General features: G+C 41.4%; 58 protein-coding genes and 2 tRNA genes. 57 read left to right on the forward strand and 3 right to left on the reverse strand.

Going from position 1 to position 56,933, the window contains the following annotated elements:
* Positions 1-205 precede the first annotated feature (205 nt).
* The 11 genes from OTG27_RS25075 (at position 206) to rsmI (ending at position 7,963) form a co-directional block, all read left to right on the forward strand.
* Positions 206-424: a sigma factor G inhibitor Gin gene (locus OTG27_RS25075; RefSeq protein ID WP_082609258.1), complete on the forward strand. Its 219-nt coding sequence runs from the start codon at positions 206-208 to the stop codon at positions 422-424.
* A 239-nt stretch (positions 425-663) separates the two neighbouring features.
* Positions 664-2,118, forward strand: coding sequence for an aminotransferase class I/II-fold pyridoxal phosphate-dependent enzyme (locus OTG27_RS25080; RefSeq protein WP_268938463.1), 1,455 nt, complete (start codon positions 664-666; stop codon positions 2,116-2,118).
* A 39-nt stretch (positions 2,119-2,157) separates the two neighbouring features.
* The gene (gene tmk, locus OTG27_RS25085) at positions 2,158-2,799 is read left to right on the forward strand and encodes a dTMP kinase (protein ID WP_034316371.1); all 642 of its coding nucleotides are present in this window, start codon (positions 2,158-2,160) and stop codon (positions 2,797-2,799) included.
* An 85-nt stretch (positions 2,800-2,884) separates the two neighbouring features.
* Positions 2,885-3,214: a cyclic-di-AMP receptor gene (locus OTG27_RS25090; RefSeq protein WP_034316369.1), complete on the forward strand. Its 330-nt coding sequence runs from the start codon at positions 2,885-2,887 to the stop codon at positions 3,212-3,214.
* A 24-nt stretch (positions 3,215-3,238) separates the two neighbouring features.
* Positions 3,239-3,679 (forward strand): YaaR family protein, encoded by a 441-nt coding sequence (locus tag OTG27_RS25095; RefSeq protein WP_268938464.1) that lies wholly within the window; start codon positions 3,239-3,241, stop codon positions 3,677-3,679.
* 8 nt (positions 3,680-3,687) lie between these two features.
* Positions 3,688-4,692, forward strand: coding sequence for a DNA polymerase III subunit delta' (holB, locus tag OTG27_RS25100; protein WP_374941287.1), 1,005 nt, complete (start codon positions 3,688-3,690; stop codon positions 4,690-4,692).
* 1 nt (position 4,693) lies between these two features.
* Positions 4,694-5,524 (forward strand): PSP1 domain-containing protein, encoded by an 831-nt coding sequence (locus tag OTG27_RS25105; protein ID WP_048689969.1) that lies wholly within the window; start codon positions 4,694-4,696, stop codon positions 5,522-5,524.
* Positions 5,525-5,538: 14 nt separating this feature from the next.
* Positions 5,539-5,913: a DNA replication initiation control protein YabA gene (yabA, locus tag OTG27_RS25110; RefSeq protein WP_034316364.1), complete on the forward strand. Its 375-nt coding sequence runs from the start codon at positions 5,539-5,541 to the stop codon at positions 5,911-5,913.
* Between the two features lie 176 nt (positions 5,914-6,089).
* Positions 6,090-6,833, forward strand: a complete 744-nt coding sequence (locus tag OTG27_RS25115; RefSeq protein WP_034316362.1) for a tRNA1(Val) (adenine(37)-N6)-methyltransferase — start codon at positions 6,090-6,092, stop codon at positions 6,831-6,833.
* Positions 6,820-7,080 carry a GIY-YIG nuclease family protein gene (locus tag OTG27_RS25120; protein WP_034316360.1) on the forward strand — a complete coding sequence of 87 codons (261 nt, stop codon included), beginning with the start codon at positions 6,820-6,822 and terminating at the stop codon, positions 7,078-7,080. The genes OTG27_RS25115 and OTG27_RS25120 overlap by 14 nt, the downstream gene beginning before the upstream one ends.
* A 1-nt stretch (position 7,081) precedes the next feature.
* A complete protein-coding gene (rsmI, locus tag OTG27_RS25125; RefSeq protein WP_057276488.1) occupies positions 7,082-7,963 on the forward strand; it encodes a 16S rRNA (cytidine(1402)-2'-O)-methyltransferase in 882 nt (293 codons plus the stop codon).
* 46 nt (positions 7,964-8,009) lie between these two features.
* Here the strand turns inward: rsmI and OTG27_RS25130 are convergent, their stop codons facing one another.
* A complete protein-coding gene (locus OTG27_RS25130) occupies positions 8,010-8,294 on the reverse strand; it encodes a transition state genes transcriptional regulator AbrB (protein WP_034316356.1) in 285 nt (94 codons plus the stop codon).
* 617 nt (positions 8,295-8,911) lie between these two features.
* Between OTG27_RS25130 and metG the strand changes: the two genes are divergently transcribed.
* The 30 genes from metG to OTG27_RS25280 all read left to right on the forward strand — a co-directional run bounded on the left by metG (position 8,912) and on the right by OTG27_RS25280 (position 38,685).
* Positions 8,912-10,873 carry a methionine--tRNA ligase gene (gene metG, locus OTG27_RS25135; RefSeq protein WP_268938466.1) on the forward strand — a complete coding sequence of 654 codons (1,962 nt, stop codon included), beginning with the start codon at positions 8,912-8,914 and terminating at the stop codon, positions 10,871-10,873.
* A gap of 208 nt (positions 10,874-11,081) precedes the next feature.
* Entirely contained in the window at positions 11,082-11,849 is a 768-nt protein-coding gene (locus OTG27_RS25140) for a TatD family hydrolase (protein WP_057276490.1), read from the forward strand.
* A 278-nt stretch (positions 11,850-12,127) separates the two neighbouring features.
* The gene (locus tag OTG27_RS25145; RefSeq protein WP_268938467.1) at positions 12,128-13,282 is read left to right on the forward strand and encodes a G5 and 3D domain-containing protein; all 1,155 of its coding nucleotides are present in this window, start codon (positions 12,128-12,130) and stop codon (positions 13,280-13,282) included.
* A gap of 244 nt (positions 13,283-13,526) precedes the next feature.
* Positions 13,527-14,090 (forward strand): ribonuclease M5, encoded by a 564-nt coding sequence (rnmV, locus tag OTG27_RS25150; protein ID WP_098186204.1) that lies wholly within the window; start codon positions 13,527-13,529, stop codon positions 14,088-14,090.
* Positions 14,083-14,961 carry a 16S rRNA (adenine(1518)-N(6)/adenine(1519)-N(6))-dimethyltransferase RsmA gene (gene rsmA / locus OTG27_RS25155; protein ID WP_034316346.1) on the forward strand — a complete coding sequence of 293 codons (879 nt, stop codon included), beginning with the start codon at positions 14,083-14,085 and terminating at the stop codon, positions 14,959-14,961. Before rnmV ends, rsmA begins: the two co-directional genes overlap by 8 nt.
* Before the next feature lie 201 nt (positions 14,962-15,162).
* A complete protein-coding gene (gene yabG, locus OTG27_RS25160; protein ID WP_048689999.1) occupies positions 15,163-16,041 on the forward strand; it encodes a sporulation peptidase YabG in 879 nt (292 codons plus the stop codon).
* A 314-nt stretch (positions 16,042-16,355) separates the two neighbouring features.
* Positions 16,356-16,607, forward strand: coding sequence for a biofilm formation stimulator Veg (gene veg / locus OTG27_RS25165; RefSeq protein WP_034316343.1), 252 nt, complete (start codon positions 16,356-16,358; stop codon positions 16,605-16,607).
* A 151-nt stretch (positions 16,608-16,758) separates the two neighbouring features.
* Positions 16,759-16,935, forward strand: a complete 177-nt coding sequence (locus OTG27_RS25170) for a small, acid-soluble spore protein, alpha/beta type (protein ID WP_034316340.1) — start codon at positions 16,759-16,761, stop codon at positions 16,933-16,935.
* 323 nt (positions 16,936-17,258) lie between these two features.
* Complete coding sequence (gene ispE, locus OTG27_RS25175) at positions 17,259-18,128, forward strand: 4-(cytidine 5'-diphospho)-2-C-methyl-D-erythritol kinase (protein ID WP_034316338.1); 870 nt, start codon at positions 17,259-17,261, stop codon at positions 18,126-18,128.
* Between the two features lie 61 nt (positions 18,129-18,189).
* Positions 18,190-19,014, forward strand: coding sequence for a pur operon repressor (gene purR, locus OTG27_RS25180; RefSeq protein WP_057276492.1), 825 nt, complete (start codon positions 18,190-18,192; stop codon positions 19,012-19,014).
* Between the two features lie 13 nt (positions 19,015-19,027).
* The gene (locus OTG27_RS25185; RefSeq protein WP_034316334.1) at positions 19,028-19,402 is read left to right on the forward strand and encodes a RidA family protein; all 375 of its coding nucleotides are present in this window, start codon (positions 19,028-19,030) and stop codon (positions 19,400-19,402) included.
* Between the two features lie 190 nt (positions 19,403-19,592).
* Positions 19,593-19,889 (forward strand): septation regulator SpoVG, encoded by a 297-nt coding sequence (gene spoVG, locus OTG27_RS25190; RefSeq protein ID WP_034316332.1) that lies wholly within the window; start codon positions 19,593-19,595, stop codon positions 19,887-19,889.
* Between the two features lie 574 nt (positions 19,890-20,463).
* Complete coding sequence (gene glmU / locus OTG27_RS25195) at positions 20,464-21,837, forward strand: bifunctional UDP-N-acetylglucosamine diphosphorylase/glucosamine-1-phosphate N-acetyltransferase GlmU (protein WP_098186206.1); 1,374 nt, start codon at positions 20,464-20,466, stop codon at positions 21,835-21,837.
* 15 nt (positions 21,838-21,852) lie between these two features.
* On the forward strand, positions 21,853-22,806 hold the full coding sequence (locus tag OTG27_RS25200; protein WP_034316329.1) for a ribose-phosphate diphosphokinase: 954 nt from the start codon (positions 21,853-21,855) through the stop codon (positions 22,804-22,806).
* Positions 22,807-23,121: 315 nt separating this feature from the next.
* Positions 23,122-24,102, forward strand: coding sequence for a sulfonate ABC transporter substrate-binding protein (locus tag OTG27_RS25205; protein WP_268938468.1), 981 nt, complete (start codon positions 23,122-23,124; stop codon positions 24,100-24,102).
* 12 nt (positions 24,103-24,114) lie between these two features.
* Positions 24,115-25,281, forward strand: coding sequence for an FMNH2-dependent alkanesulfonate monooxygenase (gene ssuD, locus OTG27_RS25210; RefSeq protein ID WP_268938469.1), 1,167 nt, complete (start codon positions 24,115-24,117; stop codon positions 25,279-25,281).
* Entirely contained in the window at positions 25,256-26,029 is a 774-nt protein-coding gene (ssuC, locus tag OTG27_RS25215; RefSeq protein WP_268938470.1) for an aliphatic sulfonate ABC transporter permease SsuC, read from the forward strand. The genes ssuD and ssuC overlap by 26 nt, the downstream gene beginning before the upstream one ends.
* A 13-nt stretch (positions 26,030-26,042) precedes the next feature.
* Positions 26,043-26,795: an ATP-binding cassette domain-containing protein gene (locus OTG27_RS25220; protein WP_063574554.1), complete on the forward strand. Its 753-nt coding sequence runs from the start codon at positions 26,043-26,045 to the stop codon at positions 26,793-26,795.
* 170 nt (positions 26,796-26,965) lie between these two features.
* A complete protein-coding gene (locus tag OTG27_RS25225; protein WP_268938471.1) occupies positions 26,966-27,604 on the forward strand; it encodes a 50S ribosomal protein L25/general stress protein Ctc in 639 nt (212 codons plus the stop codon).
* Between the two features lie 264 nt (positions 27,605-27,868).
* Entirely contained in the window at positions 27,869-28,429 is a 561-nt protein-coding gene (gene pth / locus OTG27_RS25230; RefSeq protein ID WP_034316321.1) for an aminoacyl-tRNA hydrolase, read from the forward strand.
* A gap of 105 nt (positions 28,430-28,534) precedes the next feature.
* Positions 28,535-28,765, forward strand: coding sequence for an anti-sigma-F factor Fin (fin, locus tag OTG27_RS25235; protein WP_063574553.1), 231 nt, complete (start codon positions 28,535-28,537; stop codon positions 28,763-28,765).
* 155 nt (positions 28,766-28,920) lie between these two features.
* On the forward strand, positions 28,921-32,457 hold the full coding sequence (mfd, locus tag OTG27_RS25240; RefSeq protein WP_268938472.1) for a transcription-repair coupling factor: 3,537 nt from the start codon (positions 28,921-28,923) through the stop codon (positions 32,455-32,457).
* 188 nt (positions 32,458-32,645) lie between these two features.
* The gene (spoVT, locus tag OTG27_RS25245) at positions 32,646-33,182 is read left to right on the forward strand and encodes a stage V sporulation protein T (protein WP_268938473.1); all 537 of its coding nucleotides are present in this window, start codon (positions 32,646-32,648) and stop codon (positions 33,180-33,182) included.
* Between the two features lie 177 nt (positions 33,183-33,359).
* Positions 33,360-34,982: a putative polysaccharide biosynthesis protein gene (locus OTG27_RS25250; protein ID WP_268938474.1), complete on the forward strand. Its 1,623-nt coding sequence runs from the start codon at positions 33,360-33,362 to the stop codon at positions 34,980-34,982.
* Positions 34,975-36,447, forward strand: a complete 1,473-nt coding sequence (yabN, locus tag OTG27_RS25255; RefSeq protein WP_268938475.1) for a bifunctional methyltransferase/pyrophosphohydrolase YabN — start codon at positions 34,975-34,977, stop codon at positions 36,445-36,447. The genes OTG27_RS25250 and yabN overlap by 8 nt, the downstream gene beginning before the upstream one ends.
* A gap of 23 nt (positions 36,448-36,470) precedes the next feature.
* The gene (locus OTG27_RS25260) at positions 36,471-36,734 is read left to right on the forward strand and encodes an RNA-binding S4 domain-containing protein (protein ID WP_034316386.1); all 264 of its coding nucleotides are present in this window, start codon (positions 36,471-36,473) and stop codon (positions 36,732-36,734) included.
* 76 nt (positions 36,735-36,810) lie between these two features.
* Positions 36,811-37,119: a sporulation protein YabP gene (gene yabP, locus OTG27_RS25265; RefSeq protein ID WP_034316308.1), complete on the forward strand. Its 309-nt coding sequence runs from the start codon at positions 36,811-36,813 to the stop codon at positions 37,117-37,119.
* The gene (gene yabQ, locus OTG27_RS25270) at positions 37,116-37,748 is read left to right on the forward strand and encodes a spore cortex biosynthesis protein YabQ (RefSeq protein ID WP_063574547.1); all 633 of its coding nucleotides are present in this window, start codon (positions 37,116-37,118) and stop codon (positions 37,746-37,748) included. The genes yabP and yabQ overlap by 4 nt, the downstream gene beginning before the upstream one ends.
* A gap of 13 nt (positions 37,749-37,761) precedes the next feature.
* Positions 37,762-38,148 carry an FtsB family cell division protein gene (locus tag OTG27_RS25275; RefSeq protein ID WP_034316305.1) on the forward strand — a complete coding sequence of 129 codons (387 nt, stop codon included), beginning with the start codon at positions 37,762-37,764 and terminating at the stop codon, positions 38,146-38,148.
* 81 nt (positions 38,149-38,229) lie between these two features.
* Entirely contained in the window at positions 38,230-38,685 is a 456-nt protein-coding gene (locus OTG27_RS25280) for a S1 domain-containing RNA-binding protein (protein WP_034316303.1), read from the forward strand.
* 166 nt (positions 38,686-38,851) lie between these two features.
* Here the strand turns inward: OTG27_RS25280 and OTG27_RS25285 are convergent.
* Together OTG27_RS25285 and OTG27_RS25290 are read right to left on the reverse strand one after the other, a co-directional pair.
* A tRNA-Glu gene (locus tag OTG27_RS25285) sits at positions 38,852-38,923 on the reverse strand.
* Positions 38,924-38,942: 19 nt separating this feature from the next.
* Positions 38,943-39,016, reverse strand: a tRNA-Met gene (locus OTG27_RS25290).
* A 327-nt stretch (positions 39,017-39,343) separates the two neighbouring features.
* On the opposite strand from OTG27_RS25290, the gene spoIIE reads away from it, so the two are divergent.
* The 16 genes from spoIIE (at position 39,344) to lysS (ending at position 56,542) form a co-directional block, all read left to right on the forward strand.
* Entirely contained in the window at positions 39,344-41,818 is a 2,475-nt protein-coding gene (spoIIE, locus tag OTG27_RS25295; RefSeq protein WP_057276507.1) for a stage II sporulation protein E, read from the forward strand.
* Between the two features lie 191 nt (positions 41,819-42,009).
* Positions 42,010-42,747, forward strand: a complete 738-nt coding sequence (locus tag OTG27_RS25300; RefSeq protein WP_034316300.1) for a VWA domain-containing protein — start codon at positions 42,010-42,012, stop codon at positions 42,745-42,747.
* Positions 42,713-43,711 (forward strand): protein kinase domain-containing protein, encoded by a 999-nt coding sequence (locus OTG27_RS25305; protein ID WP_371748477.1) that lies wholly within the window; start codon positions 42,713-42,715, stop codon positions 43,709-43,711. Before OTG27_RS25300 ends, OTG27_RS25305 begins: the two co-directional genes overlap by 35 nt.
* A 93-nt stretch (positions 43,712-43,804) precedes the next feature.
* Positions 43,805-45,199, forward strand: a complete 1,395-nt coding sequence (tilS, locus tag OTG27_RS25310) for a tRNA lysidine(34) synthetase TilS (protein WP_268938476.1) — start codon at positions 43,805-43,807, stop codon at positions 45,197-45,199.
* A 32-nt stretch (positions 45,200-45,231) separates the two neighbouring features.
* Positions 45,232-45,771: a hypoxanthine phosphoribosyltransferase gene (gene hpt / locus OTG27_RS25315; protein ID WP_063577541.1), complete on the forward strand. Its 540-nt coding sequence runs from the start codon at positions 45,232-45,234 to the stop codon at positions 45,769-45,771.
* Between the two features lie 117 nt (positions 45,772-45,888).
* Positions 45,889-47,949 carry an ATP-dependent zinc metalloprotease FtsH gene (ftsH, locus tag OTG27_RS25320; protein ID WP_082854481.1) on the forward strand — a complete coding sequence of 687 codons (2,061 nt, stop codon included), beginning with the start codon at positions 45,889-45,891 and terminating at the stop codon, positions 47,947-47,949.
* Positions 47,950-48,115: 166 nt separating this feature from the next.
* Positions 48,116-48,895, forward strand: a complete 780-nt coding sequence (locus OTG27_RS25325) for a type III pantothenate kinase (RefSeq protein WP_034316297.1) — start codon at positions 48,116-48,118, stop codon at positions 48,893-48,895.
* 26 nt (positions 48,896-48,921) lie between these two features.
* Positions 48,922-49,803: an Hsp33 family molecular chaperone HslO gene (hslO, locus tag OTG27_RS25330; protein ID WP_057276509.1), complete on the forward strand. Its 882-nt coding sequence runs from the start codon at positions 48,922-48,924 to the stop codon at positions 49,801-49,803.
* A gap of 18 nt (positions 49,804-49,821) precedes the next feature.
* Complete coding sequence (locus tag OTG27_RS25335) at positions 49,822-50,718, forward strand: peptidyl-prolyl cis-trans isomerase (RefSeq protein ID WP_095679959.1); 897 nt, start codon at positions 49,822-49,824, stop codon at positions 50,716-50,718.
* A 130-nt stretch (positions 50,719-50,848) separates the two neighbouring features.
* Entirely contained in the window at positions 50,849-51,775 is a 927-nt protein-coding gene (cysK, locus tag OTG27_RS25340) for a cysteine synthase A (protein WP_063574543.1), read from the forward strand.
* Positions 51,776-51,939: 164 nt separating this feature from the next.
* The gene (gene folP / locus OTG27_RS25345; RefSeq protein ID WP_095679958.1) at positions 51,940-52,776 is read left to right on the forward strand and encodes a dihydropteroate synthase; all 837 of its coding nucleotides are present in this window, start codon (positions 51,940-51,942) and stop codon (positions 52,774-52,776) included.
* Position 52,777: 1 nt separating this feature from the next.
* Positions 52,778-53,137 carry a dihydroneopterin aldolase gene (gene folB, locus OTG27_RS25350; protein ID WP_268938477.1) on the forward strand — a complete coding sequence of 120 codons (360 nt, stop codon included), beginning with the start codon at positions 52,778-52,780 and terminating at the stop codon, positions 53,135-53,137.
* A gap of 2 nt (positions 53,138-53,139) precedes the next feature.
* Complete coding sequence (gene folK, locus OTG27_RS25355; RefSeq protein ID WP_034316285.1) at positions 53,140-53,667, forward strand: 2-amino-4-hydroxy-6-hydroxymethyldihydropteridine diphosphokinase; 528 nt, start codon at positions 53,140-53,142, stop codon at positions 53,665-53,667.
* Positions 53,619-53,831: a helix-turn-helix domain-containing protein gene (locus OTG27_RS25360; RefSeq protein ID WP_034316283.1), complete on the forward strand. Its 213-nt coding sequence runs from the start codon at positions 53,619-53,621 to the stop codon at positions 53,829-53,831. The genes folK and OTG27_RS25360 overlap by 49 nt, the downstream gene beginning before the upstream one ends.
* Positions 53,832-53,855: 24 nt before the next feature.
* Positions 53,856-54,854, forward strand: a complete 999-nt coding sequence (gene dusB, locus OTG27_RS25365) for a tRNA dihydrouridine synthase DusB (protein WP_034316281.1) — start codon at positions 53,856-53,858, stop codon at positions 54,852-54,854.
* A gap of 188 nt (positions 54,855-55,042) precedes the next feature.
* Positions 55,043-56,542, forward strand: a complete 1,500-nt coding sequence (lysS, locus tag OTG27_RS25370) for a lysine--tRNA ligase (protein ID WP_170946992.1) — start codon at positions 55,043-55,045, stop codon at positions 56,540-56,542.
* Positions 56,543-56,933 lie beyond the last annotated feature (391 nt).

Consider the following 56,933-nt stretch of genomic DNA (forward strand, 5'->3'; position numbering starts at 1 on the left):
AAAAAGATCAGCCATCTGGCTGGTCTTTTTTTGCTTAATGCAAAGAAAAATCATTGGATATAAAGGGATTATCAATTATGGAAACTTTTATGAAGACATACACGTATTGAAATTCTTCATCATACATTGTTAAAAGCATCCCCGGGTTCTCTTAAACTATTTAAATCAATGTATGCGAACAATGGTTTTTGGGGAGAATGCAGGTATGGAGGTGGAGATGTTGGGGACAACAACAACCAAAACAACAGCAGGGGAAACGTGCGCGGTTTGTGAACAAGTAAAAGGGATGGGTATACATCTATATACGACTTTTATTTGTGAGGAATGCGAAAGGGATATGATCGGGACGGATACGAACGATCCCAAGTACCAATATTACTTAAAGAAATTAAGAAAAGTCACTAATCCTGAAATATTATCATGAAAAAATAGTTTGTGGAAAGTTAAAGAATCAGAGATAAAAGAAATGTGTGTTTCTTTAGTCTCTGATTCTTTTTTTTGTACTTTAGAAGAATGCTTGGCAACATGCTCCCATGTTTCTGTAAGTTCCCTCCAAACAGACTGTTCAGAGATGCATAATTACCTTTCTGTCGACGCAATATGAGATAAAATTATACTTATTTGATAAAATGAAAAAATACTATGATATGAGGGAAGAGAAAAATGAATCAATCACAGACACCATTGTTCGATGCAATGAGTGCTTTTCATAAAAAAAGCTCCATATCCCTGCATGTCCCAGGGCATAAAAATGGACGGGTGTTTAATAAAAAGGGCCAAGCCTTATACAACCCCCTGCTTGGTATTGATGCCACGGAAATAAGCGGCTTAGATGACCTGCATGCTCCAGAGGGGGCCATTCTAAAGTCCGAGCAACTACTCGCTGATCTATATGGGGTAAAGCGGAGTTATTTTCTCGTTAATGGGTCCACAGTAGGCAACATTGCCATGATTCTTGCTGCTTGCCGGGAAGGTGATAAAGTCCTTGTCCAAAGAAACTGCCATAAATCAATTTTACATGGATTGATGTTAGCGAATGTACAACCCATTTTTTTGCAACCGGATTATTATGAGAAATGGGGCATTGCCGGCGGTGTGGGATCAAATTTAATTGAAGAAGCCTTGAGTGTACATCCAGATGCAAAAGCCATCATTGTTACCTATCCTAATTATTATGGAATTGGTGAAGACTTGACGGAAATGGTAAGACTCGCACATCAAAGGGGGATCCCAGTACTGGTGGACGAGGCACATGGCGCTCATTTTCAGTTAGGAAGTCCGTTTCCCAAGTCGGCCATTTTGGCAGGGGCAGACGCCGTTGTCCATTCAGCGCATAAAACACTGCCGGCCATGACGATGGGGTCATTTCTTCATGTGAATTCATCCTTAATTGATGTTGACCAAGCATCATTCTATTTACAAATGCTTCAGTCCAGCAGTCCATCTTACCCAATTATGGGTTCGCTCGACTTGGCTAGGGCCTATTTAGCCGCTTATACATCAGAAGATAAAAAATTCCTTATTGAAAAGATATCAGACTTCAGAGGAAAACTGGGTGCCCTGCAGACAGTAAGGGTGTTGGAGGCGCCGCCAGGCACCTTGGCAGACCCGCTAAAAGTAGTCATTCAATCAACAAATGGTTTAAGTGGATTTGAGTTACAGCAGCTATGTGAAGCCAAAGGCATTTTTACGGAGTTGGCTGATCCTGATAATTTATTAATGATTTTACCCTTGTTAAAAAGGGGTACCGATTTTCCTTTTCATGAAATCATACAAACTATAAAAAGTGCCACTCAAGACAGAACTGGAAACAAGGAAGCAGATCTTCGGGTCCTCTGGCCTGATGGAAGGTCAATGGCAGGGCTTGAAATGCCCTACTCCGTCATGAAGCATAGCAAAGCAAGACCTGTCCCATTACGGAAAGCAGTCGGAGAGGTATCCGCCGAGATGGTCATTCCTTATCCGCCGGGCATCCCTTTAATTATGTCCGGGGAAATGATTACTCCTGAACATATATCCAATTTGCGGAGACTGCTGGAAATGGGATCAAGGTTTCATGGTGGTTCCTCCCTTTCAAATGGAGAATTAATCGTTTATGAAAGCGGGCAGACGGGTTAAAATGATATACTACATACAAAGAACCTTGGAGGTACATCGATGAAACGTGGTATTTTTATAACAATGGAAGGGCCAGAGGGTGCCGGGAAAACAACCATTACCCAAATGCTTGGCAAGGCTCTGCAACAAGAGGGCTATCAAGTTCTATTAACCCGTGAGCCAGGGGGAGTTCCCATTTCGGAGCAAATTAGGGAAGTGATCCTTAATAAAGATAATACAGCCATGGACTCGAGGACAGAGGCTTTATTATACGCAGCAGCAAGGCGTCAGCATTTAGTGGAAGTGGTCATGCCTGAGCTGGAACGAGGGGGAATTGTCCTCTGTGACCGGTTTATAGATAGCTCGTTAGCCTATCAGGGTCATGCAAGAGGTTTGGATATAGAAGAAGTTTACAATATCAATAAATTTGCAATTGGAGATATGATGCCAGATGCCACGCTCTTTTTTGATATCGACCCGGAAGAGGGATTGAGACGCATCCAGTCCAATGGGGAACGGGAAGTGAACCGGCTGGATCTTGAAGCCCTCGACTTTCATAAAAAAGTTTGTGAAGGGTATCAGTTCATTATAAATAGATGGAAAGAACGTTTCATTATCGTGGATGCTGGCCGGTCAATAGATGAAGTCTTTGAGGAAACGAAAGCCGGCCTATTGGATTTTTTAGCGAAGGCGGGAAACTGATTATATAGGTTTCCATATTATTCAACCAATACTATTTGATATAATGTAGTTAGTAAAAATTCAGAGTAACCGGAGGATGATGAGAATGAAAATGATCATTGCTGTCGTTCAAGACAAGGATAGTCATCGCCTGCTGAATCAATTAGTGGAAAATAATTTCGGAACGACCAAGCTAGCCAGCACTGGCGGGTTTTTAAAATCAGGTAATACGACTTTTATGATTGGAACAGAGGATGAACGTGTTGACCAAGCCATCCAGATCATCAAACAGAATTGTCAGTCACGATCCCAATTAGTTTCACCGGTTTCACCGATGGGCGGGAATGCCGAGTCATATGTACCTTACCCAGTGGAGATTCAAGTGGGCGGTGCGACCATTTTTGTTCTGCCGGTTGAAAACTTTTTACAATTTTAACGGTTAGTTTCAGGGAGGTTCATTATGAAAATCAACCATGATATCCCTATTAAGCCGGATAAATCGCGTCAGGATGCCAAACAATTTCAAACCGGAAATGGAAGGTTTCAACAAATGGTCCAGACACAGGATCAAAAGATGCAAATCCAAACATTAAACCGTTTGATAGGCGATATTGAAGGGGCGGGTCAGCGTTTAGTAAGGTCACGTACTTTTAGGGAATTGGCAAAATATAAAGCATTGGTGAAACGATTTGTTAAAGAAGCGGTTGAATATGGACTGGAACTGAAGCAATCAACGAGCTGGAATGAATATGGACAGAGCCGGCCATTGAAAACCGTGGAAACGATAGATGCAAAATTAGTTGAGTTAAGCGAGGAAATTCTTAATAAAGAGAAAAGTTCGCTTGAAATATTGGAAATGATTAGTGAGATTAAAGGTCTTCTGATTAATTTATATACCTAAGTGAGTTGATGGTTTTGGATAAAACATGGCAGGACATGAGTGAAATTCAGCCGCAGGTAATGACGATGCTGCAAAATAGCATAACGAAGAACAGGGTGGCTCATGCGTATTTATTTGAAGGAGAAAAAGGGACAGGCAAGCAAGAGATAAGCTATGCCTTTGCCAAAAGCTTACTATGTGAAGCCCCGACAGCAGGTTATGAGCCATGCGAACTTTGTCGGAATTGCAAACGGATTTCAAGTGGGAATCATCCAGATGTCCATTTGATAGAAAAAGACGGTCTCTCAATAAAGAAAGAGCAAATCAAGGGGCTTCAGGAAGAATTTTCGAAAAAGAGCGTAGAGGCAGATCGGAAGGTTTATATGATTGCCGATGCTGACAAAATGTCGGTGGGGGCAGCCAACAGTCTATTGAAATTTTTAGAAGAACCTTCGGCTGATACTGTAGCAATATTGATGACCGAACAGCTTCAGAGGATTCTGCCGACTATATTATCAAGGTGCCAAGTGATTTCGTTCAAGCCATTATCTCCGGAGAATGTGAAACGGAAGTTGATAGAACAGGAGTTAGAACCACAGCTGGCCTCAGTTATTGCCCACATCACACAGAATGTGGAAGCTGGAATCGAGCTTAGCCATGATGAATGGTTTGTACAAGCTCAAAAAATAGTGGTAAAATTATATGAAGTGTTAAAACTTAATTCCTTGAAGGCAATGCTGTACCTTCAGACGGATTGGTTCACACACTTTAAAGAAAGAGAACAGGTTGACAGAGGTCTTGATTTGTTACTTCTTATATATAAGGATTTATTATACATTCAGTTGGACAAAAAGGCCTTCGTTGTGTTCCAAAATAAACTGAAGGAATTTGAAACTCACGCTCTTCATCTTTCCCCAAGACGCCTTGCTGAACATATGGGTTGCATTTTGGAAGCAAAAAGGAAGCTGATGTCCAACACGAATCCACAGCTGTTGATGGAACAGCTTGTGCTGAATTTGCAGGAGGGATCATGATTTGTATGATGTTGTAGGTGTCCGTTTTAAAAAGGCGGGCAAAATATACTACTTCGATCCGGGTGAATTCGCAATTCCTAAGGACGATTTTGTAATAGTGGAGACTGTCCGCGGTGTTGAATTCGGTAAAGTCGTTACAGCCCGTAAACAAGTAGATGAAAACGATGTTGTCCTGCCATTGAAAAAAGTACTTCGGGTCGCTGATGCAAAAGATAAGCTGATTGTAGACGAGAATAAGGCGGCTGCAGAAGAGGCTTACACTATATGTTGTCAAAAGGTTGTGGAACATAAGCTGGATATGAAGCTGGTTGATGTGTCATATACTTTCGACAGAAATAAAGTCGTGTTTTATTTTACAGCGGATGGTCGCGTGGATTTCCGTGATTTAGTCAAAGATTTAGCTGCCATATTCAGAACTCGCATAGAACTGCGCCAAATCGGGGTAAGGGATGAGGCAAAGATGCTTGGTGGCATCGGACCTTGTGGCAGAATGCTTTGTTGCTCCACATTTCTTGGAGATTTTGAACCGGTTTCCATCAAAATGGCGAAGGATCAGAATTTATCATTAAACCCTACAAAAATCTCAGGTTTATGCGGTCGATTGATGTGCTGTCTGAAATATGAAAATGATGAGTATGAAAGTGCGAAGGAAATGCTTCCTGATTTAGGTGAAATGATTAATACGCCTGGTGGCAAAGGCAAGGTAGTGGGGCTTAATATTCTAGAACGCGTACTTCAGATTGAACTAATCGGGCAAGAAAGAGTATTAGAGTATACTCTAGATGAGATTCTAAAAGAGGGAGCCGTTTCTATTCAAGCCACAGATTATTAAGGTGGTGGGAGAGCGTGGATAAGAAAAATATTTTTGATTCGGTGACCAATATGGAAACCCAGATAGGCCAATTATATAAGCAGCTTGGAGAATTGAAGCAGAACTTAGCTGAAATCCTTGAGGAAAATCAGTCGGTCAAGCTGGAAAACGAGCATTTGCGCCATCGGTTGGGCCTTGTGGAAGTCGAAAGTGCGCCTGCTGCAGTTAAGGTCAAACAAAAAGTGAAAAACCGTACTCCAAGTGCGGAAAAGGTTATGGATATCGGGGAAGGCTATGATAACTTAGCCCGTATCTATCAAGAAGGCTTTCATATTTGCAATCTGCATTTTGGCAGTTTACGAAAAGAAGGGGATTGCCTGTTCTGTTTATCTTTTTTAAACAAGAAGTGATAATGGATAATATAAAAGATGTTCCATCTCTTTTACGTGATAGATAGACCGTTTACAATATATAGTGATTCGGGGTCTGACGCATACTATGAGTCAGGCCCCTTTTTGTACGACAGTAACTTAGAAGCATGGTCCCTAAACATGCTTTTTCATACATGATTAGGAGGGTAACAGCAATGGTAGAACTTAATGGAGATGAGCGCCTGGATTATCTTTTGGCTGAGAATTTAAGGATCATCCAGAGCCCATCGGTGTTCTCTTTTTCATTAGATGCCGTTTTATTATCAAGGTTCGTGAATGTACCGATTCAAAAAGGGAAAATCGTCGATCTTTGCTCAGGCAATGGGGTCATACCTTTGCTGCTGAGTACAAGAACAAAAGGGACAATTACCGGTGTTGAAATTCAAGAGCGGTTATATGACATGGCCCAGAGGAGCATGGACTATAATGGCGTGACCTCCCAAATCGAGATGATTCATGGAGATATAAAAGAAATTCCAAAGCAGATAGGGTATAGCAAATATGATGTCGTTACTTGCAATCCACCCTATTTCCCGACGCCATCCATCGAGGAAATTAACAAAAATGAGCACTTTGCAATTGCCCGACATGAAATCATGTGTAATCTTGAGGACGTCATGCGGGTTTCAAGCCAATTGCTGCGTCAAGGTGGGAAAGCTGCATTCGTTCATAGACCGGGCCGTCTTATGGATATCCTGCATTTCATGAGGATGTACAGAATTGAACCGAAGCGACTGCAATTCGTTTATCCTAAGAGTTCAAAAGAAGCGAATACGATTCTTATTGAAGGGATAAAGGACGGCAACCCTGATTTAAAGATTCTTCCCCCGCTTGTTGTATATAATGATCAAAATGAGTATAATCCCGAAATTAGAAGGATTCTATATGGAGAGGAATAAGCATTATTTTTATGTTTTAAAGTGCAGGGACGGCAGTTATTATGCTGGGTATACCAATGATTTGCACCGCAGGATTGATGTTCATAATCAAGGCAGGGGCGCTAAGTATACACGTGGCCGGACACCGGTTGAACTGATTTATCATGAAATATTCGAAACACGGACATTGGCCATGCAGGCTGAATATAAATTTAAGCAATTAACAAGAAAACAAAAGGAAAAGTGGATGGCAAAGGAGGATACATGATATGTGGCAGCAAAAGAGTTTTGAAAAAGAAGGATTGGAGCCGGCTCTATATCTGGTTCCTACACCGATAGGAAACCTTGAGGATATGAGTTTCCGGGCTTTAAGAATCTTAAAGGAAGCGGATGTCATTGCTGCTGAGGACACGCGAAATACGAAGAAATTATGTAACTACTTTGAAATTTCGACACCTATCGTCAGCTATCATGAACATAATAAGGAATATAGCGGGAAGCAAATGCTTGAGAGGCTTCGATCTGGAGAGGTCATCGCATTAGTAAGTGATGCTGGCTTGCCGACGATATCCGACCCGGGATATGAACTGGTCAAAGATGCCATTGCCGAACAGTTTAAAGTCATTCCGTTGCCGGGGGCAAATGCTGCATTAACTGCATTGATCGCATCTGGACTGGTTCCCCAGCCTTTTTACTTCTATGGTTTTTTACAAAGGGGAGCAAAAGAAAAAAAGCAGGAACTGGAAAAGTTAAAAAAAATGGAATCAACTTGGATCGTTTATGAATCGCCACATCGATTGAAAGAAACATTGAAACATATGCATGAAATTTTAGGTGACCGTCGTATAGTATTATGCCGGGAGTTAACCAAGAAATTTGAAGAGTTCATTAGAGGGACTGTGAGTGAGGCCTTGACATGGGCGGTGGAGTCCGAAATTCGCGGTGAGTTCTGTTTAATAATTGAAGGCGGGCAATGGTCGGAGGATGAATCGGAAGAAGCTTGGTGGATGGCCCTAGATATCGTCGGTCATGTTAATCATTATATAGAAACCAAGGAGTTCACTTCAAAGGACGCAATCAAGCAGGTCGCAAAAGATCGCAATATGCAAAAACGCGATGTATATCAAGCTTTTCACATTGATATACAATAATAATAAGCATAAAAAAACTTCCGAAGAACGGAAGTTTTTTTATCATTTATTTAGAAGCAGTGAAGCTTTGTTGAATTTCTTGAATAAGTAATTCTGCACCTTCACGACTAAGAATCAATTTACCATTAGCAAGTGTAAGGTTGTTATCGGAAACTTCACCTGTAACTTGGCAAGTCATGTTTGGTTTGTATTTTTTCAAGATGATGCGCTCATCATCCACATAGATTTCAAGAGCGTCCTTCTCAGCGATACCCAATGTACGACGAAGTTCGATTGGAATAACCACCCGGCCTAACTCATCAACTTTACGAACAATACCTGTAGATTTCATTTAAAAAATTCTCCTCTCAGTTACAATCTAGTACCCTATTTCTATTTTTTTCGCCATTATTCGACAAATTTTTTTATAAATTTATAATACCAGCCATTCCCAAATTCGTCAATGATTTATTTTCATTTTTTTGTAAGAAATAGCAGGGGCCATTTCGTGTGACAAAAGGGCTTTTAAAGAGAAAAAATGGGTTATGCCTTTAAAGTAAAGAAATGCAGGATACAAAGAACTGCTCCCTTCACCACATTTCGACAAAGTATGCATATGAAAACATACTTCCCTATTATATGATTAAATATATTTTAGTTTCAAAACAAAAGTTCTGAATTAAGGATAATTTTCTGAAAAAGTTTACGAATATGTGAGTTGTTGCACAAAAAAAGAAATTTAGGTATATTTTGTTGAGGTAAGAGGTAATGCTGACAGAAGGGAAGTACCCTTATTTTTAAGTTGAGTCTACTTATTATTTTTTTATTCTATTAACATGAAGATTAGATTAGTGATTATTGTCGCACAGAATTGTATATAGCGTTAAAATAGAGATAATAGCTTAAATATATTCCTATGGCTTGGGCCAGTCCCATAGCCGGTTTTTCAAATGATAAGGAGGGAACGAAGTGCAAGATAAATTAAAAACATTCTATATCACGACACCCATATATTATCCGAGTGGCAATTTACATATAGGGCACGCGTATACGACAGTGGCAGGGGATGCCATGGCTCGTTATAAAAGGATGCGTGGCTTTGATGTCATGTATTTAACAGGAACTGATGAACATGGTCAAAAAATCCAGCGTAAAGCGGCTGAGGAAGGAATCACTCCACAGCAATATGTAGATAATATCGTATCAGGGATTAAAGAACTCTGGGAAAAGCTTGATATTTCATATGATGATTTCATTAGGACGACGGAAGATCGCCATAAAGAGGTCGTAGCCAAGATTTTCAAAAGGTTATTGGACCAGGGTGATATATATTTAGACCAATATGAAGGATTATACTGTACACCTTGCGAATCTTTCTTCACGGAACGTCAAGTCGAAGAGAGCAATGGAAACTGTCCTGATTGCGGCAGGCCTGTTGAAAAGGTGAAAGAGGAATCTTATTTCTTTAAGATGAGTAAATATGCGGATCGGTTACTTAAGTTTTATGAGGAAAACCCGGATTTCATTCAGCCGGAATCCCGCAAAAACGAAATGATCAATAACTTCATCAAGCCTGGATTGGAAGATCTGGCCGTTTCACGTACTACTTTCGATTGGGGCATCAAGGTGCCGGGAGATCCAAAGCATGTCATTTATGTCTGGATAGATGCTTTGACCAATTATATAACGGCATTAGGGTATGGAACGGACAATGATTCTAAATACTTGAATTATTGGCCGGCAGATGTACATCTGGTCGGAAAGGAAATCGTTCGTTTCCATACAATTTATTGGCCGATCATGTTAATGGCTCTTGACGTGCCGCTTCCAAAGAAAGTCTTCGCCCACGGATGGCTTCTCATGAAAGATGGTAAAATGTCCAAATCAAAAGGAAATGTAGTGGATCCCGTTACATTGATCGATCGTTACGGTTTGGATTCTTTACGCTACTATTTATTGCGTGAAGTACCATTTGGTTCCGATGGGGTATTTACACCGGAAGGGTTTGTGGAACGGATCAATTTTGACCTGGCCAATGATTTAGGGAATTTATTAAATCGAACAGTTGCAATGGTCAATAAATATTTTGATGGTGTGATTCCAAATTACGAAGGATCCAATGGCGAATTCGAAAAAGCTTTGCTTGAAATGAACCAAGAAACGGTTGGCAAGTATGAGGAAGCAATGGAAAAAATGGAATTTTCAGTTGCACTGACATCCATTTGGCAACTCGTGAGCAGAACAAATAAATTCATTGATGAGACCCAGCCATGGACTCTTGCTAAAGATGAATCAAAGAAACAAGACCTTGCCAGTGTCATGGTTCATTTGGCGGAATCATTACGCAGGACGGCAATCCTTTTGAAACCATTCTTGACGCAAACACCGGAAAAGATCTTTGCTCAGCTTAGCATCAAAGATGATGTGTTGAAATCCTGGGACAGTTTAGCGGAGTTCGGTCAAATTCCTGCTGAAACAAAAGTCTTGAAGGGAGACCCGATCTTCCCTCGTTTGGATATGGAAGAGGAAGTTTTATATATTAAAGAACAAATGCAGGGGGATGCCCCTAAGGCCGAGGAAAAAGTGGAAGAGACGATTCCCGAGGTTGATGAAATCACTATTGATGACTTTACAAAAGTGGAGCTGCGTGTTGCTGAGGTAATGGCAGTTGAGCCTGTAAAGAAGGCGGATAAGCTTCTTAAACTTCAGCTTGATTTGGGTTATGAGAAACGGCAAGTCGTATCAGGCATTGCACAGCACTATAAACCAGAAGATTTAGTGGGCAAAAAAGTGATATGTGTCACGAATTTGAAACCAGTTAAACTTCGTGGCGAGCTCTCTCAAGGAATGATTTTGGCGGGAAGCCAGGATGATGTGCTCTCGGTCGCTACAATAGATTCATCGATTCCAAATGGTTCGAAGGTGAAATAAACGGATGAAAACATAAAGGTGTTTCATATGAAACATTTTTATGTTTTTTTTTTATGCTTTTGGAAAAAGTAACGTAATATAGGTTTAGTTTTTGGTTCTACATTTATTAATTGGGCATACTGCCTCTTTTGTAATCTGTTTGTTACCTAAATGTGAAACATAAAACTTTCATTTTTTTATAAAATAGTGCTAGAAAGGAAGAAAAATAATGTTATTTGACACACATGTACATGTTAATGCGGAACAATTCAACGAGGATCTCGAAGACGTAATAGAAAGAGCTAAGGAAGCAGGGGTCGATAATATGGTAGTCGTTGGTTTTGACCGGCCTACCATTATAAGGGCAATGGAATTAATAGAAACTTATGATTTCATGTATGCCGCAGTCGGATGGCATCCTGTGGATGCTATAGATATGACAGAAGACGACTTACAATGGATCGAGGAATTATCCAATCATCCAAAGGTTGTGGCCATTGGGGAGATGGGCCTGGATTATCATTGGGATAAATCTCCGAAAGATGTTCAAATGGAGGTGTTCAGGAAGCAGATTCGATTGGCCAAAAAGGTGGGTCTGCCCATTATCATCCATAATCGGGAAGCGACCGCGGATATCGTGAACATACTGAAGGAAGAAGAGGCATCAAGGGTTGGGGGCATCATGCATTGCTTTAGCGGAAGTGCAGAAACGGCTATGGAGTGCATCAATATGAATTTTTATATTTCATTGGGAGGCCCAGTGACCTTCAAGAATGCAAAAAAACCAAAGGAAGTGGCAGCAGCCGTACCTTTAGACCGTTTACTGATTGAGACTGATTGTCCATACTTGGCTCCACATCCATATAGAGGGAAGCGTAATGAACCTTCATATGTGAAACTTGTCGCTGAACAAATTGCAGAAATCAAACAGCTTACAATAGAGGAAGTTTCCCAGGCAACAACGGAAAATGCCAAGAAATTATTCGGCATTAACTGACATTTTTTTTTACAATATCTCCTGGGGTTTGCTAGCTAAAATCGATTTTTTTAAGGTTTCAACAAATTTCACTCCAACTATAGGCTTATTATGTCGAGAAGTCGCCCTTTCCTTTTCAATATGGAATATGCATAATAGGTAGTAATTTCCTGAATGAGAAGTGAATGGGTTGACAGCTTGATAACTAAGTCTATATAATCACCGGGAGGAAGGAGGAGTTTTTCATTCTATTAAAAACTATGAAAAACCTTATTCCCAAACCTTTTGGGAAGAAGAGAATGGCAATGGCCATTTGCAGTGCTATTCTTGTTTCTACAGCATTGGGAATACTTATATATCAAGGAACAAAGGATACAGTAACAATCATGCTAGATGGAAAAAAAGAGGTAGTGCGTACACACGCGGCTACTGTAAATGATATGTTGGAAGATTTAGAGATTAAGGTTCAAGCCGCAGATTATGTCCACCCATCAAGAGCCACAAAGGTTGATGATGATTTGGAGGTGGTTTGGAAGCCTGCACAAAAAATCGTCATGGTACAGGATGGTAAGAAGAAGGAAGTCTGGTCCACCGCAAATACGGTAGATGAACTTTTAAAAGACCAAAATCTAAGTGTGAAGGAACAGGATAAGATCACCCCTTCAAAAAGTACGAAGCTGAAAGCGAATATGGAAGTTGCCATAGACAAAGCCTTTTCACTGAAATTAGTGGTGGGTGGAGACGAAAAGCAGGTATGGTCAACTTCGACTACTGTCGCTGACTTTTTAAAGCAACAAGGAGTAAAACTCAATGATTTGGATCGAGTTGAGCCAGAATTAACCGAAAAAGTTAAAGCTGAGAATACGGTAAACGTAGTTCGAATTGAAAAAGTCACCGATGTAGTGGAAGAACCAGTTGACTTTGCTGTCATAACTAAAAAAGATGACTCTTTATCAAAAGGGAAAGAGAAAATTGTCAAAGAAGGAAAAGATGGACTCGTTTCCAAGAAATATGAAGTTGTTAAAGAAAATGGCAAAGAGGTCAAAAGAGAATTACTTTCAGAAAAAGTAGTTAATAAAAAGCAGGATAAAGTTGTAACGGTCGGAACTCGAACGACGGTTGCGCAGGCATCACGGGGAGTAACTAACGTTAGTTCTTCAAGTGGAAAGGAAATATACGTATCTTCAACAGCTTATACTGCCAGTTGTAAGGGCTGTTCCGGAGTCACGTCCACAGGAGTAAATCTAAAGAGTAATCCGGGTGCGAAAATCATTGCTGTCGATCCAAGCGTAATTCCCATGGGGTCGAAAGTATATGTAGAGGGATATGGCTATGCTGTAGCAGCTGATAAAGGCGGAGCAATAAAGGGAAATAGGATTGACGTCTTCTTTTCTTCAAAAAACGATGCCTATCGCTGGGGTGTAAAGAGAGTAAAGATTCGCGTATTGGACTAATAAGGTTTCTCTCGCAGGAGATGAATTCGTCTCCTGTTTTTTGCGTTTTATTTTCCATTTGTTGAAAAACCCCATGTAAAACTGTTTTAATAAGATAGACGTCTCACCATTCCATAAGATTTCAAAATATGCGTGTAAACTTTCATAAATGATCTTCTCTACCCAAAAAAATTTTTACGGGGGACCGGTTACGTTTATCCAAGAGCTAATCAAAGCGCTTGCGCTTTTCTGTATGGAGGAAACCATGAAAAAGATTAAAGAAATTATTATTGTAGAAGGAAAAGACGATACGGTGGCGATAAAAAGGGCTGTTAATGCTGATACAATAGAAACCAATGGATCAGCGGTGAATGAGTCCTGTATTGAACAGGTGAGGCTTGCACAAAAGACACGTGGAGCCATCATTTTCACTGACCCTGATTTTCCTGGTCAAAAAATCAGGAATATCATTTCAGAACAAGTAAAAGGGTGTAAACACGCCTTTTTAACGAAGAAGGAAGCCCTTCCTAAGTCAGGTAGAGGAATTGGTGTGGAACATGCTTCTCCTGAGGCAATTCGTAATGCTTTAAAGGATGCCCAAATAATGGATGAAGAGGCTTCAGAAGAGATTTCACAGCAGGATTTAATAGATGCAGGTTTAATCGGGGGATCCGGTGCCAAGGAACGAAGGGAAAAACTTGGATCTATATTAAAAATCGGGTTTACCAATGGTAAACAGTTATATAAGAGATTAAAAATGTTCCAAATATCAACTGAGGCTTTTGAAAAAGCGGTGGTACAGATAATTCAGGAGGAAAAAAATGAATAAGGATATTGCAACCCCTGTCAGAACGAAAGAAATATTAAAGAAGTACGGATTCTCCTTTAAAAAAAGCTTAGGCCAAAACTTTTTAATCGATACGAATATCTTGAAACGTATTGTCGAACATGCCAATTTGACAGAGGAAAGCGGCGCCATCGAAATTGGGCCGGGAATCGGGGCATTGACGGAACAACTGGCGAAAAGCAGCAAAAAGGTTGCGGCCTTTGAGATTGATCAGCGTCTACTGCCCATTTTATCGGATACACTGTCTCCCTATAACAATGTAAACATCATTCACGGGGATGTTCTTAAGGCTGATGTCAAGAAGGTCATCGAGGATGAATTTGCTGGATTCTCAGACTTGATGGTTGTTGCAAACCTGCCATACTATGTCACGACACCGATCATTTTAAAGCTATTGTCCGAGGACTTGCCCATTAGAGGCATCGTGTGCATGCTACAAAAAGAAGTGGCTGACCGAATTGCCGCAAAACCTGGGACAAAGGAATATGGTTCTTTATCCATTGCCATTCAATATTATACAGAAGCCGAAACAGTGATGATCGTACCAAAAACGGTATTCATGCCTCAGCCTAATGTTGATTCAGCTGTAATCCGCCTTACTAGGCGTGTGAAGCCAATCGTCGAGGTCCTGGATGAGGATTTCTTATTCACTGTGACCCGGGCGTGCTTTGCACAGCGTCGGAAAACGATTTTAAATAACTTGACCAGTCAGATGCCAGATGGTAAATCAAAAAAGGAACACATACTTGCCGCTCTCGAAGCCGCGGAAGTGGATCCTTCCAGACGGGGCGAAACATTGAGCATCAAAGAATTTGGCCGCTTAAGTGATGCGTTATTGCCAAACTTCAAATAAAGAAAATGTGAAAGATTCAAGTCGGAATGGGCTCACTCCCAGCTTCCGGCTTTTTTTGTTTTGAAATTGCTCCATCATCATGGAACATACCCGAAAATGTAGCCAATCTCCACCTTTCACCATTCAAGATTGATTCGCATAACTTAAGAATGAAAATAAACTAGGGCGGGCTGAAAATAAGTCTTCTCATGGGGTGGGGCCATGAATATTCAAATAAACGATATTGTTGGTCGGGTTTCTTATAAATGCGACGTGTTGTTCCGGGTAATTGATATCCGCGATATTGACGGAAGGCGTGAAGCTATTCTTTATGGGGAAGATATTCGACTGATTGCAGATGCACCTTTTCAAGATTTAATGATTATTAATGATAATGAAAGAAATGATCGACAAAGGTCGAATGAGGTACTACAAGAACAATCTGACCGCTTATTAACGCAAGATCTAGAGCTGCAACAACAAAAAAACGGCTATCAATCCAGTAATGGCTATCGGTATAGCGGTGAATATTTCCAAATACCAGGGAGGGTGCTCCATGTTGATGGGGATGCATCTTACTTAAGGAAATGCATGGATCTATATCAGAAATTCGGTATTCCGGTCAATGGCATCTATTGCAATGAAAAGGAAATGCCCCAAAGGATCGGGGGGTTGCTGGATCATTATCGGCCGGACATTCTTGTTGTCACCGGTCATGATGCCTATTCAAAATCAAAAGGACCGATGTCCGATATTAATGCCTACCGTCACTCAAAGGATTTTGTACAGACAGTTAGAGAAGCGAGAAGGAGGGTTTCTCATTTAGACCAACTGATTATATTTGCCGGGGCTTGTCAGTCGCATTTTGAATCGCTGATCCAAGCGGGTGCAAATTTCGCAAGTTCTCCTTCCCGAGTTAATATACATGCTCTTGATCCGGTATATATCGTCGGAAAGATAAGCTTTACGCCTTTTTCCGATCATATTCATGTATGGGATGTCCTTCGGAATACATTAACGGGAGAGAAGGGGCTGGGGGGAATTGAGACAAAAGGGGTGTTACGGACCGGGTTGCCTTTCAAGCCATTTCAGGAAGAATGAACGAGCTGCATTTTGAAAGAATGCAGCTTGCTTTTGGCAGGGGGAGAATTCGGATATCCTCACAAAAAAATGGGTTATTTGTGGAGCGATGTTCGTAGGCAATGATTTAATTACGAAAATTCGGCTTAATAAATAATGGAATAGTTCGTTTACATAATTTTTCATTTCCCAGGATATAATAAAATTGTTCGCGATTTTGCCGAATTTCAGATAAAAATATATTGACTACATTTTTAAGTGCTGATATAATTTATTATTTTGTTTGCGTATATTTCTAAATTGTGATATACTTAACTTAGTGAGGTGGACCGAAAATGCCAAAAACTCTAGCTGATATTAAAACTGCACTTGATTCAAACCTGGGTAAAAGATTGCTCTTAAAAGCAAACGGTGGAAGAAGAAAGACTGTAGAACGATTTGGAACTTTGGCGGAAACTTATCCGGCTGTTTTTGTAATTGAGCTCGACCAAGATGAAAATGCGTTTGAAAGAGTATCTTACAGCTATGCGGATGTTTTAACGGAAACCGTAGAACTAACATTTTTAAACAAACAACAAGAGATGTAACTTAGACGAAGCAGCTAACAATTTTGTTTGCTGCTTTTTGTTTTGTATAAAATATCCTGTGAGTCCCAATAAAGGCTTAAAAAGGATGTAATGAAATAGAGTATGTTGCAAACACTAGGCATGTGACGGCATGTGAAAGGGGTTGCTTCGCTTGAGCAGGAAAAAAGGGATTATGTCAAATGATCTTAAAGAGGAATTGGCTAAGGAACTTGGATTTTACGATGTTGTCCAGAAAGAAGGCTGGGGAGGAATCCGGGCCAGGGATGCAGGAAACATGGTAAAACTTGCGATCGAAAAAGCACAACGTCAATTGGTGAACAAAGAGTAATATAAAACACTTAATTGTATCATGCCGTCATGTTGATGGAGGCCGGACTCTTTATACAATGTATAGCTCTATTCATTTTTGCTTACATTGTAGTTAAGGAGTCTGGTTTTTTTATGTATCGGTGAATGCTATATGGATATGTAGCAAGTCTTTTGGGATGCAGGAAGTGGCTGCTCCCCAATGTGCCTACATGTGTCTATTCTCCTCTAAGGGCCAATCTTAGTTTCATTACATTGAAATTACAATGAAAAAACCTTTAGAATATAAACAAATATGATAGAATAGGACAAGAACTTTTAAGAACGTTAAAGTAGGTGGACATATTGAAGCTTATGGAAAAAGCCCCGGCTAAAATTAATTTGGCTTTGGATGTGCTTTTCAAACGGCCTGATGGGTATCATGAGGTGGAAATGATCATGACGACAGTCGACCTTGCCGATAGAATTGAACTAAAGGAAATAACGGGAAATCATATTCAAATTCTATCCCATAATCGATTTGTTCCGGATGATCATCGGAATTTGGCTTATCAAGCTGCATTTATTCTAAAGGAACGTTTTGGGATCAATAAAGGTGTTTCCATAACTATAGAGAAAAATATACCTGTAGCCGCAGGACTTGCTGGTGGCAGCAGTGATGCCGCAGCAACCTTAAGAGGCTTAAATAGACTGTGGAAGCTTGGTCTTTCCATGGATGAACTTGCGGAAATCGGAGCTGAAATTGGCTCTGATGTTTCATTTTGTGTATATGGAGGTACGGCATTGGCCAGAGGGCGCGGGGAAAAAATCACGCATCTTCCTGCACCGCCAAAGTGCTGGGTCATCTTGGCCAAACCGACGATCGGCGTTTCGACTGCCGATATATACAAAAGGCTCCAAACTTCAAAAATGGAGCATCCGGATGTACCTGGAATGATTTCGGCTATTATGGAAAACAATTATCACGATGTATGTGAAGGGTTGGGGAATGTTCTTGAACAAGTGACATTGCAGTTATACCCGGAGGTTGCGAACATTAAAGATCAAATGAAGACATTTGGAGCAGATTCGGTCTTGATGAGCGGAAGCGGTCCGACCGTTTTTGGTTTGGTGGAACATGATTCGCGAATGCAGAGGATTTACAATGGTCTTCGTGGATTTTGTGATCAAGTCTATGCGGTCCGTTTGTTAGGTGATCGAAACAATCTTGAATAGAAACGTACATTAATGGTATAGTTGCTATATAATATTCGGAATTCACAAAGGGGGTGTCTCAATGAAATTTCGTCGCAGCGAGAGGCTAGTCGATATGACCAATTATTTATTAGAACATCCAGGGGAACTTGTTTCGCTGACTTATTTTGCGGAAAGATATAGTTCGGCAAAGTCCTCGATCAGTGAAGATTTGACAATCATCAAGGATACCTTTGAACAACGCGGGATAGGTTCTTTGACAACCGTTCCAGGTGCGGCCGGTGGAGTGAAATATATTGTTTCCATCAAGGAAGAAGAAGTCAATGCCTTCATTGACGGATTATGCGATACGATCGCTAGTCCCGAAAGGCTACTTCCTGGCGGTTATCTATATATGACAGACATTTTAGGACATCCGCAAACCGTGAATAAGGTTGGAAGGATAATCGCCTCAATGTATGCCAAGAAAAATGTCTCAGTCATCATGACAATGGCAACCAAAGGGATATCATTGGCATACGCCGTGGCAAATTATTTGAATGTTCCAGTTGTCATTGTAAGCAGGAATAATAAAGTAACGGAAGGTTCTACAGTGAGCATCAATTATGTTTCAGGCTCTTCAAAGAGGATCCAGACTATGGTACTCTCTAAGAGAAGCTTGGTTGAAGGTTCGAATGTATTGATTGTAGACGATTTCATGAAGGCTGGGGGTACCATTAACGGTATGGTCAGTCTATTGGATGAATTCAAGGCAACAGTTGCCGGAATTGCGGTGCTGGTCGAATCCGAACATACGGAGGAGTGCCTTGTCGAGGACTATGTTTCCTTAATCAAGTTGACACAGGTGGTCGAAAGAGACAAGGAAATCAAGGTCAGCCGTGGGAATTATTTTACGAAAAAGGAATAGGGGGAATCATTTCATGAAAACGATACATACGGATGAAGCACCGGCAGCGATCGGACCATATTCACAAGGCGTGATCGTGGATACGTTATTTTTCAGTTCGGGACAGATCCCGCTTACTGCTTCTGGTGAGATGGTGACAGGGGATGTCAAGGAACAAACACACCAGGTCTTTAAGAATCTCCAAGCTGTATTGAAAGAAGCCGGGGCTTCATTGGAAACTGTCATTAAGGCTACAGTATTCATTAAAAGTATGGACGATTTCGGTTCGATTAATGAAATATACGGAGAATACTTTTCTGCTCACAAACCTGCCCGCTCTTGTGTCGAGGTTGCTCGCCTTCCTAAAGATGCACTAGTGGAAATAGAAGTGGTAGCGCTCGTTAAATAAACGGGCGTTTTTTTATTTTTCAGGGCATTCGTAATGGGTAATTATCCTGCAATATATGGGTGATTTTTAATATTTTTAAAAACTAGGCTGAATTTTCTAAAAAAATTACAGATAATAGAAGGAGTTCACGTTTTTTTGTTGAATATGTACTTTAAGTTTTAACAACAACAAAAAGGGATGGTGAGCTTAAATGGAAGTAACTGACGTAAGATTACGCCGTGTGAATACGGATGGTCGTATGAGAGCTATCGCATCAATTACACTGGATAATGAATTTGTGGTTCATGATATTCGTGTGATCGACGGAAACAATGGTTTATTTGTAGCAATGCCAAGTAAACGAACTCCAGATGGAGAATTCCGGGATATCGCTCATCCAATCAATTCCTCGACACGCGGGAAAATTCAAGAAGCTGTCTTGACAGAATATCATCGATTGGGAGAACTTGAAACTGAATTAGAGGAAGCTGGAGCAGGTGCTTCTTAAAATAACCTTACTTTTAAACTTTAAATTTATAAGTCGTGCATCTAGAGCCTACTTCATAAGTAGTGCTCTTTTTTATTTATTCAAAAACAGATAAGTTTAGAACTTATCCGCTTATCATACACATTTGCTTAAATGAATTGTAAAACTTACGTGTTATCTAAAGTTTAAGTACCCATCCTTTTTATTTTTAAAACCTTTTTGTTCAACGGAAATTGAAATTTCTGTAAGGGGATCTCTCTAATGACCTGAATCGGTAACCTGATCTCGGAATGGGAGTAGACAACGGGTGCAGTGCTGCCAGATGGCTTGTACATAGGCATGGCGCGGTCGCGGCGGTGTTTTGGGATAAAGGGGAGGAAACATGTTTCTGTACATTGACCGGGCATATATCATTCATTTCATGATGCCAAATAATGCCCCAAGGTCCAATGCTGGCATTTGTAAGCTGTCGGATAACGGAAATTTTTCACCCGATTGGTTGACAATTATATGTACTTTTAATTGTTACCTTGAAAAGAATCACTATTTGAGATAATATTTTTAGTGGATAAAAAGGTGAAAATGGAGGCCTGTTATGAGTAATCGCTATGCAATAATATTGGCCGCTGGGCAAGGTACTAGGATGAAATCTAAGCTTTATAAGGTTTTGCACCCTGTTTGCGGGAAACCAATGGTACAACATGTTATCGATCAAGTCAATCAACTTCAAATAGAAGATATTGTAACAGTCATCGGCCATGGTGCTGAAAAGGTTCAAGAGCAACTTGGTGATTCATGCAAGTATGCCTTACAAGAACAGCAATTAGGTACGGCACATGCTGTAATGCAAGCGGAAAGCGTTTTATCCGCAAGAAGTGGCACGACCCTTGTTATTTGCGGTGATACGCCTCTGATTAAAGCGGAAACAATGAAAGAGCTTATAGCCTTGCATGAGCAAAGTCAGGCGAAAGCAACAATCTTAACAGCATATGCAGATAACCCTGCTGGCTATGGAAGGGTCCTTCGCGGTGAAGGCGGACTTGTAGAAAAGATCGTCGAGCATAAGGATGCTTCGGAAGAAGAAAGATATGTTAAGGAAATAAATACCGGTACATATTGCTTCGACAACCAAGCATTATTCAGCGCGCTGAAAAAGGTTTCGAATGAAAATGTCCAGGGAGAATATTACTTACCGGATGTTATTGAAATCTTAAAAGAAGAAGGCGAAGTGGTTACGGCTTTCCAATCCAGTGAATTCGAGGAGACATTGGGTGTGAATGACCGCGTGGCTTTATCGCAGGCTGAGCAAATTTTACGGAAACGCATCAATGAAAAGCATATGAGGAACGGTGTAACGATCATCGACCCGCTTACAACTTTCATTGAAGCGGATGTGCAAATCGGACAGGATACAGTCATTAACCCTGGGTCATTCATTAAAGGAAAAAGTATCATCGGGCAGGACTGCTTGATTGGCCCGAATACGGAAATCAGTAATTGTGAAATTGGTGATGGAACGGAAGTCCTCCAATCGGTTGTGCACGAAAGCAGTATTGGAAGTTTTGTTAAAATCGGTCCATTCGCACATGTTAGACCTCAATCAGATATTAAGGATTCCGTTAAGATCGGTAATTTTGTCGAAATCAAAAAAACCGTTTTTGGCAAAGGAAGCAAGGCCTCACATTTGAGTTATATTGGTGATGCAGAGGTTGGGGAGAATGTTAATATAGGCTGTGGATCTATTACCGTGAATTACGACGGGAAAAATAAATATTTGACGAAGATTGAAGACAATGTCTTCATAGGCTGCAATTCTAATCTGGTTGCACCTGTGACAGTAGGAGAAGGGGCATATGTAGCTGCTGGTTCAACCATCACGCAAGATGTACCGCAGCAAGCCCTATCCGTTGCCCGGGCTCGTCAAGTTAACAAAGAAGATTATGTCAAGAATTTGAAATTTAATAAATAACCGACGGAGGTCATCATGTCAAATCAGTATTTAGATCCTAATTTAAAAGTATTCTCTTTAAATTCAAACTTCGATTTAGCTCAGGAAATTGCTGCAGCAATCGGTGTTGAACTTGGAAAATGTAGTGTAACAAGTTTCAGTGACGGTGAAGTTCAAATTAATATTGAAGAAAGTATCCGTGGCTGTGATGTATTCGTAATCCAATCAACAAGCCAACCAGTCAATGAAAATTTAATGGAACTTTTAATTATGATCGATGCTCTTAAACGTGCTTCAGCTAAAACGATCAATATTGTAATGCCATATTACGGTTATGCCCGCCAAGATCGTAAAGCGCGTGCGCGTGAACCAATTACAGCTAAACTTGTCGCAAATCTTTTAGAAACGGCTGGTGCCCACCGTGTAATCACATTAGATCTTCACGCACCTCAAATTCAAGGTTTCTTCGATATTCTGATCGATCACCTTGTTGCCGTTCCGATTTTAGCTGATTTCTTCAAGGAAAAAGATTTAAGTGATATCGTCATCGTTTCCCCGGATCATGGTGGTGTAACACGTGCCCGTAAAATGGCCGATCGCCTAAAAGCACCGATCGCCATTATCGATAAACGCCGCCCAAGACCGAACGTGGCTGAAGTCATGAACATCATTGGTAATATTGAAGGGAAGACAGCAATACTGATTGATGACATCATCGATACTGCAGGAACGATTACATTAGCGGCCAATGCCCTTGTGGAGAATGGTGCTAAAGCAGTGTACGCTTGTTGTACACACCCAGTCCTTTCAGGACCTGCCATCGAAAGGATTCAAAATTCAACGATCAAGGAATTGGTCGTGACTAACTCGATTGCCCTATCCGAAGATAAGAAAATCGATAAAATTGTCGGTCTTTCTGTAGCACCTTTGATTGCAGAGGCAATCATTCGTGTGCATGAGGAACAATCAGTCAGTACATTATTCGATTGATAACCAAATAAAAAAACGAAACACGGCGGGCCTTTCGGGCTCGCCGTGTTTTCGTTTAAAAGTTTCAGAAAATATTTAATTCTTAGTTGACAGATGAGAATAGTAATAATAAAATAACCATACAAAATACAATTCATCTTCATGGAATGAAAAACTGTACTATGCAAGTGCATACTGGTTAATGCCGATCGGACTACCGAAGGCTCCTTTTCACTTACCATTGAACATTAGGCATCATTTTGCCCTATTGTCCAATTGGTGAAGGAAAGGAGCCTTTTATTTTTATATAAAAAGTTTAAGAAGGGTGTGCAGAATATGAAGAAAAAACGAAAGATATGGCTGCTGTCCTTCTTCAGCATCATCATGCTGATAGTGAGTGCATGCGGGCAGGAAAAGAAAAGCTCCACAAGTGCTGATGCAAAAGAATCGGATAAGACCATCCAAATCGGTTATCAAAAATTCGGGACATTAAATATTTTAAAATCAAAAGGGGATCTGGAAACACGTTTAAAAGAAGTGGGATATACCGTCGATTGGACTGAATTCCCTGCAGGACCTCAGCTGCTTGAAGCCTTGAATGTCGGCAGCATTGATTTTGGGCATACAGGGGAGGCGCCGCCGATATTTGCACAAGCAGCCAAGGCACCACTTGTCTATATTGCAAATCAACCGGCAAACCCATCAGGAGAGGCTATAGTCGTCCAAAAGGATTCACCCATTAAAAATGTGAAAGAGTTAAAGGGAAAAAAGGTTGGCTTGAATAAAGGTTCAAATGTTCATTACCTATTGGTCAAAGCGTTAGAGGAAGCAGGTCTTACTCTTGATGACATTCAGCCCGTCTACTTGCCACCGGCTGATGCGAGGGCTGCTTTTGAAGGAAACCAAATCGATGCCTGGGTAATATGGGATCCATTTTTATCAGCGGCGGAATTGGAGCTTGAAACGAAAACGATCCGGGATGGAGAAGGACTGGTTGCGAATCGGGAATTCTTCTTGGCAACTGATTCATTTGCCGGGAATGAAGAGGCGTTGAAGATCATCAAAGAAGAACTGATAAAAGTTGATAAATGGATTGAAGAAAACCCAAGCGATGTGGCTGAGTTTTTATCTCCGGAAATTGGAATGAGTGTGGAGGCATTGGAAAAAACATTAAATAGAAAAGAATACGGACTTGAGGAGATTTCCAGTACGGTTTTGGATGATCAACAAAATATTGCCGATACATTTTACAATCTTAAATTAATTCCAAGCAAAATTAATGTTCTAGATGCATCTGCAGATGTTAATAAAAAATAAGGGGGAAATAAAATGAAAGTATTTTGGTTTTTGCCATCACATGGGGAAAGTCGCTATTTAGGATCGACAAAGGGAGGGAGAGCGATTACACTTCCTTATTTAAAACAAATTGCACAGGCGGTTGATCATTTGGGATTTGAAGGGGCTTTGCTTCCAACGGGACGATCCTGTGAGGATGCTTGGGTAGTTGGTTCTTCATTGATTTCTGCAACGGAAAGAATGAAATTTTTAGTTGCTATCCGTCCAGGTTTAATGTCGCCAACCTTGGCTGCGCGTATGGCTTCAAGCTTCGACAGGTTGTCGAATGGCCGTCTTTTGATCAATGTTGTAACTGGGGGGGACCCGGTCGAATTGGCAGGTGATGGCGTATTTCTGAATCATAAGGAACGGTATGGGCAAACAGATGAATTCCTTGATATCTGGAGAAAGGAAATGTCCGGGGATAGAGTGGACTTTGAAGGGAAGCACCTAAAGGTTGAGGGCGGGAATATCCTGTTGCCGCCTGTACAAAAACCGTATCCACCACTCTATTTCGGAGGATCTTCCGACCCGGCCATCGATATATCAGGAAAGCATATAGATGTGTACTTGACTTGGGGTGAGCCCGTGGTGCAAGTGGCTGAGAAAATTGAAAAGGTGCGTAAAAAGGCAGCAGAATATGGACGTGAGGTCAGATTTGGCATACGAATGCATGTCATTGTAAGAGAAACGGAAGAAGAAGCTTGGCAGGCGGCGGACGAACTCATTAAATATGTGGATGATGAAATGATTGAAAATTCACAAAAGATTTTTGAACGATTTGATTCAGTGGGTCAGAAGAGGATGTCGCAACTTCATAAAGGAAGCAGGGATTCACTCGAAATCAGTCCAAACTTATGGGCGGGTGTTGGTCTAGTGCGCGGGGGCGCCGGTACGGCACTAGTAGGGAGTGCAGAAAATGTTGCTGCCAGAATGAAGGAATATGAAGAAATCGGAATAGAATCCTTTGTTTTATCTGGATATCCTCATCTTGAAGAAGCGTATAGAGTTGCGGAATTATTATTCCCCTTACTCCCTGTTGAAAGGCTGCAAGGACCCGTTTCAAAAGCTACGAGCCCATTCGGGGAAATATTGGCTAATGACCACTACCCTACAAAAGGAAGTGAAATTGAAGATGAAGTTAAACAAAAAGTTCAATAGTTTGTACCTCATATCATGGATTGTGCCCATTCTCCTTTTGGTAACTTGGCAGCTGCTGTCCTTGTGGGGAATTTTATCGGATCGGATATTGCCTGCCCCGACTGAAGTGTTTCAAGCAGGTGTCGCTTTATTGGGGACGGGTGAACTTATTGATTATATCGGTATCAGTGCTCAGCGAGCCTTCATCGGCTTTTTAATAGGCGGAATCATTGGTTTTGTACTAGGTTTATTAAATGGATTATCATCCATTGCTGAAACCTTATTCGATACCTCGCTTCAGATGTTGCGTAATATTCCGCATTTAGCTTTAATACCGCTCGTGATTCTATGGTTTGGTATAGAAGAAGAAGCGAAAATCTTCCTTGTCGCTTTAGGGGTTCTATTTCCTATCTATTTAAATACATTTCATGGTGTGAAATCGGTGGATAAGGGATTAATCGAAGCGGCGAGGGTTTATGGGTTAAGTGGTTTTTCTTTATTCTGCAATGTGATTCTCCCTGCGGCCTTTCCATCCATTTTGGTGGGTATCCGCTTCTCCCTTGGAATCATGTGGGTCACATTAATCGTCGCAGAAACAATATCCGCTAATTCCGGAATTGGATATATGGCTATGAATGCCCGTGAATTCATGAGGATGGATATTGTTGTTCTTAGTATTCTCTTATATGCCTTATTAGGCAAAATATCGGACATTGCGGCCAAATTAATTGAAAAAAGATGCTTAAAATGGCATCCGTCATACCAATGAGGAGGTCATTAACATGAAAAATGGTAATTCGTTGGAGTTGCAGGGTGTAAGAAAGGATTTTGGGGAGTTTGAAGTATTAAAGGGGCTGGACCTGACATTTAAAAAGGGAGAATTCATAGCCATTGTCGGTAAGAGTGGATGTGGAAAGAGCACCTTGCTTCGTCTTGTGGCAGGACTGGAAAGGCCGACGGGCGGGCAGATACTGGTGAATGGAAAACCATTGAATGGGCTAAATAAATCATCACGTACGATGTTTCAGGATGGCAGGCTTTTTCCTTGGAAAAAAATCCTTCAAAATATTGGCGTAGGCTTGAAAGGGGATTGGAAGTCAAACGCTATGGAATTACTGGAGCAAGTGGGCCTTGCAGATCGAGCAAATGATTGGCCGTCCGTTTTATCTGGGGGGCAAAAACAAAGGGTTGCATTAGCGAGGGCCTTGGTGAACCAACCTGACATTCTCCTCTTGGATGAGCCGCTAGGGGCATTGGATGCTTTAACGAGGATTGGCATGCAAAGGCTGATTGAAGAACTATGGAGAAAAAGGGACTTTACTGCCTTACTCGTTACACATGATGTTGAAGAAGCTGTAATGCTTGCCGACCGTGTCATATTAATCGAAGAAGGCAAAGTCGTCATGAATAAGGAAATCAATCTGCCGAGACCACGGAAAAAGGATAGTATTCAATACTCATCACTAGCAGCCCAAATCCTTGACCGAGTGATGCAAGTTGAGGGGGAAATGGAAAAAAAAGCGATTCACGCTTGAATTAGAGAAAAAGAATGAAAAAAGATTTTGCAGGGAATTCCTAAGTTTACCATATGTTTATCGCCTTCTTGCTCCCAGCGGATTTTACCTTCCATGTTTAATGATTCACCATTTAGGGAAATGTTAAATATAGAGAAACTTGTAATTCATATTAGGAAGGCGGAGGATGTATGAGTAATATATTAGCTGCAAAAGAACGTACGGATTCAAAACACTCTAATTTAAGGAATTTGAGGGAAAGCGGCGAAATCCCAGCGATAGTATATGGCAATAAAAATGACAGTACGGCCATTTCCGTCAATAATATCGAGCTTCAAAAGACAATCAAGGAAATAGGCCGTAATGGGATCATTTCTTTGGACTTGGAAGGTAAGAGTTATGAAGTCATGCTCTCCGATTATCAAAAGGATCCAATAAAGAACTCCATTTATCATGCAGACTTTTTAATTGTGGATATGTCCGCTCAATTACAGGCACAAGTTCGCATCAATCTTGTCGGTGTGTGTAAAGGCGTGAAAGACGGTGGGGTCCTCCAGCAGTCTCTTCATGAAGTGACGGTCACGGCTAAACCTAATGACATTCCTGACTCCATCGATGTTGACGTTACCGAACTTCAGGTAGGGGATACAATCTACATATCCGATATCCAAACGAATAAGCAAGTTACAATCGGCCACGATGGTGAAGAAGTTGTTGCATCTGTTTTGGCTCCTCGCCAGGAAGAGGAAATAAGTACAGGTGAACAGCAGGATGGCGGTATCCCTGAAAATGAAGAAGGCAGGGAAACCAAGGCATCACCAGAGTCATGATGCCGGGATTAAACAAGTGAATCATGATATAATAGGCGTAGCTCTTAACGAGTTACGTCTTTTCAATCTCTGGATGCATCCATTTAAATCGGACAGATTTTTTTTCGTAATGGAATCCTTTAATTTGGATTTTACCTAATTAGTTCTCCGGTCGCTTGCAGTCCAGCTTGAAATTAGGGTACTATTTTTCTAAGGTCGATGGATCTTGGAAAAACTTCGTCCCAGTGTAACTCCCTAAATAACCGTAATGACGGAGTGTGAATCATGAAAATTATTGTAGGGTTAGGGAACCCCGGTAAACAATATGAAAAAACCCGGCATAACGTCGGATTTGAAGTAATAGATGAGTTATCCAGGAGATGGTCGATCCCTCTTGATCAAGCAAAACATAAGGGGATATATGGTTCAGGAATGGTAAAGGGAGAAAAAGTTTTATTGCTTAAACCTTTAACCTATATGAATTTGTCAGGAGAATCCATTTCGGCTGTCATGCATTTCTTTAAGGTGGATATCGCGGATGTGGTCATAATATATGATGACCTTGATTTGCCTCCAGGAAAGCTTCGCCTTCGTCAAAAAGGAAGTGCAGGCGGTCATAACGGGATAAAATCTTCAATTGCCCATTTGGGTACACAGGAATTCAATCGAATCAGAATAGGCATTGGCCGCCCGATTGGCCGCATTCCGGTATCTGACTATGTATTAGGGCGTTTTTCGCCTGAAGAATGGGATCATGTCGGAGCAACGATCGAAAAAAGCGCAGCTTCATGTGAAGCCTGGTTGGAAAAACCATTTATACAGGTCATGAACGAATATAACCAATAAGCAGAGAGTAGATATAAGTAAAGAATAATATCTTCCTGTTTCGCTGAATAAAAACCCTCTACTTTTGTACATACTAACACTATTACAAAAATAGGGGGTTACCAAATGGCTCTCCATTATCGATGCCGACATTGCGGAACTAAGCTGGGCTCAATCGAGGCACACTCACTGAGTACGGAGCAGTTAGGTTTTAATCAACTTACCGATGAAGAGCGACAAGAGATGATCGTTTATGATTCTGAAGGGGATATGCATGTAAGGGCGATATGTGAAGATTGCCATGAAACGCTGCAAAGAAACCCTGATTTATATGAAAACGATTATATTATTCATTAGCGGGAGAGGGCTTTGGACAAAATCCAAAGCATTTTTCCGTTTGTCTGGAATACCAGGGCAATAAAAGTTGCCGTTAATAAAGAGGATCTTGGTGATGGCCAAGTTCAAATACAGCAAATGTTTTTTCGCACGTTAAAGAGAGGGGGGGAAAGAAAATGAATGGATTGCAGAACTTGTTCTCCAAACAAGATGATGTTCATTCGTTAATAGCCGGCATCGATGAAGGGCTTAAGGAGCAAATCGTCTCTGGTCTCACAGGTTCCTCGAGATCGCTATTGCTGGCTTCCGTATATGAAAAGACGAATAGGCCTATTTTATTGGTTACCCATAATTTATTGCAAGCACAAAAATTCCATGAGGACTTATCAAGTTTCATTCCTGAGGAAGAATTATATATATATCCAGCCAATGAATTGATTGCGGCTGATTTGAGTGTTGCAAGCCCGGAATTAAGGGCCCAACGTGTTGAGGCATTGAATTTTTGGGCAGAGGGAAAGAAAGGGATTGTCATTGCCCCGATTCCTGGGGTGCGTCGTGTGCTTCCTCCAAAGGATATTTGGAAGAGGCATCAGCTTATCTTTAATCTAGGGGAAGACATCGAGCTTGAACCAACGCTTAATAAATTCATTGCCATGGGTTATAACCGGTCTGAAATGGTTGCTTCTCCAGGTGAATTCAGTATCAGGGGCGGTATCATCGATATTTACCCGATTACCGAACCTAATCCAATACGAATTGAATTATTCGATACCGAAATAGATTCAATAAGGACTTTTTCAAGTGAAGATCAGCGATCCATCGAAAAACTCAAGAAAGTGACGATCGGTCCCGTCAGTGAGGCTTTGCTAGAGACGGAGCATATCGAAAGAATCATAACTAAGCTCGAGAGCGGATTAAGTAAAAGCTTGAAGAAACTTAAGGACGAGAAAACCAAGGAACAGCTGGTCCAAACGATCAGTTATGAACTTGAACAGCTGAAAATGGGGGATATACCCGACAAAATCTTTAAATACTTAAGTTTAGCGTATGAAGATCCAGCTAGTTTAATAGATTATTTACCGGTAAATGGTTTGGTTTTCTTAGATGAAATCAGTAGAATCCAGGAAATCAATGATTCTTTGGAAAAGGAAGAGGCTGGTTGGTACACGGACCTTTTAAGTCAGGGACAAATTATCCATGACATGAAATTGGCTCATCCCATGCAAGAATTAATAATGAAATCCAGCAGGCCGTTTGTATACCTTTCATTGTTTTTACGGCATGTACCGCATACGAATCCTCAGAATATCCTGAATTTTGCCAGTAAACAAATGCAAAATTTCCATGGACAGATGAATGTGTTCAAAGCTGAACTGGAACGTTGGAAAAAAGGAAAATATACAGTCGTCATACTTGGACAGGATGAAGAACGGGTAAAAAAGCTGCATTCGGTTTTAGCCGACTATGATATAGAGGCAGCAGAACTGTTTAATGCTGACAGCATCCTTCCAGGTAAAGTACAGATTTTACGCGGCAGCCTGAACAGCGGCTTTGAATTGCCTATGCAAAAATTCAGTATCATCACGGAAACGGAATTGTTTAATAAGAAGTCAAAGAAATCGGTACGGAGACAGAAACTATCGAATGCAGAACGAATCAAGAGTTATTCCGAACTGAAGATCGGTGACTATGTCGTTCATGTTAACCACGGTATCGGTAAATACTTGGGTATTGAAACCCTTACAATAAATGGGGTCCATAAAGATTACCTGAATATTCGTTATCAAGCGGATGACAAATTGTATGTTCCTGTCGACCAAATTGACCTTGTCCAAAAATATGTCGGTTCTGAAGGAAAAGAGCCGAAGCTTTATAAGCTAGGCGGTACGGAATGGAAACGTGTCAAAAGCAAGGTTCAATCATCCGTTGAGAACATTGCCGATGATTTAATCAAGTTATACGCAGAAAGAGAAGCGGCAAAGGGCTATGCCTTTTCACCTGATGGTGATATGCAGAGGGAATTCGAAACATCATTCGCTTATAACGAAACGGAAGATCAATTACGTTCCATAGTCGAAATCAAAAAGGATATGGAACGGGAACGGCCGATGGATCGTTTATTATGCGGCGATGTTGGTTATGGGAAGACAGAGGTGGCGATCCGGGCCGCTTTTAAAGCCATAATGGATGGGAAGCAGGTTGCGTTTCTAGTTCCGACCACAATCCTTGCCCAGCAGCATTATGAAACATTAAGGGAGCGTTTTCAGGATTATCCGATTTCGATTGGCCATATGAGCCGCTTCCGGACTAAAAAGCAGCAAACGGAAACGATAAAAGGATTGAAGGCCGGCACGGTGGATATTGTGGTTGGCACGCATAGGATTTTATCCAAAGATATCGTGTACCGCGATTTGGGATTGCTTATCATTGATGAAGAACAGCGCTTTGGCGTTACACATAAGGAAAAGATCAAACGGTTAAAAACTAATGTGGATGTACTGACTTTGACTGCCACACCGATTCCGAGGACCCTTCATATGTCGATGTTGGGCGTGAGGGATCTGTCCGTCATCGAAACTCCGCCTGAGAACCGGTTTCCGATCCAAACTTATGTCATGGAGTATAATGGCTCATTGGTAACGGAAGCGATAGAACGGGAATTGGCCAGGGGCGGTCAGGTTTATTTCCTTTACAATCGGGTAGAGGATATAGCAAGAAAAGCAGAAGAAATTTCCATGCTTGTGCCCGATGCCCGTGTTACCTATGCTCATGGGCAAATGACAGAGCAAGAACTGGAAGCCGTCATGTTCGGCTTTTTGGAAGGCGAATATGATGTTTTGGTAAGTACAACCATTATAGAAACGGGTGTTGATATCCCGAATGTAAATACGCTTATCGTGAATGAAGCGGATAGAATGGGACTTTCACAGCTCTATCAGCTGCGTGGCCGTGTAGGTCGATCCAATCGGGTGGCATATGCATTCTTCACTTATAGGAAAGATAAAGTGTTGACGGAAGTGGCAGAAAAGCGTCTTCAATCCATTAAGGAATTTACAGAATTGGGTTCAGGGTTCAAAATCGCGATGCGTGATTTATCCATCAGGGGAGCTGGAAACATTCTAGGGGCTCAACAACATGGCTTCATCGATTCGGTTGGTTTTGATCTGTATTCACAAATGCTGAAAGAAGCGGTGGATGCGAAACGTAATGACCAACCAGCTGAAGAGAAGAACACACTGGAAATTGATGTTGAAGTGGATGCTTATATCCCTGATGCCTACATAATGGATGGACATCAGAAAATAGAAATGTATAAAAGGTTCAGAGGAATTGCTTCGCTTGAAGAAGTGGAAGAATTACAGGATGAAATGATCGATCGTTTCGGAGAGTATCCAGAAGAGGTTTCCTATTTATTCATGATTGCCGAAATGAAGGTATATGCTGAAAAGGCCGGAATTGAAAGCATTAAACAATTAAAGCAGGAAATCAGCATTCTCCTTAGGGAAAAGGTCAGCAGCGATGTCGATGGACAAAAAGTGTTCGAGCTGGGATCGAAGTATGGCCGTATGGTGGGCTTCGGCATGGACGGCAATCGAATGAAGCTGGTCCTGCACATAAAAGGCGTGGAACAAAGCAAATGGCTCAATATCTTATTTGAGATGGCCAAGGGGTTACAGTATGTAAAAAAAGAGACGCAAGCCACTAAAAACTAGAATTGATGATTGTCCTCTTGAAGAAATTTTTTTAGGTACCATGGTAAAAAAATGCAACAAAAAGAAAAATTTTTTCAAAGTGCATAGAACTTACCATTAGAAAAATACTAAGTACAATAGCTGGTGATGATTTTTGCTACAAAATGAGGATTTATCAAATCAATTAGATGAAAGTGAGGCAACATTAGATGAAAGCAACTGGTATCGTTCGCCGAATTGATGATTTAGGAAGAGTCGTCATCCCGAAGGAAATTCGCAGGACACTCCGTATTCGTGAAGGAGATCCACTGGAAATATTCGTGGATAGAGATGGTGAAGTCATCCTAAAGAAATATTCTCCAATTAGTGAATTAGGCGATTTTGCAAGGGAATATGCAGAAGCACTATATGATAGCCTTGGAAACCCAGTTATGATTTGTGACAGGGATACTTACATTGCGGTGGCAGGCGGCTCCAAAAAAGAATACTTAAACAAAAGTGTTAGTGACCTAGTGGAAAAAATCATGGATGAAAGAAATCCTGTCCTGGAGTCTCCAAATGGACAAATTTCATTCGTTGATTCCAATGATGAAGAGGTCCAATCTTATACTGCAGCTCCGATCATTGCGAGTGGCGACCCGATTGGTGCCGTCTTGATTTTCTCTAAGGACAGCACCATTGGTGAAGTGGAACAGAAATCGGTTGAAACAGCAGCAAGCTTCCTAGCTAGACAAATGGAACAGTAACCTTGGACATGCATTTATATCTTAAAAGATGGAAAGGGCAGCATTCGCGCTGTCCTTTTTGCACTTTCTAAAAAGAAACGGATATGGAAAATAATTAACAGTATGGATGGGATTGAAAAATAACCATTAGAATTATGCTATAATAACTACCACATATGAGTGAAAAGGGGAAAAAGAATGGCTGAAAAGCCTAATAAAACATCAAATGAACTTTTTCGAGGTGCGCTGATTTTGAGCGCTGCAGCGATTATCGTAAAAGTTTTGAGCGCGGCCTATCGCATACCATATCAGAACATTGCGGGTGACATCGGGTTTTATATCTATCAACAGGTTTATCCCTTCTACGGGGTTGCTTTTACATTATCGACAATCGGCTTTCCGGTAGTCATATCCAAACTTATTGCAGAACGGGAGTCTTCCAAAAATAACTTTGCGGTCAAGGATATATTGGTGACATCATTCGTCGTCTTAAGTTCGATAAGTGTCATGATGTTTGCTGCACTATTCCTTGGCGCCGATTGGATTGCAGGATGGATGAAGGATCCGCATTTAGCCGGTCTGCTGAGAATCGTTGCCTATTCCTATTTATTAATGCCCATTTCTTCTCTATTAAGAGGCTATTTTCAAGGAATAAACGACATGTTACCGACGGCAAGTTCGCAGGTCGCTGAACAATGCATCCGGGTATTGACGATACTGGTCCTTTCCACAATATTTGTGCATCAGGGCTACTCTGATTACGTTGTCGGCAAGGGGGCGGTCCTCGGTTCAATAACAGGCGGCATTACTGGCCTGGTACTGCTTATTGCTTTCGTTATTTTAAGAGAAGAATGGAAGCTTTTTTTACGAATGAGAATCAAACCGGTGAATTTCATCAAAATTTCCAAAGCCCTGGTTTTCCAAGGGTTGGCCTTTTGCATTACTGGTTTGATCCTTATCTTGTTTCAGTTTGTCGATTCACTGCACCTGTACTCCCTGCTAAGGGAAACGGGGATGGGGGAAAGGGAAGCCAAAGAATGGAAAGGGGTATATGATCGAGGACAGCCTTTGCTTCAGCTAGGTACAGTCGTGGCTAATTCTTTTGCATTGGCGCTAGTACCTGTCATATCCGGATTCGTTCAGAGTAAAAGTCAATTTGAATTATTGAATAAGATCAAATTGGCGCTTCGTGTAAGTGCGACGATCGGGGTCGCTGCTGCGATCGGGCTGGTGGTGACGATGAAGCCTGTCAATCATATGCTGTTCACTGATATTAAAGGGACGATTACCTTAGCAATTTTCTCTTTATCGATTTTATTCACATCCCTCATAATGGCGGAAGCGGCAGTGATTCAAAGTTTAGGTCATTCGTTCGTGCCGGTGATCATCACGATTGTGGGGGTGGGCAGCAAGTGGGCTTTGAACCTTGTCCTGGTGCCACATTACAAAATCGCGGGGGCAGCCTCGGCAACAGTACTTGCGTATATGATCATGACGGTATTATTTTATGTGGTATTGAGAGTACATATCAAAAAGACATTAATTGAAAAGCGACATGTTGTAATAATCTTGAAGAGTACGGTGTACATGGGTACGGCGGTTGTTTTATTCAATTGTTTATTCGAATGGATGACCTCAGGCGAGAGCCGGTTGTTAGCTACGGTCCAAGCTTTGACCGGGGTAGGGATCGGTGCAGCCGTTTTTGTGATGACCGCCATTCGTGCAGGCTTATTTGGTGAAGAAGAACTTTCACTTATACCTGCAGGTTCAAAGCTTAAACGATTAATAATAACGAATAGGAGTATACGAAATCATGAATGAGATTACGATAATAGGCCTTGGTGCTGGGGATTTAGAGCAGCTTCCACTAGGGATTTATAAAAAATTGATTCAAACGGGACAATGCTATGTCAGAACGGCTGATCATCCGGTAATCGGGGATTTGAAAAGGGAAGGAATAAATTTCACGGCGTTTGACGGGATATATGAAAAGCACGACCAATTTGAAGACGTATATGAAGAAATTGCCGAAACATTATTAGACGAGGCCTCGAACCGTTCCGTTTTATACGCAGTTCCGGGGCATCCGATGGTTGCGGAAAAAACGGTACAGCTTTTGCTTGAAAAGGGTACGGCTCTTGGAATAGCCATTAAGCTCGAAGGCGGGCAAAGTTTCCTTGACCCATTGTTTCAGGCTGTTAGGATCGATCCAATTGAAGGGTTTCAGCTATTGGATGGAACAGATCTTTCACCGGATGATTTACACATTACCCAGCATATGATAATCGGACAGGTGTATGACGCATTCAGTGCATCCGATGTGAAGCTGACTTTGATGGAAAAGCTACCGGATGACTACGAGGTATATATCGTAACTGCGGCAGGCAGCAGTCAGGAAAAAGTGACAAAATGCGCCCTCTTCGAACTCGACCGTCAGATGGAGTTAAGTAACTTGACGAGTGTTTATGTTCCGCCCGTTAAAGATGAAGCTTTACGGTATAGGGAGTTTTCTAAGCTGCGGCAGGTCATCGCAGAACTTAGAGGTCCTGACGGATGTCCGTGGGATAAGAAACAAACTCATGAAAGCTTGAAGAGATATCTAATAGAAGAAGCATATGAGCTGATTGATTCCATCGATGAAGGTGACGATGAGGGTATGGTTGGTGAACTTGGGGATGTCCTGCTTCAGGTGATGCTTCATTCACAAATCGGTGAAGATGAGGGCATGTTCACGATAGATGATGTGATTGAAGGCATTACGGCAAAAATGATTCGGCGCCACCCTCATGTATTCGGAGATGTTGAAGTGAACGGTGAGGAAGATGTATTGGTGAACTGGCAAAAAATCAAAGAAGGTGAAAAGGGGGGCGAATCAAAAGCTCTGAAATCCATACTGGATGGTATTGAGAAATCGCTGCCAAACTTACTTCGGGCCGAAGAGTATCAAAAAAGGGCTGCGAAGGTTGGATTTGATTGGGATGAGGTTTCCGAAGCCTGGAAGAAGGTCAGGGAAGAAGTGCAGGAATTGGAAGAGGAAATATTAAGTCCGAACAGGGATACCGAAAGAATAAAATCAGAGCTGGGCGACCTCTTTTTTGCGCTTGTCAACATTTCACGTTATTATGACATACAAGCGGAAGAAGCCGTCTACAAAGCAAACCAGAAATTCCACCAGCGTTTTACATATATAGAAGAGTGCATTCAAAGGGCAGACAAAAAATTTGAGGATTATACATTGGAAGAATTGGATTCATATTGGGATGAAGCAAAAGCAAAAGGACTTTAATTAAGGGAGAGATTTGAATGTCGATGAGATTGGATAAATTCCTAAAGGTTTCAAGATTGATCAAGCGCCGCACACTTGCTAAAGAAGTTGCGGATAAAGGGAGAATCACGATTAACGGACAACAGGCCAAAGCAAGTTCGAATGTGAAAGATGGGGATGAGCTGACAGTAAGATTCGGTCAAAAGCTTGTTACGGTACGTGTCGATAAAATTCAAGAAACGACGAAAAAAGAAGCGGCTGCAGATATGTATACCATCGTAAAGGAAGAAAAGCTAGCAGAGGAGTAAGGACAGGCTTGGTTCTAATTCCACTCTTACAGACATACACTTGTACAAAATCAGTGGTACTGTGAGGGATGATAAAATGAGCCAATATATTGATCCGAATGCTGGTTACACAAAGGGAACGACCCAAGAGCATGATGTAACGATGAAAGGCCGCCGTTTACTTGATATTACTGGTGTCAAACAAGTCGAAAGCTTTGATAATGAAGAGTTTCTGCTCGAAACGTCAATGGGATTCTTATCTATCCGGGGCCAAAACTTGCAAATGAAGAATTTGGATGTTGATAAAGGCATCGTTTCCATTAAGGGAAAGATTTTCGACCTTGTTTATTTAGATGAGCAATCAGGGGAGAAAGCTAAAGGATTCTTTGGCAAGTTGTTCAAATGACCTTAACGATCCAATTTTATACGTTGCTTGCGATGATAGGCATGGGCAGTGGCTTTGGAGCTGCCCTGGATACGTATAGCCGGTTCCTGAATCGTTCAGAAAGGAAAAGGTGGATTGTATTCATCCATGACTTCCTTTTCTGGATCATTCAGGGTCTCCTTATTTTTTATGTTTTGTTTTTAGTGAATGAGGGAGAGTTTCGCTTCTATTTATTTTTGGCCTTATTATGCGGTTTTTCAGCTTATCAAGCACTTTTCAAAGGATTCTATCAACGTTTTTTGGAGTTTTTGATAATACTTGTGATAAAGTTGGCGAGATTTATAGCGAATTCGGTTCACATGCTGATATTTCTACCGATAAAATGGGTAATAGTATCCATATTGGCCATCATCATCGGGATAGGTAAGTTCGTTTTGGCCTTATTAAAATGGGCGGGGAAAATACTTCTCTTTATTTTGAATATATTCTGGAGACCATTAAAATGGATTCTGACTTATATATGGAATTTATTGCCGGTTTTTGTTACGAAAAACGTCGGGAAGTTTTATAATAAAGGAAAAGGGATTTTATTGAAAATAAAGAATTCTATATTTAGAACGCTAAATGGATGGAGAAATAAAAAGAAATGAGGAGCGATAAAAAATGAGTAGCCTGCGTAAAAGGAAAGTGGCAAAAATAGAAAATCCCTACGTCGCTCAACAAGAGAAAAAAGTACAAACCGTAGAAAAAAAGAAGCGTGGTCTAATGCGTAGATTAACCCTTTACTCAGTTTTCGCCGCTGTCTTTTTGATTTTTGCCGTTTCCACCCTCATAACGCAAAATGTTGCACTGGATGAGAAAGTTCAGCAAAAGCAGGAATTGAAGGGAAAGTTAGCTGAATTGAAAAAAGACGAGACCCTTCTTAAAGAAGAAATCGTAAAGCTTAATGATGACGACTATATAGCAAAAATAGCAAGACGGGATTATTTCTTGTCTGAAAAAGGTGAAATCATTTTTACCCTTCCAAAAGGGAAGGAAGATAGTGACTAATATTGACACTGTTTTTTTACTTTCGTTATAATATAGGGTGAAGAGATTTTTTTAACATTTCTAAGGAGGAACATTTTTTTTATGTCAATCGAAGTAGGCAGCAAGTTACAAGGTAAAGTAACAGGCATAACTAATTTTGGTGCATTTGTAGAGCTACCTCAAGGTTCAACCGGTCTTGTCCATATCAGTGAAGTGGCTGATAACTATGTCAAGGATATCAATGATCATTTAAAAGTGGGCGATACAGTTGAGGTGAAAGTCATCAACGTTAAAGATGGCAAGATTGGCTTGTCCATAAAAAAAGCGATAGACCGTCCTGAAGTTGAGCAAAAACCTGCATACACACCACGTCCGCGCCAAGGTAGAGGGAATGACAGCCGTTCCAAAGACTTCCGCTCGAAAGGCAATGGTTTCCAACCGAAAGAAAACTTTGAGCAAAAAATGGCTAAATTCTTAAAAGATAGCGAAGACCGCTTAACGACCCTAAAACGTAGCACCGAAACGAAACGGGGAGGTCGAGGAGGAAGACGCGGATAAAACTGCTGCTGAAAAATAATAGTTTAGCAACTTTTCCTGTGAAATTATTCATAGTGTAGATAAAGGCAAGCTTGCCGGCTTGTCTTCTTTTATTATAGTACGACATGAAAAAAGCGCCTCTGTACACTTACTGATATAAGTGTGCAGAGGCGCTTTTTGTATTTGATGACCCGTACGGGATTCGAACCCGTGTTACCGCCGTGAAAGGGCGGTGTCTTAACCGCTTGACCAACGGGCCAAAAGTTTCATGATAAAGATAGCGGCAGAGGGGATCGAACCCCCGACCTCACGGGTATGAACCGTACGCTCTAGCCAGCTGAGCTACGCCGCCATAATGGTAAGTGCTACTGAAGCACAAGTTATATCTTACATTCGTGAAGAAAAAATGTCAACAAAAATATTAAAGTTTGTCGGTTTCCATTTCCTGATTATTTATTCGGGTTATTTTCCGCAAAAATATCCTAAAAACTTTGCTTTTCTTCAAAAAAAAAAGAACACCCGTTTCTGTATTGGGAAAAATGGCACAAAAACCTGTATACAAATGATTATTCAAGAAGAATTTCGTCGAACGTTTTTCTTATCCGCTTATAAAATTCTGACAAAAAAATAGACAAGCCCTCTTTATAATAAAAATCACTAATACGAATGGGGTGTTGAAATGGAAAAAGTGGAAAGACCTATGATGGAACCTCTTGGAGATGTTCAGTTAAAAGAAGCGAAGGCAGGGGCCATCAATTGGATCCAACAACTGCAAATGAAGAGTGAAGACATATTCATAAAAAAAGGTATCTCTTTAGCAATCATCGGTTTTTTATTAGGAAGGGCTCTAATTCTTTCGCAGCTGGCACCATTTGGACTTCCGTTTTTCGCAGCCGTTTTTCTCATGAGACGTGATAGGGCTCCACTGGCTTTATTCGGATTGATTGCAGGTGGGCTGACCGTTCACTATTCGAATAGTTTAGTCATCTTTGCATCGGCGTTCCTGCTCCTGTTATTTCATAAGATCAAGAAGCCCGCCGTGGAAGGACAATTCAAGACGATGTCGATGTACGTCTTCGCTTCACTATTCCTGGTCAACCTGGCCGAGCAATATCTGGTATTTCGAACGATTCAGCTGTACGACTTGATGATGATAGGGGTAGAGGCGGGACTCGCGATGATTTTAACTTTAATCTTCATACAGTCCATCCCGATGCTGACCGTTAGGACAAAGTCCCAGTCATTAAAGACGGAGGAAATTGTCAGCATCATCATCTTGCTGGCTTCGGTGATGACCGGAACGATCGGCTGGATGATATACGATTTATCTCTCGACCATATATTCTCACGATACCTGGTCCTCCTCTTCGGGCTGGCGGGAGGGGCCGCCATAGGCTCCACTGTAGGCGTTGTTACTGGATTGATATTCAGCTTGGCGAGTATTGCCAGTCTATATCAAATGAGCCTTCTCGCATTTTCAGGGCTTCTGGGCGGACTGTTGAAGGAGGGAAGGAAGATAGGGGTTGCCAGCGGCCTCTTGATTGCTACATTACTGATAGGTTTATATGGTGAGGGCACCAATAATATTATGGTGACCCTTTATGAATCACTTATAGCTGTGGCCCTATTTATATTGACACCGTCATCCATCATCAACAAAATAGCGAAACATATACCGGGAACAGTCGAGAATTCTGATGAACAGCAGCAGTATGCCCGAAAAGTGAGGGATGTCACCGCTCAAAGGGTGGAGCAATTCTCACATGTATTTGAGGCGCTCTCTAATAGCTTTTCCCAAGTGGATGAAAGGGGAAGATTGGAGGAAGATGAGAAAGAATTCGACTACTTCTTAAGTAATGTAACGGAAAAGACGTGCCAGCTTTGTTTTAAAAAGGAACAATGCTGGTCCAAGAACTTTAATACAACCTATGACGGCATGCAGGAAATTATGCTTCAATTAAGTGAAAATAATGGTCAGCTCCCCCAAAAAACTTCGAAAGAATGGGGGAAATATTGCAGTCGCGGGCCTCAGGTGATTGGGGCGATATCACAGGAGCTCACTTATTTTGAAGCTAACCAAAAATTAAAAAGGCAGGTGAAGGAAAGTAGGAAGCTAGTGGCGGATCAACTGCGGGGCGTTTCGGCAGTAATGGATGATTTTGCAAAAGAAATTCAAAGGGAAAGGAAGAATCATCATGTACATGAAGAATCCATTTTGGAAGCCATCCAGGATTTTGGCCTGCACATAGGCCATGTGGAAATATACAGTCTAGAACAAGGAAATGTTGATATAGAGATGAGTGTCCCATACTGCCAGGGCAGAGGGGAATGTGAAAAGTTGATTGCACCTATGCTTTCAGACATTTTAGGGGAAACGATAGTCGTACATTCAGAAGAGTGTGCAACGTATCCAAGCGGGCAATGTGAGGTGATATTTAGGTCAGCAAAAAAATTCACGGTCGAAACGGGTGTGGCTCATGCTGCCAAGGGGGGAGGGCTTGTATCAGGAGATAGTTTTACGACCATGGAAATTGGCTGCGGCAAATTCGCGATAGCCATCAGTGATGGAATGGGAAATGGGGAAAGGGCCCATTTTGAAAGTACAGAAACATTGAAGCTGCTACAAAAATTTTTACAATCGGGAATAGAAGAAAAAATAGCCATTAAATCCGTAAACTCCGTATTATCTCTACGCACTACCGATGAAATATTTTCGACTCTTGATTTGGCAATGATTGATCTTCAGGACGCAAAGGCTAAGTTTTTAAAAATCTGTTCGATACCGAGTTTCATTAAAAGGGGGGATAGGATAATAAAAATTGAATCAAGTAACCTCCCTATGGGGATCATCCAGGATTTCGATGTTGATGTAGTATCAGAAGAGCTGAAGGCAGGGGATATATTAATCATGATGAGCGATGGAGTGTTCGATGGCCCCTCACATGTCGAAAATATCGAGTTCTGGCTAAAACGAAAAATCAAGGAAATGGAAACTGACGATCCGCAGGAAATCTCTGATTTAATATTGGAAGAGGTCATCCGAACGAAAGGCATCATAGATGATGACATGACAGTGGTAACATCGAAAATTAAGCATAACACACCGAAATGGGCATCCATTCCCGTTTCCCCAAAACGCAAAAAGGCCCAGTAGGGGCCGTTTATATATAAAATAAATAAAACCCAAAATGAGGTGGTGTAAATGGAAGAAGGATAAAAGGTAAAGGGATGAACTCTTTTCAATCATTACGCTCCATGATATGACTTGATGTAATGTCCTTTGCGTATAATTTCCCTTTTTTTAGTCAATTATGGTAACAAATTGATAGGAAGGGAGAGCAAAACATGAAAGCAGGAACATTAAGACAGATTTTGCTTATAACCGACGGATGTTCAAATCATGGTGAGGAGCCGTCTGCCATGGCTGAATTAGCAAGGGAGCAAGGCATAACCATCAATGTCATAGGTGTAATGGAAAATGATGTGATAGATGAAAAGGGACTTAAGGAAATCGAGAAGATTGCTGGTTCAGGAGGTGGCGTAAGTCAAGTAGTCTATTCGCAGCAGTTGTCCCAAACGGTCCAGATGGTGACACAAAAGGCGATGACTCAAACGATACAGGGAGTTATCAATCGCGAACTTCAACAAATACTAGGAGATTCAAAAACGATGGAGGATCTTCCGCCGGATAAACGGGGAGAGGTGATGGAGGTGGTCGATGAGCTTGGGGAAACAAGCAAGCTCGAAGTACTGATTCTTGTTGATACCAGTGCAAGCATGAAACATAAACTGCCTACAGTAAAAGATTCCTTATTAGATCTTTCCCTTAGTATGAATGCAAGGATGGGTGACAGCCGTTTTTCCGTATTCGTATTTCCTGGGAAAAGAAATGACGTTGAAAAGTTGCTGGATTGGACCCCGAACCTCGAAGCCTTGACGGCAACTTTTCCTAAGCTCAGTACAGGGGGACTCACTCCGACAGGTCCAGCCATTCGTGAAGCTTTAACTCATTTCAATAAAAAACGTTCATTGAGGGGATTGTTATCACATGATGATGAACAATACTTTGAGGAATCAATGTAAACTTCTGCCTGGCAGTTTGGTCACTGGAAAATGGAATAAAAACCAGTACAAAATAATTAAGGAATTGGGGTGTGGAGCGAACGGGATCGTTTATTTGGTTGAAAGCGGAAATCGTCATTATGCTTTAAAGCTCAGTGATAATGGGACGTCCATTATTTCGGAGATGAATATCCTAAAATCCTTTTCAAAGGTCCAGGGGTCTACCCTTGGACCTTCCTTTTTGGAAGCGGATGATTTCATGAAAACAGGAAAGCAGCTCCCTTTTTATGTCATGGAATATATCCATGGACACGATTTTTTGCGTTTCATTGATAAGAAAGGGTCGTCATGGATTGGAGTCTTGATGCTTCAGCTCTTAACAAGCTTGTCTGCCTTGCATTCCAACGGTTGGGTTTTCGGTGATTTGAAACCCGAGAATTTGATCGTGACATCACCAGCCTATAAGGTACGGTGCGTGGATGTTGGCGGAACCACCTTGATCGGGCGGTCTGTTAAAGAATTCACCGAGTTTTTTGACAGGGGGTACTGGGGACTTGGATCAAGAAAGGCCGATCCGCAATATGACTTGTTCGCTGTAGCAATGATTATAATCAATTCTGCCTATCCCGGACGTTTCCAGAAGAAAGGGGAGGGGTATAAACAGCTTAACGACTTAATTAAGCAGAAAAAGGAATTGCATCCATACAGGAAGATGTTGGATAAGGCGCTCCGCGGACAGTATGACTCAGCCATCCAAATGCGGGAGGATCTGGTAACGGTGCTGAGTAAGCAAAATCATTCGAAGAAAAAGGGCCCGAACCAGACAGCGACGGGTCAGCAGCAAACCGTGCAGCCTTCAACAAGACAAGCAAGAAGGTCCCAAAACCAATCAAAAAAGAAAAGCGGCGGTTTTTTTGAAACGTTTTTGCTGGTTGCCATCATATCGATGCTCTATGTTCTTTACATATATGAACAGTTGTTATGATATAGTTAATAGGTGAATGCCATGAAATGGTTGAAACCATTTCATGATTCAATCGTATAAAACTAATGCCTGTCCATAAAGAAGGAAGATTGTATGTTAAAGGAAAAAGTTCTGAGCACCATTTATAGAAACGAATTGATTAAGGAAAACTCGAAGTTGCTAATAGGCGTTTCCGGAGGACCGGACTCGCTGGTGCTTCTCCATATCCTTAAGGAAATTCAACCTCTTTTTCATTACGAGATGATCGTAGCTAGTGTTGACCATATGTTTCGTGGTGAAGAATCCTATGGGGATTATAAATATGTCGAGCATATTTGTGAACGGTGGGGCATTACATTTGAGGGAAAAAGGATCGATGTTCCTGCCCGGATGGAACAGACGGGGGAAAGTTCACAAATAACGTCAAGAAAGCTGCGTTTTGCTTTCTATGAGGAAGTGATGGATAAGCATCAAGCCTCCACACTTGTCCTGGGGCATCATGGAGATGATCAAATAGAAACGATGCTCATGCGTTTAACAAGAGGGGCGACAGGCAAGGCAAGAGCGGGTATTCCTATAAAGAGACGTTTTCATACAGGGGATCTGATCAGGCCTTTTCTTGAAATCACGAAAAGTCAAATAATCGAATATGCGGGCCTTCATGATATTGAACCAAGGTTTGATCCGAGCAATGAAACGGGTGTCTATGCAAGAAATCGTTTTAGACATGAAGTTCTTCCGTTTTTAAAGAAAGAAAATAGAAAGGTTCATGAGCATTTTCAACGATTCAGTGAAGAGCTATATGAAGATGAAGAGTTTTTTTTGAACCTGGTTTCAAGTAAAATGTCCGAGGTTTGGATCCAGCAGGATAAAGATCAAGCGGTTATTCAGATTGGTAAGGTTCTCGCGATGCCTAAACCTTTACAAAGAAGGGCGATTCAACTAATATTAAACTATCTTTATTTGGAGAGACCTTCATCGCTTTCGGCATTACATATTGACCAACTTTTAGTTTTGTTTTTGAATCCTCAACCATCTGCAGAATTGCATCTTCCGGAGGGCCTTATTGCGGAAAAATCATATCAAACTTGCACGTTTAGATTTTTTCGGCAAAAAAGCCGTGAATATTCCCTAAAATTACAAATTCCCGGTGAGACTATTCTTCCGAATGGATATAAGATTAAAGCGCACTATATAAAAGAAGAAATTCCGGTACTTAGGGGAAATCATTCTTTTATTCTTCCCGAATCAGCTGTTCAGTTTCCGCTTACAGTCCGAACCAGGAATGAAGGCGAACGGATGGCCGTCAAGGGATTAGGTGGAACTAAAAAGTTAAAGGATATTTTTATTAATGAAAAGATCCCGATGCTAGAAAGAAATGTGTGGCCGGTCATCATCGATCAAACGGGAACGGCGATTTGGCTGCCCGGTTTAAAGAAGTCGAATGTTGAGCCGGATATAATTTCTGATGAAAAATCTTTAATTTACTTAGAATATAAAAAAGCTTAATTCTTCATGGGGGGCAATTAATTACAATGACCATGCAAAACGACATTGAAAAAGTTTTAATATCAGAGGAAGAACTTCAATTGAAAATAAGGGAATTGGGTGCGCAGCTAGAAGCTGATTACCAAGGTAAGTTCCCGTTGGCCATCGGAGTGCTGAAAGGCGCCATGCCATTTATGTCAGATTTACTGAAACGTGTGGATACACATCTTGAAATGGACTTTATGGATGTTTCGAGCTATGGTAACTCCACTGTATCGTCCGGTGAAGTGAAAATCATCAAGGACCTTGATACATCGGTTGAAGGCCGGGATATTTTAATCATCGAAGATATTATCGACAGCGGTTTGACTCTTAGCTATCTTGCGGAACTTTTCCGTTATCGAAAAGCAAAATCAATTAAAATCGTTACCTTATTGGATAAACCAACAGGCAGGAAAGTGGATATCGCTCCGGACTATGCCGGGTTCATCGTTCCGGATGCATTTGTTGTCGGATATGGTCTTGATTTTGCGGAAAAGTATCGTAATCTCCCGTATATTGGCATATTGAAGCCTGAAATTTACTCGAATTAATCGTACAAGTTTGAAAGGGAAGACCAGATAAAAACAGCGGTGTTAAATTATTGTAATTCATTAATTTTATATGATAGTATTTACTATAGTTTGTTTACCCGTGGGAGGAGGTAAGGGATGAATCGGATCTTCCGTAATACCATATTTTATTTACTGATCTTTTTGGTCATCATTGGGATTGTAAGCATTTTTAATAATAACAATGAACCAACGGAGAAAATGACCCAAGATGAATTCTATAAGCATTTGGAGAATGGGGACGTTACTGCACTGACGATGCAGCCCGAAAGCAGTGTATTTGAAATCACAGGAAAGCTCAAAGGTTATGAGGAAAACAAATTCTTTGTGACGTACGTGCCTTTCAGTGAATATTCGCAAAGTCGGATAAATGATGCCGTAACCAAGTTGGGTAAGGACATCATCACTGTGGAACCTCCAGAAAAAACAAGTGGCTGGGTGACATTTTTCACTTCCATCATTCCATTTGTAATCATTTTTATCCTCTTCTTCTTTTTACTTAACCAAGCTCAGGGCGGCGGCGGTGGCCGCGTCATGAACTTCGGGAAAAGTAAGGCGAAATTGTATAATGATGATAAGAAAAAAGTTCGCTTCAATGATGTTGCCGGGGCGGACGAAGAAAAGCAGGAACTTGTCGAGGTCGTTGAATTCTTGAAAGATCCTCGCAAATATGCCGAGCTTGGAGCCCGTATTCCTAAAGGGGTACTTTTAGTCGGGCCTCCTGGTACAGGTAAAACTTTACTTGCACGAGCAGTTGCTGGTGAAGCCGGAACTCCTTTCTTCTCAATCAGTGGTTCTGATTTTGTTGAAATGTTTGTGGGTGTCGGTGCATCTCGTGTTCGTGATTTGTTTGAAAATGCTAAGAAGAATGCACCATGTATCATCTTCATCGATGAAATTGATGCAGTCGGTCGTCAACGTGGCGCAGGTCTAGGTGGCGGTCACGATGAACGTGAACAGACATTGAACCAATTACTGGTGGAAATGGACGGTTTCGGTGGTAATGAAGGAATCATCATCATCGCTGCGACTAACCGTGCTGATGTATTGGATCCGGCACTATTGCGTCCGGGACGTTTTGACCGTCAAATAACGGTAGGCCGCCCTGATGTTAAAGGCCGTGAAGAAGTGCTGAAAGTGCATGCACGCAATAAACCATTAGCGGAAACAGTCGATTTGAAAGCGATCGCTCAGCGTACTCCAGGATTTTCTGGTGCAGATCTTGAAAACTTACTGAATGAAGCGGCGCTTGTTGCTGCCCGTCAAGATAAGAAGAAGATCGACATGTCCGATTTGGATGAAGCTTCGGATCGCGTTATCGCCGGACCTGCCAAGAAAAACCGTGTCATTTCCAAAAAGGAAAGAAATATCGTAGCGTGGCATGAAGCAGGCCATACCATTATTGGGCTGGTTCTGGATGATGCCGAGATCGTTCATAAAGTTACGATTGTCCCTCGTGGTCAAGCCGGCGGTTATGCAGTTATGCTGCCGAAAGAAGATCGTTTCTTCATGACGGAACCTGAGCTAAAAGATAAAATCGTAGGACTATTGGGTGGCCGTGTTGCCGAAGAAGTTACATTCGGAGAAGTGAGTACCGGTGCGCATAACGACTTCCAGCGTGCAACGGGCATAGCTCGTAGCATGGTTATGGAATATGGAATGAGCAAGCTCGGACCGCTTCAATTCGGTAATTCTCAAGGTCAGGTCTTCCTAGGCCGCGATTTCAACAATGATCAAAACTATTCAGATGCAATAGCATATGAAATCGATCTTGAAATTCAACGTATCATCAAGGAAGCTTACGAAAGATGTAAGAAAATCCTTACTGAAAATCGTGAAAAACTTGATTTGGTTGCAAAAACCCTGCTTGAAGTGGAAACACTTGATGCGGAACAAATCAAAGGTTTATTCCATAATGGTAAATTGCCAGATCGCGATTATACGGCCCTGAATGGGAATCTAACCACTGATGAGAATGTCAAGGTGAACATCAATAAGAAGAAGGAAGAAAAAGAGGCCCTATTAGATCCATTGGATAAAAGAGGACCTGAGGACCTTGAAATAACGGAGGAAGGATTGAATACTCCTCCAATCAAAGAAGGTGCACCTCAAGATCAGCCGCTTTCCTTCCCGAACGAAGACGACAATAAAAAGTCTTAATCGACTAAATTCAAAAGGGTATTTCCGCCTCGGAAATACCCTTTTCTTAACTCTTAAATTAATTAAGATAAAGTTCCTGGGATACCTTCCGAAAAGTGCGACTAATAGCGTGGGAAATAACAGTGTGGTATGATGTTGGAGAATAATTTACCGGAGTGATGAAACGATGATTTTTGTATTGGATGTTGGGAATACGAATACCGTATTAGGCGTATACGATGAAGATATTTTAAAATATCATTGGCGAATTGAGACTAACCGTCACAAGACAGAAGATGAGTATGGAATGATCATAAAGTCTTTGCTTCAGCATGAAAGTCTTGCGTTTGATCAATTTGATGGAATCATTATTTCTTCGGTAGTTCCGCCAATTATGTTTGCGCTTGAACGCATGTGCAAAAAATACTTTGGAATTAAACCGCTTATAGTTGGACCTGGAATAAAAACTGGATTAAATATTAAATACGAAAATCCCCGTGAGGTGGGAGCGGACCGAATCGTTAATGCTGTTGCCGGCATTCAGGAATATGGAAGCCCTCTCATTATCGTGGATTTTGGTACGGCAACTACATATTGCTACATAAATGAGGATAAACAATACATGGGCGGAGCCATTGCCCCGGGTATAAATATTTCTACCGAGGCACTTTATTCAAAGGCAGCCAAACTTCCGAGAATAGAAATCAGCCGTCCGGAAGGGATTATTGGGAAAAATACGGTGTCCGCCATGCAGGCTGGCATTTTGTATGGGTATGTTGGGCAGGTAGAAGGAATCGTTAATCGAATTAAAGCGCAAAGTAATCTAGAACCAACGGTAATAGCGACAGGCGGACTGGCTACCTTAATTGCTAATGAGTCTACTGTTATTGACGTTGTGGAGCCATTTTTGACCTTGAAGGGTTTGCAGCTGATTTATAAACGTAATCGTGAGCAAGTGAAGAAGTAACACAAAGCATGAAAGGAGCAATATAAATGAAGGATTATCTAATAAAGGCGTTAGGTTATGAAGGACAGGTTCGTGCATATGCTGTTTCAACAACAGACACCGTAGGAGAAGCTCAGCGACGCCATTATACATGGCCCACTGCTTCGGCTGCCCTTGGACGGGCTATGACGGCAGGCGTTATGATGGGTGGAATGTTAAAAGGTGAAGAAAAGCTGACGATTAAAATCGAGGGCGGTGGTCCGATTGGATCCATCCTGGTCGACAGCAATGCAAAGGGGGAAGTCCGCGGATATGTCACACATCCGCAAACCCACTTTGATTTGAATGAGCAAGGTAAGCTGGATGTCAGGAAAGCGGTGGGTACCGATGGTTTGTTGACTGTCGTGAAAGATATTGGTCTTCGTGATTACTTTTCAGGGCAAGTACCGCTTGTATCTGGAGAACTGGGTGAAGATTTCACTTATTACTTTGTTACTTCCGAACAGGTGCCTTCATCAGTGGGGGTTGGGGTCCTGGTGAATCCGGATAATTCAATCCTTGCAGCGGGCGGATTTATCATTCAGTTGATGCCGGGTACATCCGAAGATACGATTTCGAAAATCGAAAAAAGACTAAGCACGATTACTCCTGTTTCCAAGATGATTCAAAACGGCATGACTCCTGAAGAAATCCTAACCGAAATTTTAGGTGAGGGCAATGTGAATATATTAGAAAAAATGGATGTCCAATTCTCCTGTCAATGTTCAAGGGAAAGAATTGCGACTGCATTGATCAGCCTGGGGCAGGCTGAGATTCGGGATATTATTGATACAGACGGACAAGCGGAGGCGCATTGTCATTTTTGTAATCAGACCTACCAATTCTCTAAGGAAGAACTTGAGGAATTGGAAGCGGAAACCAAAAAATAATGTACGGGGGATAAGGGTTTGCCAAAACACAAGCTTCGGGCGATTATTGCTGGCCTTGCCTTGTTGAACCTATTGACTATCATTATCTTTGTCATAAAACCACTAATCATTTCAAAAACCGTCATTGGGGAAGAAACGGCCGCGAAGGTCGGGTCGAAGGATATTTCCCGGGACGCATGGATGAATGAGCTCGAAAAAAGATATGGGGAAGATGTACTTGAGGAAATGGTCGATAAAGAGGTAGTGAAACAGGCAGCTGAAAAATACAAAGTGAAAATTTCGGATGAAGAGCTAGATCGTGAACTTAAAATGATGAAAACGATGTATGGGACTGCCGGTCAGAACCTTAATAAAAGTAACGATCAATTGAGGCAGGAAATTCAGTCGAGTCTCCTCCTCGAGAAGCTCCTCACCAAGGACGTTTCGGTTTCCAAAACGGCAATGCGGAATTATTATGATAATAATAAGGATATCTATAGAATCCCTACTGCTTTCCATATTTCCCATATTACCACGTCTACAAAAAAGCAGGCAGACCAAGTCATACGTGAACTGGAGAAAGGTGTCTCCTTTGAAGTCTTGGCGATGGAAAAGTCCCTTGATGAATTTACTGCCAATCAAGGGGGCGACATGGGTTATATATCACAGGATAACGAGCAAGTATCCAAGGAATACATTACCGCTGCCGAGAAATTAAAGGTTAAAAAGTGGAGTGATGCAATCCAAACGGAGGATGGCTGGGCCGTTCTCTACCTGCATGAAAGAATAGAGGGCAAGCAATATGAATATGATGAAGTTAAAGACAAGATTCGCCGCCAAATAGCTCTTGAACAGATTCAGGCACCGGTCTCAGGGAAAATTTTCTGGGACGAATTTGATGTAGAATGGTTTTATGGATTGAAGGAAGAAAAGTAGGTCAATGGTTGTGTGAGAAAATTTAGAATATAGTATATAATCATTGACAATGAACTATTAAAACTGGTAACTTTAAAATTATAAAACCAATAAACATACTCGGTATTGAAATGATAAGGGAGTGGAGAAAATGGCACGTATAGCTAATTCTGTAATCGATTTAATTGGACAAACACCTATTGTTAAGTTAAACAAGCTTCAAAATGAAAACAGTGCAGATATTTATTTGAAACTTGAGTATTTTAACCCAGGCAGCAGTGTAAAAGACCGTATCGCCCTTGCGATGATCGAAGCGGCAGAAAAAAATGGTACCCTTAAACCAGGTGATACGATCATTGAACCTACAAGCGGAAATACTGGAATAGGCCTGGCGATGGTAGCTGCGGCAAAGGGCTATAAATCGATTCTGGTTATGCCGGAGACGATGAGCTTGGAACGCCGTAACTTGCTTCGCGCTTATGGCGCAGAATTAGTTCTTACTCCTGGGCCAGAAGGAATGAAGGGTGCAATCGCAAAGGCGACTGAGCTTTCTAAAGAAAAAGGTTACTTCATTCCACAGCAATTCGAAAACGAAGCCAACCCTGAAGTACATCGGAACACTACAGGCCCTGAAATCGTTGAAGCCTTTGGAGATGAAGGCCTGGATGCATTCGTTGCCGGAATCGGTACTGGCGGAACCATTACAGGTGCCGGTGAAGTCCTGCGTGAGAAATTCCCTGACATTAAAATTTACGCTGTTGAACCTGCGGATTCCCCAGTATTATCAGGAGGGACTCCAGGACCTCATAAAATCCAAGGAATCGGCGCAGGCTTCATTCCAACTATATTGAATACAGATCTCTATGACGAAATCATTCAAGTCAATACAGAGGAATCTTTTGATTATGCACGCCGCGCAGCAAAAGAAGAAGGAATCCTTGGCGGAATTTCTTCTGGAGGTGCAATCGCAGCTGCCGTTAAAGTGGCTGACAAACTGGGAAAAGGCAAAAAGGTACTTGCCATCATACCAAGTAATGGTGAACGCTACTTAAGTACGCCATTATATAACTTTGAGTAAGACAAGACACTAAAAATGAGAAGCGAAGTTCCTTAGGGGCTTTGCTTTTCTTTTTGCAGTAATGTTTGCAGGAAGTGTTCCGAATCTTCATGGAGCTTGCACTATGCCTGTGTAAATGGGTAAACTCGTATATATAGATTTCTTTAAGTGAAGGAGAACGTTGGATGTCATTAGCTGGAGCGTCAAAAATAAAGTGCGGTTCATTTGATTTGGATTACAGCAATAAAACCTTAATTATGGGGATTTTGAATGTTACGCCGGACTCCTTTTCGGATGGCGGGAAATATAATCGGATAGATGCTGCTTTGAAGCATGCCGAACGGATGGTCAACGATGGAGCGGATATATTGGATGTAGGAGGAGAGTCCACCCGACCTAATTATGAGAGGATATCGGAGGAAGAGGAAATAGAGAGAGTCGCCCCGATTATAGAGGCCATATCCCGTAATATTGAGGTTCCAATATCGGTCGATACGTATAAATCAAGAGTGGCGGAAGCGGCGGTAAAAGCAGGAGCCCATATATTAAATGACATTTGGGGAGGTAAAGCCGATTCATTGATGCCGAAGGTTGCTGCGGAATATAAGGTGCCGATCATCTTGATGCATAACAGGGGTAATATGGAATATGGACATTTTGTTCGGGATGTACTTCAAGATTTATTCGAAAGCATCATGTTGGTGAAGGATGCAGGTGTCAAGGATGAAAACATCATACTCGATCCAGGAATTGGCTTTGCGAAAGATTTAAAGTTAAATTTAGAAATGATGAGGAATCTTGATAAGCTGGTATCGTTAGGTTATCCAGTTCTGTTAGCCACATCAAGAAAGTCCATGATTGGTCATGTTCTGGACCTGCCGCCTAGTGAGCGAATGGAAGGAACGGCCGCCACAATCTGTCATGGCATTCAACAAGGCTGTCAAATGGTTCGCGTACATGATGTGAAGGAAATGGCACGGACTGCAAAGATGATGGATGCTCTATTAGGAAAAGGTGAATGATATGGATAAGATATATGTGAATAAAATGGAGTTTTACGGTTATCATGGAGTTTTTCCGGAAGAAACGAAGCTTGGTCAGCGGTTTAAAGTGGATTTAATCGTCCAGACTGATTTAGCCAAGGCAGGAAAGAGTGACAACCTTGAAGACTCAATCAACTATGGCGAGTTATATGAAGTGTGTAAAAATGTTGTTGAGGGAAAACCTTTTAAGTTAGTGGAAGCTGTCGCTGAAAAAGTCGCCTCTGAACTGCTTAATAAATACTCTTCCATCGAGACATGCACCGTCAAGGTTTATAAACCAGATCCTCCAATAGCAGGTCACTATGATTCGGTTGCTATAGAGATTGTAAGGGGACGCTGATTGTGAGAAATATTGCTTACCTTTCAATAGGGTCGAACTTAGGTGATCGCCTTGAAACATTCCGAAAGGCTTTCCAATTATTGTCTGAAAGCCCGCATATTAAATTGGTGTCATGCTCCTCTTTATATGAAACGGACCCGATAGGATATGAAGACCAGGACTGTTTTTTAAATGCTGTCCTTAAAGTGAAAACCGATTTAGAACCCGAACAATTACTTCACGCTTGTATGAAAATTGAACAGGATTTAGGGAGAAAAAGGGAAATCAGGTGGGGTCCTCGTACTTTAGACCTTGACATTTTGTTATATAATCATGAAAATATTGAGACAGAGATTCTTTCAGTCCCGCACCCTCGTATGCGCGAGAGGGCTTTTGTTATCGTGCCTTTAATGGAAGTGGACCCAGATATATCACTTCCGCAAATGCGTGCACCTTTGAGCGACCTGCTTGAACAGATTTCGGATAAAGAAGGAGTTCGATTATGGAAGGTGAAAAATGGGGAAGGCGTATTCGCGCTTTTCGAAAGTTAAAGGGTTATACCCAGGAAGGGTTTGCGAGGGAGATAGGTGTTTCCGTTTCCTTGCTGGGAGAAGTTGAACGAGGGAACCGTAACCCTTCAGAAGCATTTTTACTGGAAGTGGCGGAAATTCTTCATATTTCCATTGAGGAGCTTCAGCCACCTGAGGATAAATGAAAGAATGTTATAGGGGGTCACAACGTGTTAAGAATAGGCGATATAGAAATGAAAAACCAGGTAGTGCTGGCCCCGATGGCGGGAGTCTGTAATTCGGCATTCCGCTTGACTGTCAAGGAATTTGGTGCTGGTCTTGTTTGTGCGGAGATGGTCAGTGACAAGGGAATCGTTCTTAAAAATGCTAGAACGATGAATATGCTTTATATAGATGAAAGAGAAAAGCCGTTAAGTTTGCAAATCTTTGGCGGTGAGAAGAAATCCTTGGTTGAAGCTGCGCAATTTGTAGATAAAAATACAACAGCTGACATCATTGATATCAACATGGGCTGCCCTGTCCCTAAAATCACTAAATGTGATGCGGGTGCGAAGTGGCTTCTCGATCCAAACAAAATTTATGAGATGGTTTCAGCGGTGGTTGATGCTGTTGAAAAGCCGGTAACGGTAAAAATGCGCATAGGCTGGGATGATGAACACGTTTTTGCGATTCAAAATGCTCAGGCTGTTGAACGCGCAGGTGGTAAAGCTGTTTCCATGCATGGCAGAACACGTGTTCAAATGTATGAAGGAAAAGCTAACTGGGACATCATCCGTGAAGTGAAGAAATCAATTAATATTCCCCTTATCGGTAACGGTGATGTGGAAACTCCACAGGATGCGGAAAGAATGCTGAAGGAAACGGGTGTTGATGGAGTCATGATCGGCCGTGCAGCTCTAGGTAACCCGTGGATGATTTACCGGACTGTAAAATATCTTGAAACCGGTCAACTGATGGATGAGCCTTCAGTTCGTGAAAAGATGGATGTTTGCGTGCTTCATATGGATCGTCTGATTGCGTTGAAAAATGAAAATGTCGCCGTTCGTGAAATGCGTAAGCATGCTTCTTGGTATTTAAAGGGTGTTAAAGGGAATGCTACGGCACGCAAAGGAATTAATGATTGTGAAACAAGGGAAGATGTTGTGAAGCTTCTCTATGGACTTGTTGATGATATTGAAGCGAAGCAACAAAATATCCAAATGGTCTGATGTTTGACATTACCTTCCTATTTTCCTATAATACGCTTATCTTAAACTGCCAGTAATCCTGGCAGTTTTTATATGTACATAAACAATGTTTTATGATAAAAAGCTGTTGAATTCCTTTACTTTATGTAAGAATAAATATGTATGCAAAAGAATTTCTGATTAATTATATAAGGCATTTATTAATAAAGATGGAGATGATTTTCGTGAGTCATGAAGAATTGAATGACCAACTGCAGGTAAGGCGCGATAAAATGCAAGCGATGATGGATAATGGACTAGACCCTTTCGGGAGCAGATTCGAGCGCACACATAACACGCAAGAGTTAATCAGTGCTTATGGTGAATTAGAAAAAGAAGATCTTGAAGAAAAAGAAATTGAAGTTACGATCGCTGGCCGTGTCATGACGAAGCGCGGAAAAGGAAAAGCGGGATTTGCCCATATCCAGGATATTAGCGGCCAAATCCAAATCTACGTCCGTTTGGATAACATAGGGGAAGATTCTTACCAAATTTTCAACCAAACGGATCTTGGTGATCTTGTAGGGGTAACTGGCGTTATCTTCAAAACGAAAGTCGGGGAACTTTCCATTAAAGCTAAAGAATATGTGTTCCTTGCTAAAGCGCTTCGCCCGTTGCCTGATAAATTTCATGGCTTGAAGGATGTTGAAGAGCGTTACAGGAAACGCTATGTCGATTTAATTACAAATGAAGAAAGCAAAAATACGTTGATCATGCGCAGTCGCATTGTACAAGCCATGAGAAGGTATTTGGATGATCATGGATACCTTGAAGTGGAGACGCCGCTATTGCACTCTGTTGCTGGTGGAGCAGCTGCACGACCTTTCCTTACTCACCATAATGCTTTGGATATGCCTTTGAATTTAAGGATTGCCATTGAACTTCATCTAAAACGCTTGATCGTTGGCGGATTGGAGAAAGTTTATGAAATTGGCCGGGTTTTCAGAAATGAAGGGGTGTCCACAAGGCATAATCCTGAATTCACATTGATCGAATTGTACGAAGCTTATGCGGATTACCAAGATATCATGAGCTTAACGGAAAACTTGATTGCCCATATAGCTCAAGAAGTTCTTGGGACGACTACCATCCAGTATGGGGAGTATGAGATAGAGTTAAAACCGGAATGGAAACGACTTCACATGGTTGACGCTGTAAAAGAATATACCGGTGTGGACTTCTGGACTGAAATGAGTAAAGAAGAAGCCCAGCAGCTTGCTAAAGAAAATGGGATTGAAGTTAAGGAATCCATGGAGTTCGGCCATATCGTAAATGAATTCTTCGAACAAAAGGTCGAAGATAAGTTAATTCAACCTACATTCATCTATGGGCATCCAGTGGAAATCTCTCCTTTAGCAAAGAAAAATCCGGAAGATTCCCGTTTCACAGATCGTTTTGAGTTATTCATAGTAGGTAGGGAGCACGCAAATGCCTTCACTGAACTTAATGATCCTATTGATCAACGTCAACGCTTTGAAGCTCAATTGAAAGAACGAGAACAAGGTAATGATGAAGCTCATGAAATGGATGAAGATTTCTTGGAGGCGTTAGAATACGGAATGCCGCCGACTGGCGGACTTGGAATTGGTGTTGACCGTTTGGTTATGCTATTGACCAATTCTCCTTCCATACGTGACGTCCTGTTATTCCCTTTAATGAGACATCGCTAAATATAAGCAAAAGAGTTTTGATTGCAGGGCCGAATTCGGATGGCTGGGATCATGGGCGTAGCTCCTGATCCCGGTAAGTCCAATTCGGTTTTTGTTTTTTAATTATAATTTCATGCCTTTCAATAGAGTGGATTCTAGGGTTTAAAAGAAAAACAACATTATCTCAAAAAAACTTTATAAAAGGTATTGCACAGTTAACGTAATGGTGTTATATTTATATCTGTCGTTACGAACGAGTTGCAAACAGATTACAAACTTTAAAAAGTTTTAAAAAAGTTGTTGACTTGCAGTAATGAAAATGTTATTATAAATAAGCTGTTCCGAAAGACATCGCTCTTTGAAAACTGAACAAAACAAAGCGCCAACGTTAAATTTTAAGTGAGCACACACT

The organism is Peribacillus sp. AS_2, assembly GCF_026891895.1.
In the GTDB taxonomy this organism is placed as follows: Bacteria; Bacillota; Bacilli; order Bacillales; family DSM-1321; genus Peribacillus; species Peribacillus frigoritolerans.

What these genes read in the sequence shown, in the direction of transcription:
- purR (WP_057276492.1), top strand. Translation starts at nt 18,190, where the DNA reads ATGAAATTTCGTCGCAGCGAGAGGCTAGTCGATATGACCAATTATTTA.
- fin (WP_063574553.1), top strand. Translation starts at nt 28,535, where the DNA reads ATGGCTCTCCATTATCGATGCCGACATTGCGGAACTAAGCTGGGCTCA.
- OTG27_RS25090 (WP_034316369.1), top strand. Translation starts at nt 2,885, where the DNA reads ATGAAAATGATCATTGCTGTCGTTCAAGACAAGGATAGTCATCGCCTG.
- hpt (WP_063577541.1), top strand. Translation starts at nt 45,232, where the DNA reads ATGCAAAACGACATTGAAAAAGTTTTAATATCAGAGGAAGAACTTCAA.
- OTG27_RS25145 (WP_268938467.1), top strand. Translation starts at nt 12,128, where the DNA reads ATGGCAATGGCCATTTGCAGTGCTATTCTTGTTTCTACAGCATTGGGA.
- OTG27_RS25095 (WP_268938464.1), top strand. Translation starts at nt 3,239, where the DNA reads ATGAAAATCAACCATGATATCCCTATTAAGCCGGATAAATCGCGTCAG.
- yabN (WP_268938475.1), top strand. Translation starts at nt 34,975, where the DNA reads ATGAATGAGATTACGATAATAGGCCTTGGTGCTGGGGATTTAGAGCAG.
- spoIIE (WP_057276507.1), top strand. Translation starts at nt 39,344, where the DNA reads ATGGAAAAAGTGGAAAGACCTATGATGGAACCTCTTGGAGATGTTCAG.
- OTG27_RS25075 (WP_082609258.1), top strand. Translation starts at nt 206, where the DNA reads ATGGAGGTGGAGATGTTGGGGACAACAACAACCAAAACAACAGCAGGG.
- ssuC (WP_268938470.1), top strand. Translation starts at nt 25,256, where the DNA reads ATGAAGTTAAACAAAAAGTTCAATAGTTTGTACCTCATATCATGGATT.
- spoVG (WP_034316332.1), top strand. Translation starts at nt 19,593, where the DNA reads ATGGAAGTAACTGACGTAAGATTACGCCGTGTGAATACGGATGGTCGT.
- rsmI (WP_057276488.1), top strand. Translation starts at nt 7,082, where the DNA reads ATGTGGCAGCAAAAGAGTTTTGAAAAAGAAGGATTGGAGCCGGCTCTA.
- OTG27_RS25325 (WP_034316297.1), top strand. Translation starts at nt 48,116, where the DNA reads ATGATTTTTGTATTGGATGTTGGGAATACGAATACCGTATTAGGCGTA.
- tmk (WP_034316371.1), top strand. Translation starts at nt 2,158, where the DNA reads ATGAAACGTGGTATTTTTATAACAATGGAAGGGCCAGAGGGTGCCGGG.
- OTG27_RS25250 (WP_268938474.1), top strand. Translation starts at nt 33,360, where the DNA reads ATGGCTGAAAAGCCTAATAAAACATCAAATGAACTTTTTCGAGGTGCG.
- ssuD (WP_268938469.1), top strand. Translation starts at nt 24,115, where the DNA reads ATGAAAGTATTTTGGTTTTTGCCATCACATGGGGAAAGTCGCTATTTA.
- pth (WP_034316321.1), top strand. Translation starts at nt 27,869, where the DNA reads ATGAAAATTATTGTAGGGTTAGGGAACCCCGGTAAACAATATGAAAAA.
- OTG27_RS25260 (WP_034316386.1), top strand. Translation starts at nt 36,471, where the DNA reads ATGAGATTGGATAAATTCCTAAAGGTTTCAAGATTGATCAAGCGCCGC.
- OTG27_RS25185 (WP_034316334.1), top strand. Translation starts at nt 19,028, where the DNA reads ATGAAAACGATACATACGGATGAAGCACCGGCAGCGATCGGACCATAT.
- tilS (WP_268938476.1), top strand. Translation starts at nt 43,805, where the DNA reads ATGTTAAAGGAAAAAGTTCTGAGCACCATTTATAGAAACGAATTGATT.
- yabQ (WP_063574547.1), top strand. Translation starts at nt 37,116, where the DNA reads ATGACCTTAACGATCCAATTTTATACGTTGCTTGCGATGATAGGCATG.
- OTG27_RS25120 (WP_034316360.1), top strand. Translation starts at nt 6,820, where the DNA reads ATGGAGAGGAATAAGCATTATTTTTATGTTTTAAAGTGCAGGGACGGC.
- OTG27_RS25280 (WP_034316303.1), top strand. Translation starts at nt 38,230, where the DNA reads ATGTCAATCGAAGTAGGCAGCAAGTTACAAGGTAAAGTAACAGGCATA.
- OTG27_RS25140 (WP_057276490.1), top strand. Translation starts at nt 11,082, where the DNA reads ATGTTATTTGACACACATGTACATGTTAATGCGGAACAATTCAACGAG.
- folP (WP_095679958.1), top strand. Translation starts at nt 51,940, where the DNA reads ATGTCATTAGCTGGAGCGTCAAAAATAAAGTGCGGTTCATTTGATTTG.
- spoVT (WP_268938473.1), top strand. Translation starts at nt 32,646, where the DNA reads ATGAAAGCAACTGGTATCGTTCGCCGAATTGATGATTTAGGAAGAGTC.
- rsmA (WP_034316346.1), top strand. Translation starts at nt 14,083, where the DNA reads ATGAATAAGGATATTGCAACCCCTGTCAGAACGAAAGAAATATTAAAG.
- ftsH (WP_082854481.1), top strand. Translation starts at nt 45,889, where the DNA reads ATGAATCGGATCTTCCGTAATACCATATTTTATTTACTGATCTTTTTG.
- OTG27_RS25275 (WP_034316305.1), top strand. Translation starts at nt 37,762, where the DNA reads ATGAGTAGCCTGCGTAAAAGGAAAGTGGCAAAAATAGAAAATCCCTAC.
- mfd (WP_268938472.1), top strand. Translation starts at nt 28,921, where the DNA reads ATGAATGGATTGCAGAACTTGTTCTCCAAACAAGATGATGTTCATTCG.
- hslO (WP_057276509.1), top strand. Translation starts at nt 48,922, where the DNA reads ATGAAGGATTATCTAATAAAGGCGTTAGGTTATGAAGGACAGGTTCGT.
- OTG27_RS25130 (WP_034316356.1), bottom strand. Translation starts at nt 8,294, where the DNA reads ATGAAATCTACAGGTATTGTTCGTAAAGTTGATGAGTTAGGCCGGGTG.
- OTG27_RS25115 (WP_034316362.1), top strand. Translation starts at nt 6,090, where the DNA reads ATGGTAGAACTTAATGGAGATGAGCGCCTGGATTATCTTTTGGCTGAG.
- OTG27_RS25080 (WP_268938463.1), top strand. Translation starts at nt 664, where the DNA reads ATGAATCAATCACAGACACCATTGTTCGATGCAATGAGTGCTTTTCAT.
- OTG27_RS25220 (WP_063574554.1), top strand. Translation starts at nt 26,043, where the DNA reads ATGAAAAATGGTAATTCGTTGGAGTTGCAGGGTGTAAGAAAGGATTTT.
- yabG (WP_048689999.1), top strand. Translation starts at nt 15,163, where the DNA reads ATGAATATTCAAATAAACGATATTGTTGGTCGGGTTTCTTATAAATGC.
- holB (WP_374941287.1), top strand. Translation starts at nt 3,688, where the DNA reads ATGGTTTTGGATAAAACATGGCAGGACATGAGTGAAATTCAGCCGCAG.
- OTG27_RS25360 (WP_034316283.1), top strand. Translation starts at nt 53,619, where the DNA reads ATGGAAGGTGAAAAATGGGGAAGGCGTATTCGCGCTTTTCGAAAGTTA.
- OTG27_RS25225 (WP_268938471.1), top strand. Translation starts at nt 26,966, where the DNA reads ATGAGTAATATATTAGCTGCAAAAGAACGTACGGATTCAAAACACTCT.
- lysS (WP_170946992.1), top strand. Translation starts at nt 55,043, where the DNA reads ATGGAGATGATTTTCGTGAGTCATGAAGAATTGAATGACCAACTGCAG.
- OTG27_RS25305 (WP_371748477.1), top strand. Translation starts at nt 42,713, where the DNA reads ATGATGATGAACAATACTTTGAGGAATCAATGTAAACTTCTGCCTGGC.
- veg (WP_034316343.1), top strand. Translation starts at nt 16,356, where the DNA reads ATGCCAAAAACTCTAGCTGATATTAAAACTGCACTTGATTCAAACCTG.
- cysK (WP_063574543.1), top strand. Translation starts at nt 50,849, where the DNA reads ATGGCACGTATAGCTAATTCTGTAATCGATTTAATTGGACAAACACCT.
- OTG27_RS25205 (WP_268938468.1), top strand. Translation starts at nt 23,122, where the DNA reads ATGAAGAAAAAACGAAAGATATGGCTGCTGTCCTTCTTCAGCATCATC.
- folB (WP_268938477.1), top strand. Translation starts at nt 52,778, where the DNA reads ATGGATAAGATATATGTGAATAAAATGGAGTTTTACGGTTATCATGGA.
- glmU (WP_098186206.1), top strand. Translation starts at nt 20,464, where the DNA reads ATGAGTAATCGCTATGCAATAATATTGGCCGCTGGGCAAGGTACTAGG.
- rnmV (WP_098186204.1), top strand. Translation starts at nt 13,527, where the DNA reads ATGAAAAAGATTAAAGAAATTATTATTGTAGAAGGAAAAGACGATACG.
- OTG27_RS25300 (WP_034316300.1), top strand. Translation starts at nt 42,010, where the DNA reads ATGAAAGCAGGAACATTAAGACAGATTTTGCTTATAACCGACGGATGT.
- OTG27_RS25200 (WP_034316329.1), top strand. Translation starts at nt 21,853, where the DNA reads ATGTCAAATCAGTATTTAGATCCTAATTTAAAAGTATTCTCTTTAAAT.
- yabP (WP_034316308.1), top strand. Translation starts at nt 36,811, where the DNA reads ATGAGCCAATATATTGATCCGAATGCTGGTTACACAAAGGGAACGACC.